Annotated in this window: 58 protein-coding genes and 1 other RNA gene (2 of these 59 only partly in view); 26 read left to right on the top strand and 33 right to left on the bottom strand. The window is 56.0% G+C overall.

Annotated features, from left to right (window positions below; translation table 11 throughout):
- On the bottom strand, positions 1-1,683 hold the 5' portion of the coding sequence (locus AAIE02_RS01280) for an SgrR family transcriptional regulator (RefSeq protein ID WP_498531835.1). Its footprint begins 21 nt before the window's first position; only the first 1,683 of its 1,704 coding nucleotides appear in the window; it begins with the start codon at positions 1,681-1,683; its stop codon lies beyond the left edge, outside the window.
- A 94-nt stretch (positions 1,684-1,777) separates the two neighbouring features.
- Here AAIE02_RS01280 and cof point away from each other — a divergent pair, with 94 nt between their 5' ends.
- Entirely contained in the window at positions 1,778-2,602 is an 825-nt protein-coding gene (gene cof, locus AAIE02_RS01285) for an HMP-PP phosphatase (protein WP_166994434.1), read from the top strand.
- A 33-nt stretch (positions 2,603-2,635) separates the two neighbouring features.
- Here cof and AAIE02_RS01290 read toward each other — a convergent pair whose 3' ends face one another.
- A complete protein-coding gene (locus AAIE02_RS01290) occupies positions 2,636-3,682 on the bottom strand; it encodes a PLP-dependent cysteine synthase family protein (RefSeq protein WP_498531836.1) in 1,047 nt (348 codons plus the stop codon).
- A 115-nt stretch (positions 3,683-3,797) separates the two neighbouring features.
- Here AAIE02_RS01290 and AAIE02_RS01295 point away from each other — a divergent pair, with 115 nt between their 5' ends.
- The 5 genes from AAIE02_RS01295 (at position 3,798) to amtB (ending at position 9,803) form a co-directional block, all read left to right on the top strand.
- Positions 3,798-4,259 carry an Lrp/AsnC family transcriptional regulator gene (locus AAIE02_RS01295; protein WP_336982987.1) on the top strand — a complete coding sequence of 154 codons (462 nt, stop codon included), beginning with the start codon at positions 3,798-3,800 and terminating at the stop codon, positions 4,257-4,259.
- Positions 4,260-4,333: 74 nt separating this feature from the next.
- Positions 4,334-6,115 (top strand): SmdA family multidrug ABC transporter permease/ATP-binding protein, encoded by a 1,782-nt coding sequence (locus tag AAIE02_RS01300; RefSeq protein ID WP_498531837.1) that lies wholly within the window; start codon positions 4,334-4,336, stop codon positions 6,113-6,115.
- The gene (locus tag AAIE02_RS01305; protein ID WP_498531838.1) at positions 6,105-7,880 is read left to right on the top strand and encodes a SmdB family multidrug efflux ABC transporter permease/ATP-binding protein; all 1,776 of its coding nucleotides are present in this window, start codon (positions 6,105-6,107) and stop codon (positions 7,878-7,880) included. The genes AAIE02_RS01300 and AAIE02_RS01305 overlap by 11 nt, the downstream gene beginning before the upstream one ends.
- A 260-nt stretch (positions 7,881-8,140) precedes the next feature.
- Positions 8,141-8,479: a P-II family nitrogen regulator gene (gene glnK / locus AAIE02_RS01310; protein WP_002891893.1), complete on the top strand. Its 339-nt coding sequence runs from the start codon at positions 8,141-8,143 to the stop codon at positions 8,477-8,479.
- A gap of 31 nt (positions 8,480-8,510) precedes the next feature.
- A complete protein-coding gene (gene amtB, locus AAIE02_RS01315) occupies positions 8,511-9,803 on the top strand; it encodes an ammonium transporter AmtB (protein WP_498531839.1) in 1,293 nt (430 codons plus the stop codon).
- Between the two features lie 91 nt (positions 9,804-9,894).
- Here amtB and tesB read toward each other — a convergent pair whose 3' ends face one another.
- A complete protein-coding gene (gene tesB / locus AAIE02_RS01320; RefSeq protein ID WP_008454654.1) occupies positions 9,895-10,755 on the bottom strand; it encodes an acyl-CoA thioesterase II in 861 nt (286 codons plus the stop codon).
- 200 nt (positions 10,756-10,955) lie between these two features.
- Here tesB and AAIE02_RS01325 point away from each other — a divergent pair, with 200 nt between their 5' ends.
- Positions 10,956-11,528, top strand: coding sequence for a YbaY family lipoprotein (locus tag AAIE02_RS01325; RefSeq protein ID WP_498531840.1), 573 nt, complete (start codon positions 10,956-10,958; stop codon positions 11,526-11,528).
- Between the two features lie 28 nt (positions 11,529-11,556).
- Here AAIE02_RS01325 and AAIE02_RS01330 read toward each other — a convergent pair whose 3' ends face one another.
- The gene (locus AAIE02_RS01330) at positions 11,557-11,868 is read right to left on the bottom strand and encodes an MGMT family protein (protein WP_498531841.1); all 312 of its coding nucleotides are present in this window, start codon (positions 11,866-11,868) and stop codon (positions 11,557-11,559) included.
- Positions 11,869-12,039: 171 nt separating this feature from the next.
- Between AAIE02_RS01330 and ffs the strand changes: the two genes are divergently transcribed.
- An RNA gene (gene ffs / locus AAIE02_RS01335) (signal recognition particle sRNA small type) lies at positions 12,040-12,136 on the top strand.
- Between the two features lie 17 nt (positions 12,137-12,153).
- Here the strand turns inward: ffs and AAIE02_RS01340 are convergent.
- Positions 12,154-13,047, bottom strand: a complete 894-nt coding sequence (locus AAIE02_RS01340; protein WP_498531842.1) for a DMT family transporter — start codon at positions 13,045-13,047, stop codon at positions 12,154-12,156.
- Positions 13,048-13,152: 105 nt separating this feature from the next.
- Between AAIE02_RS01340 and AAIE02_RS01345 the strand changes: the two genes are divergently transcribed.
- The 3 genes from AAIE02_RS01345 to AAIE02_RS01355 all read left to right on the top strand — a co-directional run bounded on the left by AAIE02_RS01345 (position 13,153) and on the right by AAIE02_RS01355 (position 14,206).
- Positions 13,153-13,599, top strand: a complete 447-nt coding sequence (locus AAIE02_RS01345; RefSeq protein WP_008454658.1) for an Lrp/AsnC family transcriptional regulator — start codon at positions 13,153-13,155, stop codon at positions 13,597-13,599.
- A 131-nt stretch (positions 13,600-13,730) separates the two neighbouring features.
- Complete coding sequence (locus tag AAIE02_RS01350; RefSeq protein WP_008454659.1) at positions 13,731-13,985, top strand: hypothetical protein; 255 nt, start codon at positions 13,731-13,733, stop codon at positions 13,983-13,985.
- A complete protein-coding gene (locus tag AAIE02_RS01355; protein ID WP_008454666.1) occupies positions 13,982-14,206 on the top strand; it encodes a hypothetical protein in 225 nt (74 codons plus the stop codon). The genes AAIE02_RS01350 and AAIE02_RS01355 overlap by 4 nt, the downstream gene beginning before the upstream one ends.
- 76 nt (positions 14,207-14,282) lie before the next feature.
- Here AAIE02_RS01355 and yczR read toward each other — a convergent pair whose 3' ends face one another.
- Positions 14,283-15,710 carry a MocR-like transcription factor YczR gene (gene yczR / locus AAIE02_RS01360; protein ID WP_498531843.1) on the bottom strand — a complete coding sequence of 476 codons (1,428 nt, stop codon included), beginning with the start codon at positions 15,708-15,710 and terminating at the stop codon, positions 14,283-14,285.
- Positions 15,711-15,801: 91 nt separating this feature from the next.
- On the opposite strand from yczR, the gene yczE reads away from it, so the two are divergent.
- Together yczE and AAIE02_RS01370 are read left to right on the top strand one after the other, a co-directional pair.
- The gene (gene yczE, locus AAIE02_RS01365; protein WP_166876631.1) at positions 15,802-16,416 is read left to right on the top strand and encodes a membrane protein YczE; all 615 of its coding nucleotides are present in this window, start codon (positions 15,802-15,804) and stop codon (positions 16,414-16,416) included.
- A 62-nt stretch (positions 16,417-16,478) separates the two neighbouring features.
- A complete protein-coding gene (locus AAIE02_RS01370; protein WP_166994451.1) occupies positions 16,479-17,297 on the top strand; it encodes a GNAT family N-acetyltransferase in 819 nt (272 codons plus the stop codon).
- Between the two features lie 37 nt (positions 17,298-17,334).
- Here the strand turns inward: AAIE02_RS01370 and gdhA are convergent, their stop codons facing one another.
- Positions 17,335-18,678, bottom strand: coding sequence for an NADP-specific glutamate dehydrogenase (gdhA, locus tag AAIE02_RS01375; RefSeq protein WP_498531844.1), 1,344 nt, complete (start codon positions 18,676-18,678; stop codon positions 17,335-17,337).
- A gap of 252 nt (positions 18,679-18,930) precedes the next feature.
- Positions 18,931-21,159: a TonB-dependent siderophore receptor gene (locus AAIE02_RS01380; protein WP_498531845.1), complete on the bottom strand. Its 2,229-nt coding sequence runs from the start codon at positions 21,157-21,159 to the stop codon at positions 18,931-18,933.
- A 391-nt stretch (positions 21,160-21,550) separates the two neighbouring features.
- Between AAIE02_RS01380 and cstA the strand changes: the two genes are divergently transcribed.
- From cstA to AAIE02_RS01415, 7 genes are all read left to right on the top strand, one after another.
- Positions 21,551-23,656: a pyruvate/proton symporter CstA gene (gene cstA, locus AAIE02_RS01385; RefSeq protein WP_498531846.1), complete on the top strand. Its 2,106-nt coding sequence runs from the start codon at positions 21,551-21,553 to the stop codon at positions 23,654-23,656.
- 141 nt (positions 23,657-23,797) lie between these two features.
- Entirely contained in the window at positions 23,798-23,995 is a 198-nt protein-coding gene (locus AAIE02_RS01390) for a YbdD/YjiX family protein (protein ID WP_166866308.1), read from the top strand.
- Between the two features lie 125 nt (positions 23,996-24,120).
- Positions 24,121-24,219: an ilvB operon leader peptide IvbL gene (gene ivbL / locus AAIE02_RS01395; protein ID WP_071842708.1), complete on the top strand. Its 99-nt coding sequence runs from the start codon at positions 24,121-24,123 to the stop codon at positions 24,217-24,219.
- Positions 24,220-24,327: 108 nt separating this feature from the next.
- Positions 24,328-26,016, top strand: coding sequence for an acetolactate synthase large subunit (ilvB, locus tag AAIE02_RS01400; protein WP_498531847.1), 1,689 nt, complete (start codon positions 24,328-24,330; stop codon positions 26,014-26,016).
- Between the two features lie 3 nt (positions 26,017-26,019).
- The gene (ilvN, locus tag AAIE02_RS01405; protein WP_008454697.1) at positions 26,020-26,316 is read left to right on the top strand and encodes an acetolactate synthase small subunit; all 297 of its coding nucleotides are present in this window, start codon (positions 26,020-26,022) and stop codon (positions 26,314-26,316) included.
- Positions 26,317-26,524: 208 nt separating this feature from the next.
- Positions 26,525-26,854: a type II toxin-antitoxin system RelE/ParE family toxin gene (locus tag AAIE02_RS01410; RefSeq protein WP_008454698.1), complete on the top strand. Its 330-nt coding sequence runs from the start codon at positions 26,525-26,527 to the stop codon at positions 26,852-26,854.
- The gene (locus AAIE02_RS01415) at positions 26,844-27,146 is read left to right on the top strand and encodes an addiction module antidote protein (RefSeq protein WP_008454699.1); all 303 of its coding nucleotides are present in this window, start codon (positions 26,844-26,846) and stop codon (positions 27,144-27,146) included. Before AAIE02_RS01410 ends, AAIE02_RS01415 begins: the two co-directional genes overlap by 11 nt.
- A gap of 7 nt (positions 27,147-27,153) precedes the next feature.
- Here AAIE02_RS01415 and lldD read toward each other — a convergent pair whose 3' ends face one another.
- From lldD to AAIE02_RS01435, 4 genes are all read right to left on the bottom strand, one after another.
- Complete coding sequence (lldD, locus tag AAIE02_RS01420; protein ID WP_498531848.1) at positions 27,154-28,296, bottom strand: FMN-dependent L-lactate dehydrogenase LldD; 1,143 nt, start codon at positions 28,294-28,296, stop codon at positions 27,154-27,156.
- On the bottom strand, positions 28,293-29,081 hold the full coding sequence (gene lldR, locus AAIE02_RS01425; protein ID WP_166866296.1) for a transcriptional regulator LldR: 789 nt from the start codon (positions 29,079-29,081) through the stop codon (positions 28,293-28,295). The genes lldD and lldR overlap by 4 nt, the downstream gene beginning before the upstream one ends.
- Entirely contained in the window at positions 29,078-30,733 is a 1,656-nt protein-coding gene (gene lldP / locus AAIE02_RS01430) for an L-lactate permease (protein ID WP_166994457.1), read from the bottom strand. Before lldP ends, lldR begins: the two co-directional genes overlap by 4 nt.
- 257 nt (positions 30,734-30,990) lie before the next feature.
- A complete protein-coding gene (locus AAIE02_RS01435) occupies positions 30,991-31,386 on the bottom strand; it encodes a (R)-mandelonitrile lyase (RefSeq protein ID WP_336818520.1) in 396 nt (131 codons plus the stop codon).
- Between the two features lie 157 nt (positions 31,387-31,543).
- Here AAIE02_RS01435 and AAIE02_RS01440 point away from each other — a divergent pair, with 157 nt between their 5' ends.
- Positions 31,544-32,437, top strand: a complete 894-nt coding sequence (locus AAIE02_RS01440) for a LysR family transcriptional regulator (protein WP_498531849.1) — start codon at positions 31,544-31,546, stop codon at positions 32,435-32,437.
- 251 nt (positions 32,438-32,688) lie between these two features.
- Here the strand turns inward: AAIE02_RS01440 and AAIE02_RS01445 are convergent, their stop codons facing one another.
- The 16 genes from AAIE02_RS01445 to AAIE02_RS01520 all read right to left on the bottom strand — a co-directional run bounded on the left by AAIE02_RS01445 (position 32,689) and on the right by AAIE02_RS01520 (position 45,786).
- Positions 32,689-33,159 (bottom strand): DoxX family protein, encoded by a 471-nt coding sequence (locus tag AAIE02_RS01445; RefSeq protein WP_286180285.1) that lies wholly within the window; start codon positions 33,157-33,159, stop codon positions 32,689-32,691.
- 19 nt (positions 33,160-33,178) lie between these two features.
- A complete protein-coding gene (locus AAIE02_RS01450) occupies positions 33,179-33,925 on the bottom strand; it encodes an HvfC/BufC family peptide modification chaperone (RefSeq protein ID WP_498531850.1) in 747 nt (248 codons plus the stop codon).
- Entirely contained in the window at positions 33,922-34,758 is an 837-nt protein-coding gene (gene bufB, locus AAIE02_RS01455; RefSeq protein WP_498531851.1) for an MNIO family bufferin maturase, read from the bottom strand. Before bufB ends, AAIE02_RS01450 begins: the two co-directional genes overlap by 4 nt.
- Before the next feature lie 16 nt (positions 34,759-34,774).
- Positions 34,775-35,041 carry a BufA1 family periplasmic bufferin-type metallophore gene (locus tag AAIE02_RS01460; RefSeq protein ID WP_008460533.1) on the bottom strand — a complete coding sequence of 89 codons (267 nt, stop codon included), beginning with the start codon at positions 35,039-35,041 and terminating at the stop codon, positions 34,775-34,777.
- 91 nt (positions 35,042-35,132) lie between these two features.
- On the bottom strand, positions 35,133-35,900 hold the full coding sequence (locus AAIE02_RS01465) for an alpha/beta fold hydrolase (RefSeq protein WP_008460535.1): 768 nt from the start codon (positions 35,898-35,900) through the stop codon (positions 35,133-35,135).
- 32 nt (positions 35,901-35,932) lie between these two features.
- On the bottom strand, positions 35,933-36,196 hold the full coding sequence (locus AAIE02_RS01470; protein WP_498531852.1) for a YdgH/BhsA/McbA family protein: 264 nt from the start codon (positions 36,194-36,196) through the stop codon (positions 35,933-35,935).
- 210 nt (positions 36,197-36,406) lie between these two features.
- Positions 36,407-37,072: a formate dehydrogenase-N subunit gamma gene (gene fdnI / locus AAIE02_RS01475; protein WP_034809921.1), complete on the bottom strand. Its 666-nt coding sequence runs from the start codon at positions 37,070-37,072 to the stop codon at positions 36,407-36,409.
- On the bottom strand, positions 37,050-37,931 hold the full coding sequence (fdxH, locus tag AAIE02_RS01480) for a formate dehydrogenase subunit beta (RefSeq protein ID WP_498531853.1): 882 nt from the start codon (positions 37,929-37,931) through the stop codon (positions 37,050-37,052). The genes fdnI and fdxH overlap by 23 nt, the downstream gene beginning before the upstream one ends.
- Positions 37,932-37,942: 11 nt before the next feature.
- On the bottom strand, positions 37,943-40,990 hold the full coding sequence (gene fdnG / locus AAIE02_RS01485) for a formate dehydrogenase-N subunit alpha (protein ID WP_336708339.1): 3,048 nt from the start codon (positions 40,988-40,990) through the stop codon (positions 37,943-37,945).
- A gap of 234 nt (positions 40,991-41,224) precedes the next feature.
- Complete coding sequence (locus AAIE02_RS01490; protein ID WP_008460543.1) at positions 41,225-41,476, bottom strand: DUF1158 family protein; 252 nt, start codon at positions 41,474-41,476, stop codon at positions 41,225-41,227.
- A gap of 110 nt (positions 41,477-41,586) precedes the next feature.
- The gene (locus tag AAIE02_RS01495; protein WP_498531854.1) at positions 41,587-42,309 is read right to left on the bottom strand and encodes a dienelactone hydrolase family protein; all 723 of its coding nucleotides are present in this window, start codon (positions 42,307-42,309) and stop codon (positions 41,587-41,589) included.
- Positions 42,310-42,527: 218 nt separating this feature from the next.
- Positions 42,528-42,971, bottom strand: coding sequence for a DUF1330 domain-containing protein (locus AAIE02_RS01500; protein ID WP_336982166.1), 444 nt, complete (start codon positions 42,969-42,971; stop codon positions 42,528-42,530).
- Positions 42,972-42,982: 11 nt separating this feature from the next.
- Entirely contained in the window at positions 42,983-43,864 is an 882-nt protein-coding gene (locus AAIE02_RS01505) for an alpha/beta fold hydrolase (RefSeq protein WP_498531855.1), read from the bottom strand.
- A complete protein-coding gene (locus AAIE02_RS01510; RefSeq protein ID WP_498531856.1) occupies positions 43,848-44,189 on the bottom strand; it encodes a GIY-YIG nuclease family protein in 342 nt (113 codons plus the stop codon). The genes AAIE02_RS01505 and AAIE02_RS01510 overlap by 17 nt, the downstream gene beginning before the upstream one ends.
- Entirely contained in the window at positions 44,186-44,767 is a 582-nt protein-coding gene (locus AAIE02_RS01515; protein ID WP_498531857.1) for a DUF2239 family protein, read from the bottom strand. The genes AAIE02_RS01510 and AAIE02_RS01515 overlap by 4 nt, the downstream gene beginning before the upstream one ends.
- Positions 44,768-44,856: 89 nt before the next feature.
- Positions 44,857-45,786 (bottom strand): LysR substrate-binding domain-containing protein, encoded by a 930-nt coding sequence (locus AAIE02_RS01520; RefSeq protein WP_008455922.1) that lies wholly within the window; start codon positions 45,784-45,786, stop codon positions 44,857-44,859.
- 178 nt (positions 45,787-45,964) lie between these two features.
- On the opposite strand from AAIE02_RS01520, the gene AAIE02_RS01525 reads away from it, so the two are divergent.
- On the top strand, positions 45,965-46,570 hold the full coding sequence (locus AAIE02_RS01525) for an ankyrin repeat domain-containing protein (protein WP_166876623.1): 606 nt from the start codon (positions 45,965-45,967) through the stop codon (positions 46,568-46,570).
- Positions 46,571-46,619: 49 nt separating this feature from the next.
- Positions 46,620-48,005, top strand: a complete 1,386-nt coding sequence (locus AAIE02_RS01530; protein ID WP_498531858.1) for an amidohydrolase family protein — start codon at positions 46,620-46,622, stop codon at positions 48,003-48,005.
- 44 nt (positions 48,006-48,049) lie between these two features.
- On the opposite strand, the gene uspG is transcribed toward AAIE02_RS01530, so the two are convergent.
- On the bottom strand, positions 48,050-48,481 hold the full coding sequence (uspG, locus tag AAIE02_RS01535) for a universal stress protein UspG (RefSeq protein ID WP_008455928.1): 432 nt from the start codon (positions 48,479-48,481) through the stop codon (positions 48,050-48,052).
- Between the two features lie 188 nt (positions 48,482-48,669).
- A complete protein-coding gene (locus tag AAIE02_RS01540) occupies positions 48,670-49,443 on the bottom strand; it encodes an SDR family NAD(P)-dependent oxidoreductase (protein WP_498531859.1) in 774 nt (257 codons plus the stop codon).
- Between the two features lie 163 nt (positions 49,444-49,606).
- On the opposite strand from AAIE02_RS01540, the gene AAIE02_RS01545 reads away from it, so the two are divergent.
- Both AAIE02_RS01545 and AAIE02_RS01550 read left to right on the top strand, forming a co-directional pair.
- Positions 49,607-50,515 (top strand): LysR substrate-binding domain-containing protein, encoded by a 909-nt coding sequence (locus tag AAIE02_RS01545; RefSeq protein ID WP_336708354.1) that lies wholly within the window; start codon positions 49,607-49,609, stop codon positions 50,513-50,515.
- On the top strand, positions 50,515-51,801 hold the full coding sequence (locus tag AAIE02_RS01550) for a DUF445 domain-containing protein (RefSeq protein WP_336818531.1): 1,287 nt from the start codon (positions 50,515-50,517) through the stop codon (positions 51,799-51,801). The genes AAIE02_RS01545 and AAIE02_RS01550 overlap by 1 nt, the downstream gene beginning before the upstream one ends.
- Before the next feature lie 31 nt (positions 51,802-51,832).
- Here AAIE02_RS01550 and AAIE02_RS01555 read toward each other — a convergent pair whose 3' ends face one another.
- Entirely contained in the window at positions 51,833-52,117 is a 285-nt protein-coding gene (locus AAIE02_RS01555) for a hypothetical protein (protein WP_008455937.1), read from the bottom strand.
- 319 nt (positions 52,118-52,436) lie between these two features.
- Here AAIE02_RS01555 and AAIE02_RS01560 point away from each other — a divergent pair, with 319 nt between their 5' ends.
- A complete protein-coding gene (locus AAIE02_RS01560) occupies positions 52,437-52,778 on the top strand; it encodes a DUF1294 domain-containing protein (RefSeq protein ID WP_336982179.1) in 342 nt (113 codons plus the stop codon).
- 402 nt (positions 52,779-53,180) lie between these two features.
- Here AAIE02_RS01560 and AAIE02_RS01565 read toward each other — a convergent pair whose 3' ends face one another.
- Positions 53,181-54,287 (bottom strand): VasL domain-containing protein, encoded by a 1,107-nt coding sequence (locus tag AAIE02_RS01565; RefSeq protein WP_498531860.1) that lies wholly within the window; start codon positions 54,285-54,287, stop codon positions 53,181-53,183.
- Positions 54,284-55,098 carry the 3' portion of a type VI secretion system ATPase TssH gene (gene tssH / locus AAIE02_RS01570; protein ID WP_498531861.1) on the bottom strand. 1,711 nt of this gene lie beyond the right edge of the window, so only the last 815 of its 2,526 coding nucleotides appear in the window; its start codon lies beyond the right edge, outside the window; the stop codon is at positions 54,284-54,286. Before tssH ends, AAIE02_RS01565 begins: the two co-directional genes overlap by 4 nt.

The raw sequence follows: 55,098 nt of genomic DNA on the forward strand, positions 1-55,098 counted from the left end.
GAGCCAGGCTTCGCAAAAATCAAACCAGCCCCAGGCATTCAGTTCAATGCCGTTCACGCCGGGTGGGGCGCTTATCTGGTAGCGATAATTAAACAGCGGTGTGACCACGGCATCCCGCATCAGGCCATGAAAAACGTCTTTCAGCCCTTCATTGCGTTCATAAGAAGGAGGGGAAGCCTGCACGGCATCCAGCGTGGCCTGCAGATGGGCATAATGGCCGGCGCTCAATAAATTGGGCCACAATACATCGCTGCGCAGCCATTGCTCCAGGGTGTATTCCGGCGCTTCGCCAATCAGCCTGTCGCCCATCACGATATCGGCCTGGGCTAAATCTTCGCAGCCAGCCCAGGTTTTAGCGTCGTGAAAAATGACCGTCAGTTCGCAGCCGCGCTCTGCCAGATAGTGCCTGAGCTGAAGAGCCATCGCATGAAGCTCGACCGGCAAATGGTAAACCAGGGTCAGTTTTTTCGGTAACGTGACGGCTGTGTGCGCATCCCAGCCGGGAATCTGCCAGCCAGGGATCATCTCCCTATTGGGCGTGATCAGCTCACTGTTAAGCGGCAGCGAGCCTATCATCTCTGGCTCCCGGACAATCTGCATGATTGTTCTGGCCTGCTCTGCGCTGAGCCTTCCCTGTGGCCTGATGCCTAAATAGCAAAAGCCCAGGCTGATGCTATTACTGACCGGGCGCAGGTTCTCCAGCTCATCCTGCTGGCCGATGGCGATTTGCACCGGATGCAGGCAGCTTGTGCCGAGCGTGGTTTCGAAGAGCTGCGGGGTGATCCAGTATTCGATGGCTTTCAGCAGCGGGTGTTTCAGATGATAACTTTCAAAGCTTTCCAGCCGCACCAGGTTCGGCTTGAAGCTGACAATGCGGAATGGGCCGCAGCCCAGTTGTGTATCCTGCGGATGGGCCAGGCGGCTGCAGTAGCTCGCCAGGCGATGCGCGAGCCAATAGTCCGGCCGATGCAAAATAAAGCGCAGGCACTGCGCGTGAGGGATCTCAATACGCTTGACGCTGATAAACAGCCGCCGCAGGGCGGGCAGCTCGAGCAACATCATCAGCCGCTGTTGAAGCTGATGGGTTTCTACGGGTTCGCCATTGTGCCAGTGCAGGGTTGAGCGAATAAAAAAGTCCCAGCACAGGCCATTGTTTGATATTTGCCAGTGGTGGGCGAGGTCAGGCTGGGGCTCCGGGCTTTCACGGGTAAAGCGCGTGAGGCCGGAAAACACCTGCCCGGCGAGGTGCTGCTCGGCTCTACCCGGCAGAAAACCAGGGGCAACGGGATCGAGAGGGCGATAATAAGGAATACGCAGCGTGGGGACGTCATTTTGCCACTGGCCGCCGAGGAACGGCTGTAATAACTGGCGAAGCTGTTCCGGCGCAAGCTGAGCCAGCTCCAGCGCATTCTGATGCTGGCCCTTATCCAGAACCTGCTCCATCATGCCGGAACGCACGTTTTCCGGCGAAACCAGAAAGGTCAGGTCACCGCGTTTACCGCGGCCAGACTGTGCACGCCAGCGCAGCCAGTCCGCGTCTTCAAGCTGATTAAGCAGCGTCCTGACGTGGCGATCGCTACAAAAACAGCGCTCGGCCAGCTCGGCAACGGTCACCTGCTGCGGTTCCCCGCCGGAAGGCTGCCATAAACGCTGGAATTGATTGAGCCGATTCAGAAGTCGCATAATAAACCCGGAACATTTTTTCCCAAGTATTCACTATTAGTTCCGTATATTCCAGAGGATACTTTTGCCTGTCACGATCACTTCTGGAGTAACCATGGCTCGTCTGGCTGCATTTGATATGGACGGCACGCTGCTGCTGCCCGACCATCACCTTGGGGAAGCAACCCTGAATACGCTGAAGCGCCTGCGTGAAGAGCGCCAGATAACCCTAGCTTTTGCAACCGGCCGCCACGAGCTGGAGATGCGCCATATTCTCGGCAAGATCGATCTCGACGCTTTCCTGATCACCGGCAACGGCACGCGCATTCACAGCATGGAAGGTGAGCTAATGCATCGCAACGATCTCTCGCCGTGGGCGGTAGAGACGGTGCTGCACGGCCACTGGGATACCGAAGCGAGCATGCATGCCTTTAACGATTCAGGTTGGCTAACCAGCCATGAAATCCCGGAGATGCTTCATGCACACGTATACAGCGGTTTCCGGCCACATATCGTCGATCTTCGTCGTTTACCGGCTCACGAGGTCACCAAGATCTGCTTCTGCGGCGATCATGACGATCTGTGCCGCCTGCGCATTCAGCTCAATGAAGCGCTGGGCGATCGCGCCTTTCTTTGCTTCTCGGCAATGGACTGCCTGGAAGTGCTGCCGGTGGGCAGCAACAAGGGCGCAGCGCTTGATGTACTGAGCGCCCACTTAGGTTTGACTCTGCAAGATTGCATGGCATTTGGCGATGCGATGAACGACCGCGAAATGCTCTCGGCGGTTGGGCACGGCCTGATTATGGGCAACGCCATGCCGCAGCTAAAAGCGGATTTACCCCATCTGCCGGTTATCGGCCACTGCCGTAACCAGGCGGTCTCGCACTATTTGACGCACTGGCTGGACACTCCACATCTCACCTATTCCCCCGAATATTGAGACTTTACAGCGCCGGGCATTTCGCCCGGTTTTTTATTTAATCAGACAGCCAATCTCAGCCTTAAACGGTGAGAGATCGCCGATATGATCGTTGACCCAGGCTGAATTGTAGTAGGACTCAAGGTAGCGTTCGCCGCTGTCGCAAAGCAGCGTCACGATAGAACCACTCCGGCCTTCCTCACGCATTCTCGCGGCAAGCTGCAATACGCCCCACATATTGGTGCCGGTTGAGGCCCCCACTTTGCGGCCAAGCTGGGATTCAAGCCATTGCATGGTGGCGACGCTGGCGGCGTCCGGCACGCGCATCATCTCGTCAATCACATCGGGAATAAACGAAGGCTCGCAGCGCGGGCGACCAATCCCTTCGATTTTGCTGCCCACTGCGCTTTTCAGGCCACAGTCGCGCTGCTGCCAGTAATCAAGAAATACTGAGTTCTGCGGATCGACGACGACCAGCTTTGTGTCGTGGCCCTGGAAGCGAAGATAACGACCAATGGTGGCTGAGGTGCCGCCGGTCCCCGCGCTCATCACGATGTAATCCGGTACCGGATTCGGCTCATGGGTCATCTGGCGGAAAATACTGTCGGCGATATTGTTGTTCCCGCGCCAGTCGGTTGCCCGCTCAGCGTAGGTGAACTGGTCCATATAATGGCCGTTCAGCTCGCGGGCAAGCATTTCCGAAGCGGCGTAAATTTCGCAGGCGCTGTCTACAAAGTGGCAGCGGCCGCCGTAGAATTCGATCTGTTCAATTTTGCGTTTTGCGGTGCTGGCGGGCATTACGGCAATAAACGGCAGGCCAAGCAGACGAGCAAAATAGGCTTCTGACACCGCCGTTGAGCCAGAGGAGGCTTCGATAATCGTGGTGCCTTCTTTAATCCAGCCGTTACACAGCCCGTACAGGAACAGGGAGCGCGCGAGGCGGTGCTTCAGGCTGCCGGTCGGGTGAGTGCTCTCATCCTTCAGATACAGCTGAATACCCGGAAAAGCGGGCAAAGCCAGGCGGATCAGATGCGTATCCGCAGAGCGTTGATAGTCGGCGTTGATCTCGCTGATGGCGTTGGTCACCCAGGTACTGGTCATGGAAAATTCTCATTTATCAATTTGTGCTTAGCGTAATCCAAAGTCAGGATAAAAAAGTTGCCATTTTGCCTGTTTAGCGCTTCCATTAGAGAAAATATTTCTCTCCGGTGGTCTCATGATAGATAAAATTGACCAAAAGCTGCTTGCGATGCTGCAGCAGGACTGTACCCTGTCTTTGCAGGCGCTGGCGGATGCCGTTAATCTGACCACCACCCCGTGCTGGAAACGCTTAAAACGTCTGGAAGACGAAGGCTATATTCGCGGCAAAGTGGCGCTGCTGGACCCGGAAAAACTCGGCCTGGGCCTGACGGCCTTTGTGCTGATTAAAACCCAGCAGCACAGCAGCGAGTGGTACTGCAGATTTGTCTCGGTGGTGGAAGCCATGCCCGAAGTATTGGGGTTCTGGCGCATGGCCGGCGAATATGACTATCTGATTCGGGTTCAGGTCGCCGACATGAAGCGGTACGACGACTTTTATAAGCGGCTGGTGAACGGCATCCCGGGATTAAGCGATGTCACTTCGAGTTTTGCCATGGAACAGATAAAATACACCACAGCATTACCTCTAACTTCCTGATTCCGCAATGTGCGGAACAGTAGCCTCCACTCTTTTGCCCTGGCCGGCAGGCAGCATTTCAGGATCTAAACTTCGTGCGATTATTTGCTCAATTAAGCTGGTACTTCACCCGCGAGTGGCGACGCTACCTCGGCGCGGTGGCATTGCTTATTATCATCGCTATTTTGCAGCTCGTGCCGCCAAAAGTGGTGGGCGTGATTGTGGATGGCGTGGTGCAGCAGAGTCTCTCCTCTCAGCAGGTGCTGATGTGGATTGGCCTGATGCTGCTTATTGCTGTGGTAGTTTATCTGGTGCGCTACGTCTGGCGCGTCCTGCTGTTCGGGGCGTCTTACCAGCTTGCGGTTGAGTTGCGGGAAAACTATTACCGCCAGCTAAGCCGCCACCACCCTGAATTTTATCTCCGTCACCGTACCGGCGACCTCATGGCGCGCGCGACTAACGATGTCGATCGCGTGGTATTCGCCGCGGGGGAAGGGGTGCTAACGCTGGTGGACTCGCTGGTCATGGGGTTGGCGGTGCTGGTAGTCATGTCCACCCAAATCAGCTGGGAGCTCACATTGCTGGCGCTTCTGCCGATGCCGATTATGGCCGTGGTGATTAAACGTGACGGCGCGCGTTTGCACGATCGCTTCAAAGTGGCGCAGGCGGCATTCTCAGCCTTAAACGATCGTACTCAGGAAAGCATGACCAGCATCCGCATGATCAAGGCGTTCGGCCTTGAAGACAGGCAGTCGGCGCTGTTTGCCGCAGAAGCTCAGGATGCCGGGGCGAAAAACATGCGCGTCGCGCGCATTGATGCCCGCTTTGACCCCACCATTTATGTGGCAATTGGGGCCGCAAACCTTTTAGCCATCGGCGGCGGAAGCTGGATGGTTATCGAGGGCTCGCTTACCCTGGGGCAGCTCACCAGTTTTGTGATGTACCTCGGCCTGATGATCTGGCCAATGCTGGCGCTGGCCTGGATGTTCAATATTGTCGAACGAGGAAGTGCGGCCTACAGCCGTATCCGCGCGATGCTGGAAGAAGAGCCGGGCGTGGTCGACGGCGATAAAACGCTGCCGGAAGGGCGGGCTGAACTGGTGGCTTCGATTCGCCAGTTCCACTACCCGCAGACCGCTCAGCCGACGCTGCAAAACGTCAACTTCACCCTTAAACCGGGTGAAATGCTTGGCCTGTGCGGGCCAACGGGGTCCGGTAAAAGCACGATTCTCGCGCTGATCCAGCGTCATTTCGACGTGGAAGAGGGCGATATTCGCTACCACGATATTCCGCTCACGGCGCTGAAAATTGACGGCTGGAGAAGCCGTCTGGCTATCGTGAACCAGACGCCGTTCCTGTTCTCTGACACCGTGGCCAGCAACATTGCGCTGGGTAAACCGGGTGCCACCCAGGAGGACATTGAGCGTGTCGCTCGCCTGGCCAGCGTTCATGAAGATATCCTGCGCTTGCCGCAAGGGTACGATACCGAAGTGGGTGAGCGTGGGGTCATGCTTTCGGGTGGGCAAAAACAGCGTATCTCTATTGCCAGGGCGCTGCTGCTTGATGCCGAAATCCTGATTCTGGATGACGCGCTTTCCGCAGTAGATGGCCGTACCGAGCACCAAATTCTGCACAACCTGCGCGAGTGGGGTGAACACCGCACGGTCATTATCAGCGCCCACCGCCTGTCTGCATTAACGGAAGCTAGCGAGATCCTGGTGATGCAGCACGGGCATATCGCCCAGCGTGGCAGCCATGATGCGCTCGCGTCTCAGCCGGGCTGGTATCGGGATATGTACCGCTATCAACAGCTGGAGGCCGCGCTGGACGAAGCCCCGGAGCAGGAAGATGTCAGGGAGAGCGCCAATGAGTCGTAAACAACAGTGGCCTACCATTAAACGCCTGCTGGCTTACGGATCGCCGTGGCGCAAACCGCTGGGTGGGGCGATGCTGATGCTCTGGGTTGCGGCTGCCGCTGAGGTTTGTGGCCCGGTGCTGGTGAGCTATTTTATTGATAACCTGGTGGCGAAAAACCAGATGCCGCTTGGCCTGGCGGCCGGACTGGCGGTGGCTTATATCCTGTTGTCGATTAGCGCTGCCGGGCTGCACTACCTTCAGGCGCTGCTGTTTAACCGCGCGGCGGTAGGTGTGGTGCAAAAACTGCGTACCGATGTCATGGACGCTGCGCTGCGCCAGCCGCTGAGTGCGTTTGACACGCAGCCGGTAGGGCAATTGATCTCGCGCGTAACAAACGACACCGAAGTGATCCGTGACCTGTATGTCACCGTTGTGGCAACGGTGCTGCGCAGCGCGGCACTGATCGGCGCTATGCTGGTGGCGATGTTCACGCTCGACTGGCGCATGGCGCTGGTGGCGATCACCATCTTCCCAGCGGTTATCGCCGTGATGTTTATCTACCAGCGCTACAGCACGCCGATTGTGCGCCGGGTACGCAGCTATCTGGCGGACATCAACGACGGCTTTAATGAAGTCATCAACGGCATGAGCGTGATTCAGCAGTTCCGCCAGCAGGCCCGCTTCGGCGAACGCATGGGGCAGGCAAGCCGCTCTCACTACCTGGCGCGGATGCAAACCCTGCGGCTTGATGGCTGGCTTCTACGGCCGCTGCTTAGCCTGTTTTCGGCGATGATTCTGTGTGGCCTGCTGATGCTGTTCGGCTTCACCTCGCGCGGCACCATCGAAGTTGGCGTGCTTTATGCCTTTATTAACTACCTTGGCCGCCTGAACGAACCGCTGATTGAGCTGACCACCCAGCAATCCATTCTGCAACAGGCGGTGGTGGCCGGGGAACGCGTGTTTGAGCTGATGGACGGCAAACGTCAGGATTACGGCAATGACAACCGGCCCCTCGCCAGCGGCGCGATCAGCATCGACAACGTCTCATTTGCCTACCGTGGCGATCGCCTGGTGCTGCAGGATATTAATCTGGAAGTGCCTTCGCGGAGCTTTATTGCCCTGGTCGGGCATACCGGCAGCGGAAAAAGCACCCTGGCCAACCTGCTGATGGGCTATTACCCGTTAACGAAAGGCGAAATACGCCTCGATGGCCGGCCGCTGGACTCCCTCAGCCATGAAACGCTGCGCCGCGGCGTGGCGATGGTGCAGCAAGATCCGGTGGTGATGGCCGATTCGTTCTTTGCCAACGTAACCCTGGGGCGGGACATCAGCGAAGAGAGAGTCTGGCAGGCGCTGGAGACGGTTCAGTTGGCCGAACTGGCGCGAGCGCTGCCGGAGGGTATCCATACCCGCCTGGGCGAGCAGGGGAACAATCTCTCCGTTGGCCAGAAGCAGCTGCTTGCTCTGGCGCGCGTGCTGGTTGAAGCTCCGCAGATCCTGATCCTCGACGAAGCCACGGCGAATATCGACTCCGGCACCGAGCAGGCTATTCAGCGGGCGCTGGCGGTAGTTCGTCAGCACACGACCCTGGTGGTGATTGCCCACCGTTTGTCTACCATCACCGATGCCGACACGATTCTGGTGCTGCATCGCGGGCAGGCCGTGGAGCGCGGTACGCACAGTGAACTTCTGGCGCAGCAGGGCCGCTACTGGCAGATGTATCAGCTTCAGTTAGCCGGTGAGGAACTGGCCGCCGCCGCGCAGGAAGAATCGCTCACGGCCTGATGCACCACAACCATGCAACGCGTCGCATAAAAACCTTCGCTTCTCCGCGTTGGTGCAAAACAAAAACGCATCCTGCACCGCAGTGGTGCGTTTTTTCTTTTCAGACTAATCCCGCCCGATCCGACGCCTTCATCTGGCTTTCCGGCAACCCGCCTGAAGCCTGAAAACGTGCTGAATAACCCTGTTTTTTTATTCCTGGCATGGGCTTTGCTTTGCTCTCTAGGTGCAGGTAACGACCTAATTCTGAGTGGAGAGAATTTATGAAGCTGGTAACCGTGGTAATCAAACCGTTCAAGCTTGAAGACGTGCGTGAAGCGCTCTCTTCAATCGGTATTCAGGGGCTTACCGTGACCGAAGTGAAAGGTTTCGGCCGCCAGAAAGGCCATGCGGAGCTTTACCGTGGCGCCGAGTACAGCGTCAACTTTCTGCCGAAAGTAAAAATCGATGTTGCTATTGCTGACGACCAGCTCGATGAAGTCATCGACGTGATCAGCAAAGCCGCCTACACCGGCAAAATCGGTGATGGGAAAATCTTCGTTGCAGAACTGCAACGCGTTATTCGTATTCGTACCGGCGAAGCCGACGAAGCCGCTCTGTAACTGCTGGCAAGCCTTGATTGGGATGGGAAAAATGAAAAAATTAGCTGCACTCCTTGGTTTAGGCACCCTGGCATTACTGCCAACGCTCGCCTTCGCTGCGGACGCGCCTGCGGTCGCGGACAAAGCCGACAACGCCTTTATGATGATATGCACCGCGCTGGTGCTGTTTATGACCATCCCTGGCCTTGCGCTGTTTTACGGCGGTCTGATTCGCTCTAAAAACGTGCTGTCGATGCTGACGCAAATCTCCGTCACCTTCGCCATGGTTTGCGTGCTGTGGGTCGTGTATGGCTATAGCCTGGCGTTTGGCACCGGCAATAACTTCTTCGGCAGCTTTGACTGGGTGATGCTGAAAAATATCCAGTTGAAAGCGCTGATGGGCACTTTCTATCAGTATATTCATGTGGCGTTCCAGGGCTCTTTCGCCTGTATTACCGTTGGACTGGTGGTAGGGTCTCTCTCCGAACGCGTGCGCTTCTCTGCAGTGGTAATTTTTGCTGCCGTCTGGCTGACGCTCTCTTATGTGCCAATTGCGCACATGGTCTGGGGCGGCGGTATTCTGGCTACGCACGGCGCGCTGGACTTCGCGGGCGGTACAGTCGTGCACATTAACGCCGCTGTTGCTGGCTTAGTAGGTGCTTACCTGGTGGGTAAACGCGTTGGCTTCGGCAAAGAAGCGTTCAAGCCGCACAACCTGCCAATGGTGTTTATCGGCACCGCAATCCTCTACTTCGGCTGGTTCGGTTTCAACGCCGGTTCTGCAAGTGCGGCCAACGAAATCGCTGCGCTGGCGTTCGTGAACACCGTTGTCGCCACTGCGGCGGCGATTCTCTCCTGGGTCTTTGGCGAGTGGGCGCTGCGCGGTAAACCTTCTCTGCTGGGTGCCTGTTCCGGTGCTATCGCGGGTCTGGTGGGTATTACCCCGGCGTGTGGCTACGTTGGCGTGGGCGGTGCACTGCTGATTGGTCTGGTTGTTGGTCTGGCCGGTCTGTGGGGCGTGACGACGCTGAAAAAATGGCTGAACGTGGATGACCCATGTGATGTGTTCGGCGTGCACGGCGTCTGCGGCATCATCGGGTGCATCATGACCGGTATCTTTGCGGCAACTTCTCTGGGCGGCGTGGGTTATGCAGAAGGCGTGACTATGGGGCATCAGCTTCTGGTTCAGCTTGAAAGCGTGGCAATTACCATTGTCTGGTCCGGCGTGGTGGCGTTCATCGCGTTCAAGATTGCTGACCTGACCGTAGGTCTGCGTGTTCCAGAAGAGCAGGAACGCGAAGGCCTGGATGTTAACAGCCACGGCGAAAACGCGTACAACAACTGATTCGTTATCAAAACCTCGCCCGGTTGGACGAGGTTTTACTTCTCTCTAAATGCCACCTGTTATGCAGGTGGTTTTTTTATTTCAGCGTTAACTACCCGCGATGGCGCATGACGCCTTCCTGAACCGTCGACGCGACCAGCACGCCATCCTGCGTATAAAACTCTCCACGGACAAAGCCGCGAGCGCTCGACGCGGAGGTGCTTTCCACGCTATACAGCAGCCATTCGTTCATGTCGAACGGACGATGGAACCACATTGAGTGATCGATAGTCGCGACCTGCATCCCCGGTTCCAGGAAACCTACGCCATGCGGCTGTAGGGCGACCGGCAAGAAATTGAAGTCGGAGGCGTAGCCGAGCAGATACTGATGCACGCGCAGATCCTGCGGCATGTTGCCGTTCGCGCGGATCCAGACCTGGCGGGAAGGTTGATCGACATGGCCTTTCAGCGGGTTGTGGAATACGGCCGGGCGAATTTCCAGCGGCTTTTCGCTAAGAAACTTCTCTTTCGCATGCGGCGGGAGGAATTTTTCCAGAGAGCGGGCGATGTCCGTTTCGGACGGCAGGCCATCCGGTTTTGGCGCTGGGGGCATCTCTTTCTGGTGCTCATAGCCAGATTCAGGGGCCTGGAATGACGCGGTCATATAGAAAATCGGCTTGCCGTTCTGCACCGCAGCAACGCGGCGGGCGCTAAAACTGTTGCCGTCGCGCAGGGTTTCTACGTCATAAACAATGGGCTTTTGGCTGTCGCCCGGGCGTAAAAAATAGCTGTGGAAAGAGTGAACAAGGCGCTCTTCCGGTACGGTTTCTTTAGCTGCGTAAAGCGCCTGGCCGACCACTTGCCCACCAAACACCTGACGCAGGCCTAAATCCTCGCTTTGGCCACGGAACAATCCCTCTTCAATTTTTTCCAGGTTAAGTAACGCCAATAAATTGCTGAGCGCCTGACTCATAAAATGTCCTCAATAAAAGGGAATGCGGCAAATTTTCTCGATTATAACATGCCCGTAAACAGCGTATTTGATGCACGGATGCTGGGAACATTCCTGGTTTTCAGCAGAATTCAGTGATCTGTGCCACACTTAAGCCGTTAAGCGCGTTTTTCAACGGGGTTAGTCCCCGGCGCGACATTGATAATAAGGAGAAAAAATCAATGAAACTTGTGCCTATGTTAAGTGCTTTGGCTATCGCGGTTGCTGTTGCAGGTTGTGCACACAAGAGTGCTGATGTGCCTACTCCTGCGCCGAGTGCATCCGCCGGAGCCGCATCTGCCCAGCAATCTAACATCGCAATGCCTAACGTATCCGGTACGGCATGGATCCGTCAGCGGGTTGCTCTGCCGCCAGATGCCGTGCTGACGGTGACTGTCTCTGACGCTTCACTCGCCGATGCCCCTTCGAAAGTCATTGCCCAGAAAGTTACGCGTACCGAAGGTAAACAGGCGCCTTTCAGCTTCGTGATCCCGTTCAACCCGGCTGACATTCAGCCGAACGCGCGTATCCTGCTGAGTGCCGCCATCACCGTGAACGGTAAGCTGATGTTTATCACCGATACCTTCCAGCCGGTGATCAACCAGGGCGGGACGAAGGCAGATCTGACGCTGGTGCCGGTACAAAATACGGCGATTCCACTTCAGCAAAGTGGTGGGGCGGCAACAACGGTGCCATCCACCTCGCCGACTCAGGTCACGCCATCTTCAGCGGTGCCTGCGCCAACAACTTACTAAAGCGAAACGCCCCCAAATTGGGGGCGTTTTAATATTTCCAGCGGTAACGCAGCATATCGATATGACCGTCGCCTGACACCACCACCCCTTCAGAAAGCAGCGCCTGGCGCTGACGCTGGAGATCGGGTCCTGTCAGTGAAATCACACCCTGCCGGTTCACCACCCGATGCCACGGTAAACGGCTGCCTTCGGGCAGACGCTTGAGTACGCCACCCACCTGGCGGGCTGCCCGGGGCGACCCGGCAAGCGCGGCAATTTCGCCGTAGGTGGTCACGCAACCTTCGGGAATGGCGGCAACAATTTGGTAAACGCGCTGTGGAAAGGAATCGTGCTTATCCATAGAGAACTCCTGGCAAAATCGCTTCTAAGGATAATCGGCGACGGAGAAAGCACCAAGTTAAACCGTTGATGCGCAATAAACCAACACCTGACCGCCGCTGGCTTGCAATTCGCGGGGGGGATGTGGATAATGCGCCAGCGCGTTGGATAACAACGCTCTCAATGGGGGCCCTGTTGGTTCTCCCGCAACACTAACTTGTGAACTCGGTCAGGTCCGGAAGGAAGCAGCCGCAGCAGGCGACGTGTGTGCCGGGATGTAGCTGGCAGGGCCCCCACCCAATTCTGGCTACCCCTTAGCCAGCGATGTTTTAGTCATGCGCTTTTCTCCCCATCCTAAGTTGATCCCAGCCGCTGCCAGCAAAATCATCGCGCCACCGATAAACTGAATCGGGCTCAGACTGTGATGGAAGACGAAGCGATCCACGATCACCGCCACAATGGGGTAGATAAACGAGAGTGAGGCGGTAATCGACGTCGGCAGCTTTTGGATCGCGCCATACAGCAACTGGTACATAATGCCGGTATGCACTATGCCCAGCGTGGCGACAATTCCCCAATGCGTGAATGTCATATGCGACTGGAAATCTACCAGTGGCAGCAGTAGCAGCGTGCCGACGGCCACCTGAACGAGTGCGATTTGCTGTGGAGGAATGCCCCTTAACTGGCGTGTGGCAAGCGCCGTCAGGGCATAAAAGAACGCGGCGCCCAGCGCCAGCACGATGCCCAAAAGCCAGCCACCATTCCCGTCATGATTTAGCCCGCTTGAGAGCACAAGCAGCATGCCGATAAAGGATGCTCCCAGCCAAAGCCACTTGCTGCGGCTGACTTTCTCTTTCAGGATAAAAACGCCCATCCCGACCAGCATCAGCGGCTGCGTATTGTACAGGACCGTGGCAAGCCCAATGGACGTTCGTGAATAGGCGGCGAACAGCAGCAGCCAGTTGACGACCAGCGCCACGCCGCCGAGGGCGGATATCGCAACGACCCTGCGGGTCAGATGGCTGCGCCAGTTACCGCTCATCAGGCCCAATATGAACAGCGTAATAGTCGCAAACACGCAGCGCCAGAAAACGACGTTGGCGATAGGCTGCTGAGATATTACTACGAGGGCGCCGATGGTGCCGGAGATGAGCATCGCCACAATCATTTGCAGGCTGCCGGTTCTTATCTCGCGAATCATTTTGTCTCTCCAGAATAAAGAACTTTATTCTGCGCACTGCGGCGAACTCGTTGAAGTGTAAAAATTAGGTTATAAGATACTTTTACCTTTATAAATGAGATAAAAATGAGTGATTACCTTCCCGATGATATCGACAGGCATATTCTGACTATTCTTGCGGCGGATGCTCGTATCTCCCTGAAAGTGCTTAGTGGAAAAATTGGTCTCTCTTCACCGAGCACGGCAGAACGAGTAAAGCGGCTGGAGGAACGCGGCGTGATTAACGGCTACACCATGAACGCCAATCTCACGGCTCTGGGTTACACCCTGCAGGGACTGGTTCGCATGAAACCGTTACCGGGTATGCTGCATAAAGTGGAGAAGATGATTCAGGCGATTCCCGAGTGTATAGAATGCGACAAAATCACCGGTGAAGATTGCTTCATCATCCGGCTGGTGATCCGCTCTATTGAGCAACTTGATGAAATTCTTGATGAGCTGGCTGAGTTTGCCCAGTGCAATACGTCTATCGTCAAAAGCACGCCGGTGAAACGCAGGCTGCCGCCTTTGTAAATAAATAAACCTGATATATTTTCCGGGTATTTGAATTATGACAGAAATATTAAATTTATCTCACTGGCTGGATCTTATTTATTCTCTATAGTATTAAACACCAACCTCTGTTTAAGCACTAAGGATTTGCAATGACGACGGCTACGCTGAACGTAAAAATAAGCATCGAGTTAAAAGAGAAGATTCGTCACTATGCGGAAGAGAATAGTGAAACCCTGGCAAGCGTAACGGAACGACTTCTGTCCAAAGCCTTTGACGAGCTCGACAGCGACGTGGGCGTCGATGAAGATGATGTGGACAGTCAGCATACTTCTGAGGCCCGCGTGACGCCATTAAACGATCGTGAGATCAAGGCATTGCGTAAACTGTTGAAGAAGAAAAAATGAACGCCGGTACGGACAGTACCGCCTACAGCTATCAGCAAGCCTGTGAGTTATTGCGTTCAGGTTACCTGAAAAAAGTGAAGCTGGGCTGGAATATTGGCAGCGATGAGTTTTTCCGCATTGCTTCAGACTGGTGCGATACCGGGGCCAGTATTAAAAAAGAGGGTGAACATTTCACCATCACCCTAAAAGGGTTCGCTATTCCCAGAATTTCACAAAACTAATTTATGGCATCGCCCTATTGCTGTGCTTGCAGAATAATATTTCCCTCTTTTATTTTAGAGGGAAATATTTCGCTTTCTAAAATACCATTCCCCGCAGACTTTCATTTCTTGTTGTCGCCAGGTGATGCCAAAGCGGCTGCAGCCGCTGCAGGGCAAGCTGCATCTCTGCGGGTTCAAGGCTGAAGGGAAGGCGTAAAAAGCGCTCAAAAGCCCCATCGACCCCAAACCTTGGCCCGGCACCGATCCGAATGCCCTGACTCTCGGCGGCGGCGGCAAAAATCGTGGCCAGCGGTTTCGGTAATTCCACCCACCACGACAGGCCGCCTTCCGGGGGCGATGTTTGCCAGTCCGGGAACAGCGCTTGCATCGCGGCGAAGCTGGTTTCGCAGCGTTGGCGCAGCATCTCTCTGCGCTGAGGCAAGAACTGCGCCGCGTCGGCAAACAACTGCGTGGCAGCCAGTTGCTCCAGCAGAGGCGTCCCTAAATCAAAGGTATTGCGGATTTGTATCAGCGAACTGATGGTTTTGCCTGAAGCCCTTATCCAGCCGAGGCGCAGCCCGCCCCAGAAACTTTTCCCGGCGGAGCCTAGCGAGATGGTGTGTTCTTCCGGGCCAAAAGCCGCCAGGGGAGAAGGAGGAGGAGCATCAAACCAGAGATCGGCCATCGTTTCGTCCACAACCAGCGTGGTGTGGCTGCGGGCGGCTATCTCGTTCACCCTTTGGCGCGTGGCCGCGTCCATACAGCGGCCAGTTGGGTTATGGAAATCTGGAATCAAGTAAGCCAGCCGGGGAGAAGTCTGGGCGATAGTCGCCGCTAAACCGTCAACATCCCAACCGCTTGCGGGCAGGCTGACCGGCACGGGGCGGCAGGAGGCGCCGCGAATCGCCGCCAACGCCATCGGGTAAGTGGGATGATCTACGACTACGCGATCTCCCGGGCCGGTGAACAGTCTAAGTATTAGCCCCAGTCCGCTGACGGCACCGTTGACCACCATGATTTGGTCAGGCGTCGTGGGTAATCCCCGTGACGCATAATGCCGCGCAATTGCTTCTCTCAGCTCCGGCAAGCCCTGGCTGTCATAGCCGGTTGAGGACAAATGTTCCGGCAGGAAAGTGAGCGCGGTGGAGTATGCCCGATGAATTTCCGGCCCGGCGCTGAGGGCGGCGGTGGAGAGATCCAGTACCGGAGCATTGCCGGGCAAGGGGGAAATGGCCGGGCTGCTTTCGGGCAGCATGGTGACAGAGCCTGAGCCCTGGCGGCTCAGCAGATACCCTTCCTCCCTGAGCTGCGCCAGCGCAGAGGCCACCGTGGTGCGGCTCACGCCCAGCGCGCCAGAAAGCTCTCTTTCCCCCGGCAGCCTGCTGTCGAGCGGTAGGCGCCCATCAAGGATCAGCAGCCGCAGTCCGTCCGCCAGTTGGCGATAGACCGGCGAGCGGGATGATGCCTGATGCCAGTGGCCAAGCAGGCGAGTTAAAGATGAAATTCCGATTCTGCGCAGCGTCATAGCAGTCCACTTTCTGATAACTGGACCTTAATACTAGGTCCATTTTGCGAGAGGGTATAGCCATAAAAACACACTGAGGATCTTTGTCATGATGGCTCGTCGCCTGCTGCAGCTTTATACCGGCCTGGTCTTTTACGGCATTTCAACCGCCATGTTCGTGCGTGCCGATCTGGGCGCGGACCCGTGGAACGTTTTCCACCTCGGCGTGGCCAGGCTTTTTTCGCTCAACCTCGGGCTGGTGATGATTATTGTGGGGGCGCTGGTGTTGCTGCTGTGGATCCCGCTGCGTCAGCGTCCAGGCCTTGGCACCATTAGCAACGTGATTGTGTTGGGGCTGGCGGCGGATGCCACGCTGGCGCTAATGCCGCCGCTGGAATCGCTTCTTGCGCGCTCCGTTTTGCTGGTCGGTGCTTTGGTGGTTAACGCCCTGGCGACGGGCATGTATATCGGCGCTGGTTTTGGTGCCGGGCCGCGAGATGGGCTGATGACCGGGATCCATGCCAGAACGGGCTGGTCGGTGCGCAGCGTGCGTACCGCCATTGAGGTGACCGTACTGATCTCCGGCTGGCTGATGGGCGGCAGTTTTGGCGTGGGCACCGTGCTTTATGCGTTAGCTATCGGGCCTCTCATTCAGCTTTGCCTGCCGTGGTTTCGCGTTAAGCCGTTGAATAACACAGCGACTCCTGCACAGGAAGCTACATTCTGATGCCGTAGCTGTGCTAAACATTATCTTCCGGAGAATAATAATTGCTTAAAACGGGAGAGAGTATGCGGCACGAGATTGTGAGTAAACCCGCGCTGAACTGGAACAGCTTTCAGCTGGCAGAGATATTAACCCACTGTTTTGAACAGTACGTGGTGCCTTTTCGTCTGGAAGGGGAAACGTTCGGCTGGCGTTTTGCCTCAGAAGATCTTTTCCCAGGCGACAGCCCTATCTGGCTTTACCGTGGAGAGCCCAAAGCCATGGCGCTGGTGACACGACGCGGGCAAACCTGCCGCCTGGCCGCGTTTGCGATTCGCCCGGAACTGCGCGGGCAGGGTTTAGGCAAGATCTTCATTCAGCAGCTTATTGATGCCGCGCGCGAGCGCGGGGATAAGCAATTTTATCTGGAAGTGATTTTAGGCAACGAAGGCGGGCTGGCGCTCTATGAGCGAATGGGCTTTGTGCCCCAGCAAACGCTGGTGGGCTTCCAGTCTGCAGGTGTTCCTGAAGGCGAGGCCGACGGCGAACTGCTGGAAATCGATCCGCTGCAAATGACCCATAGAATGATGGCCGCTAACGATGCGCCGCTGCCGTGGCTTTGCGCGGCTGAAACGCTGTATAAGCTGCCCGGTAAGGCTTTTGTACTGGATGAAGTGGCTTATGCGATGGTCGTTCCCGGCGAAATACCGAAGCTCAGAGGGCTGTTTGTTGAGCCGTATGCGCGACGATCCGGGAAGGCAAAAAAGCTGCTGGCTTTACTTCAGCGCCAGTTCCCTGGATTAGTGACTATTCCCAGCCTGCCCGAAACCGTTTCGCCGGTGTTTTTAGGCAGCGGCTTTACCCTGGATAAGATTCGGCAATACGAGATGAAGCTTACCTTGTAGGCAGAGAAGGTGAGGGCGAAGGCCCTCACCCTGCAAGTTACAGCACGCCCTGAGCCAGCATAGCGTCCGCGACTTTTACGAACCCGGCGATGTTCGCGCCGCGAACGTACTGGGTTTGTTTTCCTTCGCCACCGTAATCCACGCAGGCCTGATGAATATCAAGCATGATGTGGTGCAGGCGAATATCTACTTTTTCGGCCTTCCAGCTCAGACGGGCCGCATTCTGCGCCATTTCCAGCCCGGACGTTGCTACACCGCCTGCGTTTGCCGCTTTACCCGGCGCGAACAGCACGCCAGCTTCCACAAACAGATCCGTCGCAGCAATCGTGGTTGGCATATTTGCCCCTTCGGCTACCGCCTTCACGCCGTTGGCGATAAGCGTTTTGGCAGCATCGACGTCCAGCTCGTTCTGTGTAGCACAAGGCAGAGCGATATCGACCGGCACGCTCCACGGCTGCTGGCCTTCCAGATAAGTCAGGCCAAACTCTCGGGCATAGTCGGCGACGCGGCCATCGCGGCTGGCTTTGATTTCGCACAGGCGGGTCAGTTTCTCTGCGTTAAAGCCTGCTTCATCTACCACGGTGCCGTTGGAGTCAGACGCCGTGACCACGCGAGCGCCGAGCGACATGGCTTTTTCAATCGCATACTGAGCGACGTTGCCGGAGCCGGAAACCGCCACGCGCAGGCCTTCAAAGCCCAGGCCGTGGCGCTGCAGCATGGCATCGGTGAAGTAGATCAGGCCGTAGCCGGTTGCTTCCGGGCGGATCAGACTGCCGCCGAACAACAGCCCTTTGCCGGTAAACACGCAGGCGGTGTTGTTGGAGAGCTTTTTCATCATCCCCGCCATGTAGCCGACTTCGCGGCCACCAACGCCGATATCCCCCGCCGGGACGTCGGTGTCCGGGCCAAGGTGGCGATAAAGCTCCAGCATCAGCGCCTGGCAAAAGCGCATGATTTCGCCTTCGCTTTTGCCCTTCGGATTAAAGTCGCTGCCGCCTTTGCCGCCGCCCATCGGTAGCGTGGTGAGGGCGTTTTTAAAGGTCTGTTCAAAGCCGAGGAATTTGAGGATCGACAGATTAACGGAAGGGTGGAAGCGCATGCCGCCTTTGAACGGGCCAATGGCCGAGTTGAACTGCACGCGCCAGGCCCGGTTCACCTGCACCTGATTGTTGTCGTCCACCCAGGCGACGCGGAACTGAATCACGCGTTCTGGCTCAACCAGACGTTCGAGCAGCGCCTGCTGGCGGTATTGCGGATTGTTTTCCAGAAACGGCCACAGCGTGCTCATCACTTCGCGAACCGCCTGAGCGAATTCTACCTGGTGCGGATCGCGGGACTGTACTGAGGTTAAAAAGCCTTCGAGGGATAATGCTTGAGCCATCAGAGGTAACTCCTTGTTGAAAATTATGTTGTCTGTCTTTTTTTGGGTGATTTTTCGACTATAACATTTTCTTATGAACGGGCATCAAGCGATTTTTTCACCGGAAAGGCAATAAAGAAGGGAAGCGTTTAGTCGGGCTATTAACCCTAAAAAAATCTAAATTTCGGTCTAATAACAGACAATAAATTGTCTTCTCTGTTTTTCGGCCGTTGGCGATCAATTTGGGAGGCTTATTAGCCTCCCGAACCGAGCTTAGAAGTGCGTATTGACGCTCATGTAGTACGTGCGGCCAGGCTCGTTGTAGGTCTCCGCGCCAGCGCCGTACATGTAGGATTTGGTCGTGTCATTCCCGGTGGTCTGGGCGTTACCTGCGCGCCAGTGGCGCTTATCCAGCAGGTTGTCGATCCCGGCTGTGAAGCTGACGTTTTTGGTCGCGTCCCAGGTCGCGCTCATGCCAAGGATGCTATAAGGGCTGACCTCGTTGGTGTCGCTGCCGGTGACAGGAACTCCCTTATAGTTGTACTTCTTCGGTGCCTGTTTGCCGTACCACGTCAGGGTGCTTTGCAGCGAAATGTCCGGGCGAACCTGCCAGCTAAGCGTGGAGTTAAGCGTGTATTCAGGGATGATCGACAGGCGATCGCCGGTTTCCTTATTTTTACTTTGCAGCATGTAAGTCAGGTTGTTATTCCAGCTTACGGTCTCCGTCAGCGGCAGATTAATCGTACCTTCAAGACCTTCCACCACCGCTTTAGGCACGTTGCCCCACTGGTAGATGTCGGTTTTCTTGCTGTTAGAGGCAATAGGTGAATAGCCGGATTCAATTTTGTTGCGATAGTCGTTCCGGAACCAGGTGATCCCGGCCTGATAGCCGTCACGCTTGAACTCCAGGCCAATTTCTTTGTTGACGCTGGTTTCGGCTTTCAGATCCTCATTCCCCATCAGATAACACGCCCCGCCGCTGGCCGCACAGCCCTGACCGCGGCTGTAAAGGATGTAGTTCGGGTTGGTCTGATACAGACTTGGCGCTTTATAAGCCCGGGCAATACCGAGCTTCAGCGTCAAGTCTTCCACCAATTCCTGGCTCAGATTCAGCGACGGGCTCCAGTTATCCCCCACGATGGAGTGATGATCGAACCGAAGACCCGGTGTCAGCATGGTGCTGCTGGTTAGCTCCATATTGTTTTCGGCAAACAGAGAGAAGATCTCCGCTTTGGAATAAGGGCTTCGGCCGGTGGATGAGAGCCCCGGAATCGGCCCGCCTTCGCTTAACGACTGGGTGTTGGAGGTACCGTCTTTCATGCGCTGCTGATTCCATTCGCTACCGACGGTGAGGTTTTGATTCACCAACAGGGTAAACGGAATGCTTGCTTCGCTGTGCAGCATGACATCGCTGAGATCGATATCTGAGAACTGGTTGTTGGAGAAAATCCCCTCCGTGCCGCCCGCCAGGCCCTCATTCATGCGCGAGTTACGGGTGTGTTCGTATTGCGCATAAGTGTTGGTGGTGACGCCGTTATCCCAGCCGCCGGTCCAGGTCACGGAATAGGTCTGGCGGTAGAGACGATTGGTCTCTTTGCCGTAGTTGTCCTTCACCAACTGGCTGGTATTCGTATTCTGTGTATCACCTGAATAGAGATTCCCCTGGCGACTGTAGCCGGTTTCAAACTCCAGCGCCTGCATCGGGGCAAATTCCCAGCGGATCATTCCGTTCAGGTCTTTATGGATAACGCCTTCTCGGCCCGCTGGCAGCGTGTTGGCGTAAGACCCGGTGCGCAGTGACTGGTGCCCCTGGTTGATGTCCCAGGCGTCCGCCTGCGTTTTATCGAGGTTGCCGTAGAGGCGGAAACTCACGTCGTCACCGAGCGGCCCGGTCAGGCTGAAGTTGGTGCGTTTCGTTGCGCCTTCATCTTTGTGCTCCGGGGCATTGAAATAGGTGTTCCAGCTGCCGTGGAATTCGTTGCTGCTGCGTTTGGTGATGATGTTCACCACGCCGCCAGCCGCCCCATTGCCGTAGCGGGCTGCTGCCGGGCCGCGCAGGACCTCAATGCGTTCGATCATTTCCGGTGGAACCCAGGAGGCATCGCCGCGGGTATCACGCTCGCCGCGCCAGCCCAGGCGCACTGAATTGCGGCTGGTGACGGGTTTACCGTCAACCAGGATCAGCGTGTTTTCTGGCCCCATACCGCGAATGTCGATCTGGCGGCCGTTGCCGCGCTGCCCGCTGGTGGAGTTGCCGGTCAGGTTAACTCCCGGCATGGTGCGAATGATTTCAGAGACATCGCGCGCGACCGGGTGCTTCTTTAATTCGTCGGAAGTAATCACCGACACGCCGGGTGCCTGCAGCGTTTGCTGGGCTGCGGTGACGACGAGCGTGTCTTCGTTTTCAGCGGGGGTTACCTCTGCTGCTGCCGCTGAAAAAGCGGTGCCGTAGAGGCCCAGACTCACCAGTGTGGCGAGGGAGTACGATAATGTATTGTTCATTATTTATCCTGAGTGTCACCGCCTGCGTCCCTTAAGTTCCTTTCCCAAACGAGGAAGGACGCGGCAAAAGTGCCTGGAGTTGAAAGTGCGGAAACACGCTATTGCAAATGAAAACAATTATCAATGTCTTTATCAATTGCATTTTTGCAATCTATTAAAGCCGCTAATTAATCAGCCTGGGTTATTACTCCCCGTATCAATCATTCATTAACCTGATGCTCCACAATTGACCTTCTGCTGTTACGGTTCCGATACATATTTAGGTGATCTCATTAACAAACTGAGGTAAATGCCCCGTGTTTTGCCCCCTTCCGATTGTGAGAATCTCTATTCCAGGCTAGAAACAAAATGTAACAACTCTCGGTATCCACTTAGAAAACGGACAAAATTGATGGATAGATTTGGGAAACACCTCGTCTGGGTCGTGCTCGCTTTGATCGGCGCATTCGCCCTCGGCTACATCGCACTGAATCGCGGTGAACAGATAAATGCGCTGTGGATTGTTATTGCCTCAGTTTGTATCTACCTGATTGCCTATCGTTACTACGGTTTGTTTATCGCTAAACGCGTGCTAACGGTGGATGCCACGCGCATGACGCCGGCCGTGCGAAACAATGACGGCCTTGATTACGTCCCAACGGATAAAAAAGTGCTGTTTGGCCACCACTTTGCCGCCATCGCCGGGGCGGGGCCGCTGGTGGGACCGGTGCTTGCCGCGCAAATGGGTTACCTGCCGGGCATGCTTTGGCTGCTGGCAGGCGTGGTACTGGCGGGCGCCGTGCAGGACTTTATGGTGTTGTTTGTCTCCACGCGTCGCAACGGGCGTTCGCTGGGGGAGTTAGCTAAAGAAGAAATGGGCAACACTGCGGGGGTTATCGCACTGGTCGCCTGCTTTATGATCATGGTGATTATCCTGGCCGTGCTGGCAATGATCGTGGTGAAGGCGTTAACCCACAGCCCGTGGGGGACTTACACCGTGGCCTTCACCATCCCGCTGGCGCTGTTTATGGGCGTCTACATTCGCTATTTGCGCCCTGGGCGTATCGGCGAAGTGTCGGTGATTGGCCTGGTGATGCTGGTGTTTGCCATTATTTCCGGCGGCTGGGTAGCGGAGAGCCCGACCTGGGCGCCGTACTTTGATTTTACGGGCGTGCAGCTCACCTGGATGCTGGTAGGGTACGGTTTTGTGGCCTCGGTGCTGCCGGTGTGGCTGCTGCTGGCCCCGCGTGATTACCTCTCCACCTTCCTGAAAATCGGCACCATCATCGGGCTGGCTATCGGCATTTTGATCATGCGTCCGACGCTGCAAATGCCATCATTAACAAAATTCATTGATGGCACCGGCCCGGTCTGGAGTGGGGATCTGTTCCCGTTCCTGTTTATCACCATCGCCTGTGGGGCCGTTTCCGGCTTCCACGCGCTGATTGCTTCCGGCACCACGCCAAAAATGCTGGCGAACGAAAATCAGGCCTGCTTCATTGGCTACGGCGGCATGTTGATGGAGTCCTTCGTAGCGATCATGGCGCTGGTGGCAGCCTGTATCATCGATCCGGGCGTGTACTTCGCGATGAACAGCCCGATGGCTGTATTGGCGCCTGCTGGCACGGCGGATGTTGTCGCTTCTGCCGCGCAGGTGGTGAGCGGGTGGGGCTTCCATATCACTCCGGAAACGCTGACCAACATTGCCAACGAAGTGGGCGAACAGAGCATCATCTCCCGCGCCGGTGGGGCACCAACGCTGGCCGTTGGCATGGCGTATATTCTGCACGGCGCGCTCGGCGGGCTGATGGACGTCTCGTTCTGGTACCACTTTGCCATTCTGTTTGAAGCGCTGTTTATCCTGACGGCGGTGGATGCCGGGACTCGTGCGGCACGTTTTATGCTGCAGGATCTGCTGGGCGTAATCTCTCCGGGACTGAAACGGACGGACTCGCTGCCGGCCAACCTGCTTGCCACCGGGCTTTGTGTGCTCGCCTGGGGTTACTTCCTGCATCAGGGCGTGGTCGATCCGCTGGGCGGCATTAACACGCTGTGGCCGCTGTTCGGTATCGCCAACCAGATGCTGGCGGGCATGGCGCTGATGCTGTGCGCCGTTGTGCTGTTCAAAATGAAGAAGCAGCGCTATGCCTGGGTGGCGCTGATGCCGACCGCCTGGCTGCTGGTGTGCACGTTAACCGCAGGCTGGCAGAAAGCGTTCAGCTCGGATGCAAAAGTGGGCTTCCTCGCCATCGCCAATAAGTTCCAGGCGATGATCGACAGCGGTAATATTCCGGCGCAGTACACGCAGTCGCAGCTCAGCCAGTTGGTGTTTAACAACCGCCTGGATGCGGGGCTGACCATCTTCTTTATGGTGGTGGTTGTGGTGCTCGGCTGGTTCTCGCTGAAAACTGCGCTTAAGGCGCTGAAGTCTGAGCAACCGACGTCGAGCGAAACGCCGTATGAGCCGATGCCTGATAATTACGAACAGATCGTGGCGCAGGCGAAGAGCGTACATTGATTTTTACCCTCTCCCTGAAAGGGAGAGGGGATAAATTGGGGTTTACCTTAGCTCTGAGCGGAGAAGGGCGCATTTTTTTATCTTTTCCCCTCTGCCCTTTGGGGAGAGGGCCGGGGCGAGGGGCAACCCACTGGAGGTACCATGTTCGATAGTCTAGCCAAAGCCGGGAAATACCTCGGTCAGGCCGCGAAGCTGATGATTGGCGTACCCGACTACGACAACTACGTGCAGCACATGCGCCTGACGCACCCTGAGCAGACGCCAATGACCTATGAAGAATTTTTCCGCGAGCGGCAGGATGCCCGCTACAGCGGTAAAGGCGGCGGACGCTGCTGCTGAAACTTAGCATTTAACAAAAATGTGACATTTAGCTCGTTTTTTAGCTGACGGTAAAAATCCTGTTGTGCGAAACCAGCGAGTATGATTTTATCAATATCGACTTTTAATCTTGATTCAGGAAACCCATGACTCATTCCCTGCAGACTTCGACCCTACTAGTTACCGCGCTACCAGCCGCGGTGGTCGTCGTGCGTGTGGTGGTGGTCGTCGGCAATGCGCCGTAGGGACTGAATCAACGCATCGATTCCAAACCCCGCCGGCGCAAACCGGGCGGGGTTTCTTGTTTTAAGTGCCTGCCCAGAAGCGAACCGGCTAATTAGAAGGACTGGAGCATGGCAATTTCGGACACACCCGCACAACGCATCACCGGCGCCCAGCTGATTGTAAAAATGTTGGAGCATCATGGCATTACAACGGTTAGTGGCATTCCCGGTGGCACCGTACTGCCGCTCTACAATGCCTTGAGCCAAAGCCCTCGCATTCGCCACGTTCTGGCTCGCCACGAGCAGGGCGCGGGATTTATGGCGCAGGGCATGGCGCGTACCAGCGGCAAACCGGCGGTCTGCATCGCCTGCAGCGGGCCGGGGGCCACAAACCTTGTCACCGCCATTGCCGACGCGCGTCTCGACTCTATTCCGCTGGTTTGTATCACCGGCCAGGTCCCCACTTCAATGATTGGCGCCGATGCTTTCCAGGAAGTGGACACCTACGGTATTTCGATTCCTATCACCAAGCATAACTACCTGGTGCGCAGCATTGACGAGCTGCCGCAGGTGATTACCGACGCTTTTCGTATCGCACAGTCCGGCCGCCCAGGGCCCGTCTGGATCGATATTCCTAAAGACATTCAGACCGCTGAAATCGACATTGCCGAACTGCCCGCGGTAGCCGCGCCTTCCGCTGCCCCGGCCTTTGACCATCAGGACATCGCCCGTGCGGCCGCAATGATCAACGAAGCCAAACGCCCGGTGCTTTATCTGGGCGGCGGCATTATCAGCGCGGGTGCAGCGGAGCAGGCGCGAGAGCTGGCGGAGCGTGCCGGTCTGCCGACAACCATGACGTTGATGGCGCTGGGGACGGTCCCCGCCCGACATCCGCTCTCTCTGGGAATGCTGGGAATGCATGGCGCGCGGAGCACCAACTTTATCCTGCACGAAGCCGATCTGTTGATCGTGTTGGGCGCACGCTTTGACGACCGTGCCATTGGTAAAACCGAGGAGTTTTGCCCGAATGCCAAAATTATCCACGTTGATATCGATCGTGCCGAGCTGGGCAAAATTAAGCAGGCCAACGTGGCGATTCGCGGTGACGTACGTGAAGTGCTGAGTCAGCTTATTCCGCAGACCAAAAACGCCCAGCGCAGCGAGTGGCTGCAGACGGTTAGCGAGTTGCAGCGTGAGTTCCCATTTGCCACGCCGGGAGCAGATAATCCGCTGATGCCTTATGGACTGATCAAAGCCGCAGCGGCCTGCGTAGACGATGAGGCTATTGTTACCACCGACGTAGGCCAGCACCAGATGTGGGTGGCTCAGGCTTATCCGCTCAACCGTCCGCGCCAGTGGCTGACGTCCGGCGGCCTGGGCACCATGGGCTTTGGCTTACCGGCTGCGGTTGGCGCGGCGCTGGCCGAACCTGGCCGTAAAGTGCTGTGCTTCTCCGGCGACGGCAGCCTGATGATGAATATCCAGGAGATGGCGACGGCGGCGGAAAATAATCTGGATGTAAAAATCATTCTGATGAACAACCAGGCGCTGGGGCTGGTACACCAGCAGCAGACGCTGTTCTACCAGCAGAATATCTTCGCCGCGACTTACCCCGGCATGACGGATTTCCTGACCATCGCCCGTGGCTTTGGCCTGGCAACCTGCGACCTGAACCAGGCGGAAGATCCGCAGGCCGCGCTGCAGGAAGCGATTTCTCGCCCTGGGCCTTGCCTGATCCACGTGCGTATCGACGCCGATGAAAAAGTCTACCCAATGGTGCCACCGGGTGCCGCCAACACTCAGATGATTGGAGAGTAAATCATGCAGCAATCTATCACTAAACAATCCACCGTCATTCTGGAACTCACGGTGCGCAACCACCCGGGCGTGATGTCACATATCTGCGGCCTGTTTGCCCGCCGCGCATTTAACGTGGAAGGCATTCTCTGTTTACCGCTGCCGGAAGGCGATCAGAGCCGCATCTGGCTGCAGGTAGCAGACGATCAGCGGCTGGAGCAGATGGTCAGTCAGGTCGATAAGCTGGAGGATGTGGTGCAGATCATTCGCCACGCCGATGACCCAGGCATCTTTAACCGCCTGACCGCATTTGTGCAGTAAATAAACCAGGGGCTTTCAGGCATATTTTTGAAAGCCCCGCGCCAGGATGAATAACTCCCCGGAAGCCGTGCCGCAAACCCTGCATACCAAAGAACGATTTCAACCAACCTCAAGCAAGAATTCGTTAGCCTGCCCTGAGAAAAATAAGCGCGATTAAATTTTGTTCGTGCTTGCCCGTTGCTTTAAAGCTACACTCAGGGAGTCAAGGATGTACATGATTACGTTCTTCAAAACGACAGAAGGAAAAACGCCGTTCAAAGCCTGGCTAAAGGCGTTAAAAGATGCGAGGGCAAAAACCAAAATAGTCATGAGGATCGACCGACTTTCCTTTGGTAACCCTGGCGATCATAAACCCTGTGGACAGGGCGTATGGGAAATGCGCATCGATGAAGGGCCTGGCTATAGGGTGTACTACGCCCAGGACGGCAAAGCCGTCTGGCTGCTACTGGCGGGTGGAGATAAACGCAATCAACAGGCGGATATCGAACGTGCAAAAGAATGGTGGCTTGAACATCAAGGGAGAAAAAATGAAATTTAGCGAATTTGATCAAACGGTTATTGATATGCTCCGCGACGATCGTGCCTTCGCCGTGGAGTACCTGAAAGAAGCTTTTATTGGGCTGGACGGTGACGACGGCGAAGCGGTGTTTCTCATTGCCATGCGTCGGCTGGTAGAAGCCAGAGGTGGCTTTACGGAGATTGCCAGAGCGGCAAACCTAAACCGTGAAACGCTGTACCGCACGCTGTCGGAGCGTGGAAACCCCACCATCAAAACCACCAAAAAGGTTTTGCACGCGGTGGGGATTCATTTTTCAGAGATTGCGGGCTGACCGTACGCTATAAACCCTGGCGAACCAGCAGGTCAGGGGTGATTTCGGCAATGGACTTCGCGCCGGTGAGCGTCATCGCCACGCGCATCTCTTTCTCCATTAAGTTCAGCAGATTGCTAACGCCAGCCTCACCATGAGTGGCGAGTGCATACAGGAAAGCGCGCCCCAGCAGCACAGTGTCAGCGCCAAGCGCAATCATACGTACCACGTCCAGGCCATTGCGGATGCCGCTGTCCGCCAGAATGGTAAGATCGCCTTTTACCGCGTCGGCAATGGCGGGCAGGGCGCGGGCGGAAGAGAGCACGCCGTCCAACTGGCGGCCACCGTGGTTAGACACCACGATCCCGTCGGCGCCGAAGCGTACCGCATCGCGAGCATCTTCCGGGTCGAGGATCCCTTTAATCACCATTGGGCCGTCCCAGAATTCGCGGATCCACTCCAGATCTTTCCATGAAATGGACGGATCGAAGTTATTGGCCAGCCAGCCAATATAATCCTCCAGCCCGGTTGGTTTACCGAGATAGGTGGAAATATTGCCCAAATCGTGAGGGCGGCCATTTAGGCCAACGTCCCATGCCCACTGCGGGTGCGTCATCGCCTGGAAATAGCGGCGCATCGCGGCATTAGGGCCGCTCATGCCTGAGTGAGCATCACGATAGCGCGCCCCAGGGGTCGGCATATCGACGGTAAATACCAGCGTGGAGCACCCGGCGGCTTTCGCCCGCTCCAGCGCGTTGCGCATAAAACCGCGATCTTTCAAAACATAAAGCTGGAACCACATCGGGCGGTTAATCGCCGGTGCGACTTCTTCAATCGGGCAAACGGACACCGTCGACAGGGTAAAAGGAATGCCTTTTGCTGCGGCAGCTTTTGCGGCCTGAACTTCTCCCCGGCGGGCGTACATCCCGCAAAGCCCCACAGGGCCGAGGGCGACGGGCATAGAGAGTGTTTCGTTAAACAACCGGGTTTCCAGGCTCAGCGCCGACATGTTTTTCAGTACGCGCTGCTTGAGCGCCACCTGCGCCAGATCTTCCACGTTGCGCTTCAGCGTATGCTCGGCATAGGCTCCTCCGTCAATGTAGTGGAATAAAAAAGGCGGCAGAATGTGCTCGGCGGCGGCACGGTAGTCGGTTGCTGCGGAAATAATCATCGTTTCTTTTCCCTTATTTCATCACTTGCTTCGTCCGGGAGGCGGGTAATGCGTGCCTGACGGGCTTCGTCTTCCTGCAGAGTTTTGATAGTGGTGTGGACGTAGCCGAGGTGCGACTGGGCAGCTCGCCTTGCGCGCTCGGCGTCTCCGGCCAGAATCGCCTGCAATAATTCGTCATGCTGCTCGGTTAGCCCGGCAAAAATGGCCGGGACGGTGTACATGCGCTGGCGGCTGTGCAGCACCGAAGATTGCAGCAGGTCGAAGAACCCGCGCATGGTCTGCAGCAGCACGATATTGTGGGAGGCTTCGGCAATCGCCAGGTGAAACCTGACGTCGGCCTGGGCGGCTAAATCCGGGTCATCGCTCTCTTTAAATTTTAGCGTGGCATCGAAGCAGGCGATCAGCTTTTCTTTGTCGGCCTGCGTCGCCCGCATGGCGGCGTACCAGGCCGTACTGCCTTCAATGGAGTGCCTCGCTTCGAGGATATCCAACTGGTAATTAGGGTCGCCCTCAACCAGCGTTTTCAGCGGTTGTACGATGCGCTGTTCCGACCATTGTTCGGTCTGGTAGCGCAGATAAGTGCCGCCGCCGCGCCGGCTGGCCAGCACGCCTTCGCCAATCAGCTTTTGAATCGCCTCGCGTAAAATCGAGCGCGAACAGCCCAGTTCGGCGGCCAGCTGGCGTTCGGCGGGCAACCGCATGCCCGCCTCCAGATTACGTTCTTCAATCAGCGCCTTAACACGCTCAACCATCTGGTCGGCAAGGCGCGGCACAGCTTGGGTCATGGGATCATCCAGGTTAAAACATAGGCCTGCAGCGTGGTAATCACTCCCACCATGCAGGTGAAAATCAGGCTGTGCTTCACGGTGAAGCGGAACAGGTCTGACTCTTTCCCGACCAGCCCCACCGCCGCACAGGCAATGGCTATCGACTGCGGTGAAATCATCTTCCCGGTCACGCCGCCGGTAGTATTGGCCGCCACCAGCAGAAGGTCCGACACGCCAATCTGCTGCGCGGTCGTGGCCTGCAGCGCGGCAAACAGCGCGTTAGACGAGGTGTCCGACCCGGTGAGGAACACGCCCAGCCAGCCAAGGAACGGCGAGAAGAAAGTAAACGCGTGGCCGGTATGCGCCAGCGCCAGGGCCAGCGTCGCCGACAGCCCGGAATAGTTGGAGATAAAAGCAAACGCCAGCACCATGCCAATGGAGTAAATCGGCAGCGCCAGCTCCTTGAGCGTTTCGCCGAAAGTAACCAGCGCCGCTTTCGGTTTCATGCGCAGGTAAACAATTGAGATCAGCGCCGCGACCAGGATTGCCGTGCCGGTGGCTGACAGCCAGTCGAACTTAAACACCGCGGCGTAAGGCGCACTGGCGGTAACGACCGGCGGCATTTTGGCGACAAGGTTATCCAGGAACGGCACGGAGAAATTATAGACCCAGTCCGCCATCGCGCCGCCTTTGGCGAACAGCGCTTTAAACGGCGGAATGCTCCACAGCGTAACCGTGGCCGTTAAAAACAGGAACGGCATCCAGGCTTTGACAATCTGCCCGGTCGTGTATTTCTGCGCAGTCTGCGCCTGCACGGTTGCAGCCGCGTTCTCGTTATCAAAGCGGAAAATGCGCACCGGCTTCCAGACCCGCAGGAACGCCGTCAGGCACACCAGCGACACCAGCGAAGAGATAATGTCCGGCAGCTCGGGGCCGATAAAGTTAGAGCTGAGATACTGGGCGATAGCAAACGAGCCGCCTGCTACGATTACCGCCGGCCAGGTCTCTTTGATTCCGCGCCAGCCGTCCATAATCGCCATGATCCAGAACAGCACAATGATCGTCAGGAACGGCAGCTGGCGGCCTACCATCTGGCCGATTTCGAAGCTGTCCAGGCCGGTAACCTGCCCGGCAACGATAATGGGGATTCCCATCGCGCCGAAGGCCACCGGCGCGGTGTTCACTATCAGGCACAAACCTGCGGCGTACAGCGGCTTAAACCCGAGGCCGACCAGCAAGGCTGCGGTAATGGCAACCGGCGCCCCAAACCCGGCAGCCCCTTCCAGAAAGGCGCCGAAAGAGAAACCGACGATCAGCATTTGCAGGCGCTGGTCCGGCGTGATCGACAGGATAGAGGAGCGAATAATGTCGAACTGCCCGGTTTTGACCGAAATTTTGTAGACAAACACCGCGGCCACAATAATCCAGGCGATGGGCCACAGGCCGTAGAAGAAGCCGTACACCACCGAGGCAAGCGCGCGATCCACCGGCATGCGGTATAAAAACAGGGCAACCAGCAGGGCGAGAAATACCGTGATCGTTGCCGCTTTGTAGCCCTTCATCCGCAGCTTAATCAGCGCGAAGAAGAAAAACAGAATAGGGAGCGCGGCAATCAGGCTCGACAGCCAGATATTCCCGAGCGGGTCGTAGAGTTGGGGCCAGACTTGCATGCAGGTGTTCTCCAGGGTGAGGCGTTTATCGTTTTTTATTAGATTGGTAGGACCAATTTTGCTTTGTAGAGCAAATGATGGCTAATGGTTAATCTTGTGTTAATGAAAGGCAACGGCCCGACGAGTGTTTATCAGCGTTTTGTAGAAAAGGGCACGTTTTTAGTCAGATTGGTAGGACCAAAAAACGGCTCTCCTGGCGGGAGAGCCGTGAAGGGAGAAAGCGATTGCCGGGGGGATGACAACGCAGGTTTTGCGGCTTATTTTTTGTATTGCTCGTCACTGACTTTTTCCAGCCACTCAACGGGGCTGCCGTTTAAGGACTCCGCTATGGCGATATGCGTCATTGCCGTCTCCGGCGATGCGCCATGCCAGTGTTTAACGCCTTCAGGTATCCATGCGATATCGCCCTGATTCAGCTCCTGAATTTCTTCGCCCCATGCCTGAAGCCAGCCTCGCCCCTGGGTGACTATCAGCGTCTGGCCGAGGGGATGAGTATGCCAGGCCGTGCGTGCCCCCGGCTCAAAGGTGACAATTGCTCCGCCAACGCGGGCGTTTTCAGTGCCACTAAAAGGTGAATCAATGCGTACTGTGCCGGTGAAATAACTTTCCGGGCCCTGCTGTGAAGGTTGTGAACCGCTGCGGATAATTTTCATCAAATGCTCCAGTCGAGAAGGTCATCGTTCGTTGTCATACGGTAGTCCCGAACGCTGTAGAGAACTAGCCAGGGAAAAGTACAAGAGCTTATGAATCCAGTTCATTAATCTCGCTATACTGGGAATATTCTGTTCCTTAGTGAGGCTTGTTTCGGCCATGCTGAAAGAAAACTTCAACGATCTAATGTCATTTATCGAAGTGGCACGCGAGCGCAGCTTTACCCGAGCAGCGGCAAAGCTTGGCGTGTCCCAGTCCGCGCTCAGCCACGCGATTCGTGGTCTTGAGGAGCGTCTTCAACTGCGTTTACTGACCCGCACCACGCGCAGCGTCGCGCCCACTGAAGCCGGTGAAAAGCTGCTTGCCAGCCTGTCGCCTCGCTTTGCGGATCTTGAAAACGAGCTGGCTGCGTTGAGTGAAATGCGTGCGCGGCCGGCGGGCAACATTCGGCTCAATGCGGCCGAACACAGCTTGCAGTCGGTTTTATGGCCGGTGTTGAAAACTTTCCTGGTCGACTACCCGGACATCAATGTAGAAATCAGCGTGGATAACGCCCTGACCGATATTGTCAGCGGGCAGTTCGACGCCGGGATTCGTCTCGGCGAGCAGGTGGCAAAAGATATGGTGGCCGTGCGCGTTGGCCCGGAGCTTACTATGTCGGTCATTGGTTCTCCGACCTATTTTGCGAAACATGGCTACCCGGCGACGCCGCAGGATCTCCAGCAGCATAATTGCATCAATATGCGGCTGCCTACCCTGGGAGGACTGTATGCGTGGGAATTCGAAAAGGACGGGCGTGAGCTGAAAATTCGCGTGGATGGGCAACTAACGTTCAACAGCCTGAGCCAGCGCATTGATGCCGCGCTGCAAGGTCTCGGCCTGGCATTTGTGCCGAGCGACACGGTTTCCGATGAGCTTGCCGAAGGGCGGCTGGTCCGGGTTCTGGAGTCCTGGTGCAAACCGTTCCCAGGTTATTACCTTTACTACCCCAGCCGTAAGCAGCACACGACCGCGTTCTCCCTGCTGGTGGATGCGCTGAGATACTCTTCCTGAGCCGTTGGTGATAAGCGGATTTTATTCTGGTTCAGCGACATCAAAGCCCGAAGACGCGCAGACCCTTTTCCTGGCCCACTTCGTAACTCATTGATTTATCCATTCAGCAGAGTCGTGTCCCAAAAAGGACAGGAAGGAGAAAAGAGACAGCTTTATCAGTTTCAACAAGGCGTTAGCTGTGAAAAGCTCTTGTTCACTGCCGTACAGGCAGCAGGCGAGGCGCGATAGATGAAGTGCCTCGCCTGTTTTTCTCATACCAGCCTCAGAACCCTGTCCAGCGACCAGCGGCCAGCGCCACGGGCGATAACCAGCAGCAGTAATCCGCCCCAGATCAGGTGCGTGGGCCATGCGTCCGGGTAGACAAAAATTTCAATCACCAGGGTCATAAACAGCAATCCCGTTGCAGCGAAGCGTGAAAATAATCCCAGCACCAGCAGAACAGGGAAAGTATGTTCGGCCAGCGTGGCCAGGTGCGCGGCGATATCATAGGGGATAAGCGGCAGCGCATATTCGGTGCGGAACAGCTCGTAGGTGGACGGTTTTAGCGTCATAAACCCCGTGACTTTTGTGCGGCCAGAAAGGAAGAACACGGCGGCAACGCCCACGCGGGCTATCAGCAACAGCAAGTTGTCGCCGACGCCTCTCTCGATGCGATCCCAGAGTCTATTCCATAGCGCTCTCACGCCTTGTTCTGTCATGTGTTGTTCAGATACTTTCATCATTTAGCCTCAAAAGGTGTGATTAAAATGCGGCGAACACGCCGCGAATAAGCAGGTTGCTGAAAAAAGGGCCGAGGGCGAGGGCTGGCTCGGCAGCCAGTGCCTGTTTGCTAGCCTGGTCAAGGGTTGCCCCCAAACGGCAGGCGGTCAGGAAGACCGATCCGCCCTGGCTTAAAGGTTCGGCAAAAATACGCTGCTGGCGGCGAACCAGGAGAGCGCCTTCGCCCTGCCAGTGGATTGTCTCCGGCGCGGCGGTTTGTTCACGGTTGAACGTCCAGAGCGTGAACACCGGCAGCGTGGGGTGCCAGTACCAGCGAACGCTGTCCCGCAGCCGTAATGATGTGGTGCCCAGGGTATCCGCCGTGGTGCTTGCCAGTGCATGCACGTCCAGCGGGGCCGAGGCCGGGGCACAAAACACCTCCAGCCACAGCTTGTCCAGCTCGGCCACGGCGCTTAAATAAGTCAGTTCTCTGGCCGGAGGATAAGCGCTAATAAAGGCGGGGAAGGCGTCGCCATAGCGAACCAGTTCACCTTCGTATGGGGGGCGTTCAAGCGCATAGCCGCGCGCCATTTGACGGAAAAAATCGGTTCCGGTAAGCCTGGATACGCTGGGGAAGTTAGCGTCCAGGGCGTCAACGCAGGCTTTGATCACGCTGTTGCGATAAACGGCAATACCGGGCTGATGCTGAAGATGGCTTAGCTCGGATCTAGCCTCACCGTATAACAGGCCAATAAATGCCTCGTGGTAGCGGCTTAACTGAGTGCTCATACGGCGGCTCCCATTGTGTCGAGGATGCGCTGGGCACGCTGCTGTTCGGCCAGCAACACGTTAAACACAGGCAGGTTGTCATCCCGTTCAATAAGCGTGGGTTTTGCTCCCGCCCGCTGAATCAGTTGCGTATACAGCCGCCAGACCTCCTCGGATATTGACTGATCGTGGCTGTCGATCAGCAAATCGCTGCCCCCTTCGTCGGGGCTAAAGCCCGCCAGGTGGATCTCAGTCACACGTTCGACCGGGAAACAGCTCAGCCATGCTACGGCCTCAAAGCCGAGGTTGTGGGCGCTGAGCCAGACGTTGTTCAGATCCAGCAGCAGGCCGCATCCGCTCCGCCGGCTGACTTCGTCGAGAAATTCGATTTCATCCCATTCGTGTTCCGGCATCTGCAAATAGTGCGTAGGATTTTCCAGTGAAATCTGGCAGCCCAGCGTGTCCTGCGTGCGGTTAATGTTGTCAATAACGCGGTGCATCACCCGCGTTGTCCTCGGCACCGGCAGCAGGTCAGGATAATAAATCCCGTTCCAGCGCGACCAGGCGAGGTGCTCGGAAACAAGCGCTGGTTTGATGTCAGTCACTAGCGCTTTTAGCTGCGCGAGCAGTTGGGCGTCCGGTGGCTCGTCACCGGCCAGTGAAAGCGAAACGCCGTGCAGCGAGATCGGGTGTTGCTGGCGGATGGCCGCCAGCCACTCTCTGCGTGGGCCACCCGCCATGAGATAATTTTCACTGTGAACCTCGAACCAGAGAGAGGATGGACTGGCCCAGGCGTCGGCGTAATGCTCGGGCTTAAGGCTTAATCCGGCGCCTAAAGAGTGTGTCATCGTCATGGGAGTGGCCCTTTGATTAGCCTTCGGTCAGCGAGCCGTGGCCATTCGGCGTCTGGATCGCGGTGCAGGTCCCCGCTGGCACCATTTTGTAGGCATTTTTCTGGTAATCGACTTTGGAGGTGCCCGCGCAGGTGGTACCGGCGCCGGCCTTACAGTCGTTGTCTGCGGCTTTGGCAATGCCAAAACAGCGCTCAAGGTTTGGCCCGGTTAATTCAGCGGCAAAGGATGCCGCGCTGAAAGAAACCAAAGACAGGGCAATCGCGGACATAGCAATACGGTTCATCGTGTTCTCCAGATAATTAAAATGAATTTAGGGACGGCAATCATCGGCTATTTATTGAGAGCGTTATTTCCTCCTCATTGAATAAGACGCATTAATTTCCCGACGTAATATTCACGGCTTTAAATATCGTGCGGGCGACATTTTTCGGGTCATACAGCATCGGCACATGGCTGACCGGTAACTCGGTGACGTGGGCGTGAATTTTCTTCGCCATCGCTCGCTCCAGATCCGGGTTGATCATCCGGTCATTGCTGCCGACCAGGAACCAGCTCGGTTTCTGCTGCCAGGCAGCGGTGGTCACTTTTTCGGTAAAGCTTGCGGCGGCGATCGGCATCTGGGTGATGCCAATAATGTTCTGCGCTTCAGGCGTCGCATCCTGGGCAAAATCGGTGGCGACGGCCTTCGGATCGAGGCTCAGAAAGCCGTCCGCACCCTTGATGATTTTTGCGCTGCCGGGCGGGGCCGGGAAGCTGTTGGCCAGATCGGCCGTGGACTGACCCGGCGATGGTGCAAAGGCATTGATGTACACCAGGCCTTTCACTTTCGGATCGTTACCCGCCTCGGTAATCACCGTCCCGCCCCAGGAATGACCTACCAGAATAACGTCGCCTTTGGCACGGGCGATGGCGCGTTTGGTCGCCGCCACGTCGTCTGCGAGTGAGGTTAATGGGATCTGCGCGGTGATGATTTCGTAATGGCGCGTTTGCAGAACCGGGATCACCTGCTCCCAACTGCCGGTCGCGTCGGCGAAGGCGCCGTGCACTAACACGATGGTGTGCTGAGTTTCCGCCTGGGCGGCAAATCCGGTCATCAGGCCAGCCGCAGCCAGCGCCAGCAGCGTTTTACGCGTGGGTTTCATCTTCTTTTCCTGTTTTAGGGGGTGGGAATAAATCAGCGGTAAATATCGGCGCTGCCGAAGTAGCTGTTGTTGCCGCCGGCGGAGACCACTCGCCAGGCGCTGGCCCCGGCTTTTTCAGCTTTTGCAGCCAGTTTTTCATTGAGCTGGTCGAGAGACAGCGTGGTGCTATCGCTTTCTGTGACGGTGCCAATTTTGACCAGGCCCTGAGCGCTGTGGACTTCTTTGGCAGCAAAGGCAGGCGCTACAGTAGCGGCCAGGACGAGCGGGAGAATAACGGTGCGGAACAGTTTCATCATAAGCCTCACATATCGGGTCGTTGAATACGTTGCCGCCTGAAGGTGGCGGATGCGCTTATTTAACGCCTGGTTTGTATGTGGGCTGTGTCAGAGGGAAGGGGATTTGTTTTGTTATTTAGCCGTGGGCGGCGTGGATACAAAACAACACAATTCTTTTGTGCTGAGCCGGGATAACCCCTCTCCCCGAGCGGGAAGAGGGGAAACGAGCGGTTAGTTTATGCCTTCCCGGCTCTCTTTTTTGGCTTCTTCGGCCTCGATGGCGCGATACCAGCGCGGGTGGTGCTTCTTCGCCCATCGGCGGCTGACTTTGCCAATGACCATGCCTTTAATCGATCCTTTCACCCAAAACGCCATGTACATATGGATCAGGATGGCGTGGATCAAAATAATGGCTGAAGCGGCGTGGATAAGCAGGCTGTAGCGAATCATCCACATTGGGAAGTAGTGCGCAAACCAGGGCCGCCAGATAATAATCCCGGTCACCAGCAGCACGAAGATCATGCTCATAATGCTCCAGAACATCATCTTCTGCCCGGCGTTGTACTTGCCCACGTCCGCCACTTTATGCTCGTTGCCTTTCAGCACCTCAACAATGCCCTTCAGCCAGGGGAGATCCTGCTTGTCGGGAATGTTGTGATGCACGAAGCGCACGAACATAAACATCAGCGCCACAAAGATAGCCACGCCGAAGAACGGGTGCAGAATGCGCCCCATCTGTGGCGTGCCGAAGGTTTCCGTCAGCCATTGCAGCGTCGGGAAGAACAGGGCAATGCCGGACAGCGACACGAGGAAGAAGCAAATCACTACCGTCCAGTGGCAGGCACGGTCGATGAATTTGGTTCTGACGATCATCTTACTCATGCTTGTCCTCCTCATCTTCGTCCACCTCTTCGTTCGGCCCGATCCCGACATAGTGGAAAATCAGGGCCGCGAAGGTAGCAACAAACCCGGCAGCCGAGAGCGGCTTCAGAATGCCTTTCCACAGGTTGATTGGGGTGTCAATCTTCGGCTCTTTCGGCAGGTTGTACAGCTCTGGCTGGTCCGCGTGGTGCAGCACGTAAACGACGTGTGTGCCGCCCACGCCCTGCGGGTTGTAAACGCCCGCATGTTCAAAGCCGCGTTTTTTCAGCTTCTCAACGCGCTGCTCTGCCATGTCCAGCATCTCTTTGCGAATACCAAAGCGAATCGCACCTGTCGGGCAGGTTTTCACGCAGGCAGGTTCCTGGCCTACGCTAACGCGGTCAACGCACAGGGTGCATTTATACACGCGGTTATCGTCTTTGTTCAGGCGAGGGATGTTGAACGGGCAGCCCGCGATGCAGTAGCCGCAGCCGATGCAGTGCTCGGACTGGAAGTCCACGATGCCGTTGGCGTACTGAATAATTGCCCCAGCGGACGGGCAGGCCTTGAGGCAGCCCGGATCTTCGCAGTGCATACAGCCGTCTTTGCGGATCAGCCATTCCAGCTTGCCGTTTTCACGGGTTTCTGAAAAACGCATCAGCGTCCAGGACTTGGCGCTCAGATCAGCGGGGTTGTCGTATACCCCTACGCAGTGGCCGACTTCGTCGCGGATGTCGTTCCACTCCGAGCAGGCCACCTGGCAGGCCTTGCAGCCGATACAGCTTGTGACATCGATGAGCTTGGTGACTTCTTCCTTGAAGTCACGTGCTTGCGGCGGCGGGGTGAAGCTGTTGGTCGCCGAGCGTTTGATAATATCCTGAGATTGCATGGACATTGTTTCCTCCCTTACGCCTTCTCAATGTTGACCAGAAACGCCTTGTACTCCGGCGTTTGCGAGTTGGCGTCACCCACCGACGGCGTCAGGGTGTTGGCGAGATAGCCCTTGCGGGCCACGCCTTCAAAGCCCCAGTGCAACGGGATCCCGATGGTTTCGATTTCCTGGCCGCCCGCCTGCAGGGTTTGCAGGCGTGGCGTCACCACGGCCACGGCTTTAATAAAGCCGCGTTTGCTGCTGACTTTCACCCGATCGCCGTGCGCAATGCCTTTCGCTTTCGCCAGCCCTTCGCTTATTTCTACGAACTGTTCCGGCTGCACGATGGCGTTCAACCGCGCGTGCTTGGTCCAGGTGTGGAAGTGCTCAGTCAGGCGATAAGTGGTGCCGACATACGGGAACTGCTGCCTGTTACCCATGCGTTTAGCGTCCGCTTCGTACAGGCGCGCCGCCGGGTTGGAAACCACTTTCGGGTGCAGCGGGTTGGTGCCCAGCGGCGTTTCAAACGGCTCGTAGTGCTCCGGGAACGGCCCTTCGGCAAGTTTGTCGAGGGCAAACAGACGGCCCAAACCTTCCTGCTGCATGATGAACGGCCCGACGCCGCTGTCCGGGGCGGCGGTGCTGAAGTCCGGGATATCGTTCCCGACCCATTTCGTACCGTTCCACTCAATCAGCATGCGTTTGGCGTCCCACGGCTTGCCCTGCAGATCTGCCGAGGCGCGGTTGTATAACACGCGGCGGTTCATCGGCCACGCCCATGCCCAGCCCAGCGTATTACCCAGCCCGGACGGATCCGCGTTGTCGCGGTTTGCCATCTGGTTGCCTTTGCTGGTCCAGCTTCCGGCGTAAATCCAGCAGCCGGAAGCCGTGGAGCCGTCATCACGCAGCAGCGCGAAGGAATCAAGCAGTTGGCCTTTTTTCGCCAGCAGGTTGCCGTTGGCGTCAAACAGATCTTCCAGCGCGTAGCCGTTGCTCTCCTGAGCGACTTCTTCGGACTCGGGATGATCGGGCTGCTCGTAGTGCCAGCGCATTTTCATCAGCGGCGCAATACCTTTGCCGCCTTCGGCCTGGTACATCTGGCGCAGCCGGTGGTAAAGTCCGGCAAGGATCTCCCCGTCATTCAGCGCTTCACCCGGCGCATCCGCGCCTTTCCAGTGCCACTGCAGCCAGCGGCCCGAGTTGGCGATGGAGCCATCTTCTTCCGCAAAGCAGGTGGACGGCAGGCGGAACACTTCGGTCTGGATTTTCGCCGGGTCAACGTCGTTCATCTCGCCGTGGTTTTGCCAGAAGTTGGAGGTTTCCGTCACCAGCGGGTCGATAACCACCATGTACTTCAGCTTGCTCAGGCTGGCGACAACCTTGTTTTTATCCGGGAATGAGGCGACAGGGTTAAAGCCCTGGCACAGGTAGCCGGTGACGAGGTTGCGATCCATCATGTCGAAGTACTTCAGCACGTCGTACGCCTGATCCCACTTCGGCAGCCAGTCAAAGCCCCAGCCGTTCTCTTTCTGCGCGTCGTCGCCGTAGAAGGTTTTCATCAGGCTGACGAAGAACTTCGGATAATTCCCCCAGTAGTTCACCTGGCCCGGCAGCGTTGCTTTTGGCGTGTTGGCGGCCAGGTAACCGTCGAGCGTGGTTTGCTTGTCGGACGGTAAAGAGAGGTAGCCCGGCAGGCTGGTGGACAGCAGGCCGAGGTCGGTCAGGCCCTGAATGTTGGAGTGGCCACGCAGCGCGTTGACGCCGCCGCCCGCCATTCCCATATTGCCGAGCAGCAGCTGGATCATCGCCATGGTGCGGATGTTTTGCGCGCCCACGGTGTGCTGAGTCCAGCCCAGCGCGTACAGGAACGTAGTTGTGCGATCGACTGCGCTGGTGGAGGCCAGCACTTCACAGACTTTGAGGAAATCTGCCTGCGGCGTGCCGCAGATATGCTCGACGACGTCCGGCGTGTAGCGGGAAACGTGCTCTTTGAGCAGGTTCCAGACGCAGCGCGGGTCGGTTAGCGTGTCATCTCGCTTCGCAAAACCGTTTTCGTCGAACTGATAATTCCAGGTGGTTTTATCGTATTGGCGCTTTTCTTCGTCGTAGCCGCTGAACAGGCCATCTTCGAAGCTAAAGTCCTCACGCACCAGCAGGGCCGCGTTGGTGTAGTGTTTGACGTATTCGGCGTTGATTTTGTTATTGGAGATCAGGTACAGAATCACGCCCGACAGGAAGGTAATGTCGGTGCCGGAGCGGATCGGCGCGTAAATGTCCGCCACCGATGCCGTGCGGGTGAAGCGCGGATCGACCACGATCAGCGTGGCGTCGTTGTTGTTTTTGGCTTCCATCGCCCAGCGGAAACCGACCGGGTGGGCTTCAGCGGCGTTACCGCCCATCACCATCACCACGTTGGCGTTTTTGATATCAACCCAGTGGTTGGTCATCGCACCGCGACCAAATGTTGGAGCAAGACTTGCTACCGTTGGTCCGTGTCAGACGCGTGCCTGGTTATCTACCGCCAGCATACCCAGCGAGCGGGCAAACTTCTGGGTTAACATGCCGGTTTCGTTGCTGGCCGCCGAGGCGCACAGCATCCCGGTAGAAAGCCAGCGGTTAACCGTCACATTCTGTTCATTTTTCTCGATGAAGTTGGCATCGCGGTCGTCTTTCATCAGGCGGGCAATACGGGAGAACGCCTCGTCCCAGCTGATGCGCTGCCATTTGTCTGACCCAGGCGCACGGTATTCCGGGTAACGCAGGCGATTATCGCTGTGAATGTAGTCCAGCAGCCCCGCGCCTTTCGGGCACAGCGCGCCGCGGTTGACCGGATGATCCGGGTCCCCTTCAATATGGAAAATGCTGGATTTGGCATTTTTCGAGCCATCCCCGAGGCTATACATCAATAAACCACAGCCAACAGAACAGTAAGTACAGCTATTGCGAGTCTCTTTTGCACGCAGCAGCTTGTAGTTGCGCGTTTCCGCCAGCGCGGCTTTTGGGACAAAGCCCAGCACCGCCGCCGTTGTACCTGCCATTCCGCCGGCGCAGATTTTGAAAAACTTCCTGCGACTGACGTTCATCGTCACCTCATTGTTATGACGTTTTTAGTACGGGCGAAAATAGCAGCTATAGCCATTCAGATATTGCGTGAAATCAATTCGATAAACATTGGGTAGGTGATTACCCCTTTGGTATTAGTGGTTATTTGACGGAGATAACACTGGCGTGTGCCTGGGGCAGAGAAAAGGGGAGTAAAGCGGCGTGGTTAGAGGCGGTGCCGTTTATCAGGGAAACGGCACGAGGCAGGCGTTGAGTCAGATGCGGGTGATTGTGAACCACCGGCGCCAGATAAAGCGCAGCAGATAATATTCAATGGTGCCCAAAGCGAGGAACCAGATGCAGAACAGGATCACGTAAAGCTGGCTAAGGTCGACCAGGTGGAAAGTGTCGATCAGCTTTTGTGCCAGCGTCAGCGTTAACGCCGGGGCCGGGAGCAGCAGGCATGACAGAAAGGCCAGCAGCAAAATGCCGCCCGCGCTCAACAGCGCTTGATGTGGATGGTTCATGACGTTGTTAGCCTGAAGTTAAAAGGCTATTGTCCGGGAAAGTGCACCCGGGTGTAAACCATTTGAGAAAGGGTAAAAAAAGCGGCCCCTGCGAACAGAGGCCATCATCATCAGTTAAAAACGTTTTGCAGCAGCGTGTACATCTGGGTGAAAGCGCGTTTTGCCACTTCCGGGTGGTATTTCGCGACGCCTTCAACGTTCGCGCCCGGGTCGGTAAACGAGTGCACGGCACCGGCGTAGCTCACCAACTGCCAGTCTACCGATGCGGCGTTCATTTCGCTGACAAACTCGCTCAGCTGCTCGCGCGGCACCAGCGGATCTTCCGCACCGTCCAGCACCAGAATAGAGGCTTTGATCTCTCCGGCGGCGTGGGTTTTTAGGGTATTCAGCGTGCCGTGGAAGGAAACAGCCGCTTTGATATCCGCGCCGCTTCTTGCGAGCTCCAGCGCGCAGTGCCCGCCGAAGCAAAAGCCCGCTACCGCCAGTTTGCTGCCGTCGACGGCGGCAATTTTCTGCGTGGCAAGCGTGTCTAACGCGGCCTGCATACGGCCTACTTCCGCCGGGGTGTCCTTCACGCCCATCATCAGGGCACCGGCTTCATCGGCGTTGGTAGGGCGCTTGCCCTGGCCATAGAGATCGGCGACTAGCACGACATAGCCCTGGGCGGCGATCCCTTTGGCCTGTTCAACCGCTCCAGCGCTCACGCCCATCCAGTTGGGAGCGATCAGGACGCCGGGCCGCGCAGCGCTTTGGTTTTCCTGGTAGACCAGTACGCTTTCAAAGGTTTGATTCTCGACTTGATAAGTAACGGGTGTTGAAATAATTTCTGACATCAGAATTAACCCCTAAATAAAATTTATTGGTCGGCAGGTGAAGTATAATTAATTTCATAATGCTAACAAATTAGCAATTTATTAAATTTACAAGCGCATGAAATGCTATTTAATTTAATTTAAAAAACGTTTATTTGTTAGCGATAAATAATTTATGTGAATAATTGTAATTAACGATGTTCGGGGCAGGGAATATCCATTCTATCTCCAGGCCTTATTCACATTAGGGCATCACGCTGCGTCATCGGTAACAGGCGAGAGTCTTCCAGCGCCGCCGTGCGATGGCCAATTCCCTGCATACAGGCTTCATTATTCGCGAAGGCCAGAAAAGCTTCGGCACTGCTCTGCCGCACGAGCATGGCGCAGTCCCAGCGTTCATCCTGCGGGCCAATCAGCCAGCTGTCTGCGGCGCCAAAGAAAATAATGTCCCCGCCGCTTTGGCGTAAAAACGGCAGCGTGTGCTGTATATAGCGCTGAAAAGCTTCCGCGCCGCTAATCGCGCTAAGCGGCATTAATTCCGGGGTGGCTGAGTAATCCGCCATTGCCCTAAAACGCAGGAGGTTGAGCATATAAACCTCCCCGTAAATTTGTTTCATCACAAAATGTCGCGCGGCCTGCGGGGTGGGCTGCAGGTAAGGCGTCGTGTTTGAGGACGTGACCATAATTATTCCTGTTATTTTCCAGCGGCAAAATGAGCGAGAAGCAGAGAGGCCACGTCTTCTTCCAGCGCAGGAGGAATTTCATGCCCCATGCCTGCAATGAGCTGCAATTTTGCGGCGGGGATCGTCTCGGCAATGTCCTGCCCGGCTTCTACGGGGAAGAGGGGATCGTGAGTGCCGTGAAGCACCAGCGTGGGGGCTACGATCTGTTTTATCTCCTGACGAAGATCGCCTGTGGCCGCCATCGCTGCAATCTGACGCAGCATGCCGGGCACAGAACTGGCGCGCGCCAGCGAGGTTTTTAGCAGCGCCGTGTAGTACTCCTCGTCAAACGGGAGGTGCGTTGAGGCAATGCGCCTGAAGAACGCGAGCTGCTGCTCAAGCCAGGCGCTTTGGTGCGAATGCGGATCGGGCTTCGGCCCCATTAGCATTGCCATCACATCCGGGGCCGGAGGCGGGAGCTGAGGATTGCCTGTGCTGGACATGATAGCGCACAGAGACAGCGTTTTTTGCGGATATTGCGCGGCAAACAGCTGGGCAATCATGCCGCCCATAGAGCGCCCAACAATGTGCGCCGCCTGAATACCGGCGTTGTTCAGCGTGAGGGCAACGTCCGCCGCCATGTCCCGGAGCGTATAGGCGATGGGGATCCTTTGGCCCTGGGAGAGCGCCTGCAGGTCGGGCACGCCCGCGTGGTTCAAGGAGGGGGACAGCCCGCAGTCACGATTATCGGCCCGTAAAACATAGAAACCAGCGTCGGCCAGCCGCTGGCAAAAACGCTGCGACCAGCTGATGCTCTGGCTTCCCAGCCCCGGCAGCAGGACTATTGCCGGGTGCTTTTTATCACCGAAACTGTCGAAGTAGAGGGAGACCGGCAGGTTAGTCGCTGTGTTCATGGGCGATCCTCAGTTTTTTCTGCCAGGCTTCCAGCAGATTTTCCAGCGCGGCTTTAACGTTTTGCTCATCCGGCTTGACCTTTTCAAGCACGGTGAACTCGAAAGCGGACTCACCATACTGGTTCCAGGCCAGCTGCAGCGCCTTATTGCGGTGCTGCCCGAACTTCAGTTCAAACAGATGGCGGTTTAACACGCCCTGAGCGTTTGCGGCGCTGGCGAGCAGCTTATGGCCGGTTTGCGTATTGGCTATCAAATAGATGCCCGCCGTGGTCGGGCTGTCTTTATAGCTCTGCTTCAGATCTTTTTTGTTTGGTGTCTCAGTCATTTTTTGGACTCCTGCTTGCCAAAAGCTAACGTTGCCGCATAGCGGCGAATATCCTGCGGCCAGTCTTCCATCGCGGCGTTGAAGGCCGTTTCGTCATCGGCAAACAGCGCGCGCAGGCAAGTTTCATACTCCGGCAGATCGCCCGCCACCTCGTGCATAAACTGGTAGGCGCTTTCGTGCCTGCGGCGCTTGTTGTCCGCCGGTTCGCTGGCTTTTCTGGCCTGTTCGATCAGTCGACGTAAGGTTGCAGAAGCGCCGCCCGGCTGCGTGGCCAGCCACTCCCAGTGGCGGGGCAGCAGGGTGACCTCCTTCGCCGATACGCCAAGCTTAGGCCTGCCGCGAGTTTTAACCGCAGCGGTCTCTTCGGTTAGCTGTTCGGCCAACTCGGGGTAAGCCGCAATGACGCTGGCTTCGTCCCCGTGGACGTGGATATCGAGCCGTTTGCCGGTCTGGTCATGGAAGATAAACACCGGCTCGTTACCGATTGGCGTGGCCTTTAGCTGCCGCAACAGTTCGTTCAGGCTGCCGTGGGCAATCAACTGCCGCTGCATAAAGGCGGTAAGGGTGACAGAAGACATGGGTGACCTATTTTATCCGGGTAAAAATAGTAGCCTATCGGGGGAGCCCGACCTTGTCAATTATACCCGGGTAAAATAGGTGGGGGAGGTCAGGCCTGGTGCATCAAGTCCTGATACAGCTCTGCGAGCACGCCGCCGGGGCGAAATTGCTGTTTGATCCAGCGAGTAACCTGACCCGTCGCCGCGTGCTGTGTGGCAAGCAACATGCGGGAATGCTGGCGTGGGTTATGGACCTGGCGGGTCACCAGCAGGCCGTTTTCTACCTCGCGACGCGCCATGTAATCCGGCAAAAAACCGATGCCGTCGCCTAAAATCTGGCACTGGCATTTGGTCGGGAAGTCCGGTACCACCAGGGTTTCCTGGCCGTGCAGCAGCCAGCCCACTTTTTTATTAATGGTGGAGGCGGTGTCTTCCACCATGATATTCGGATACAGCCTGAGCTGGCTTTCGGGGATCGGTTCCTGTGCCGCGGCGAGAGGGTGATCTGGTGCGATAGCGAACGCCCAGCGGATAACGCCAATCTCCGTGTAGTCAATGCCGCCCCCGCCCAGCAGCGCATCCGGCGCGCCGATGGCAATATTCACCTGATTGTTGAGCACCGCATCCCAGACGCCGTTGTACACCTCGGTGGTGACGGCAATCTGGCAGCCGGGAAACTGCTTTTTCAAAATATTCAGCAGTCTGGCCGTGTGCTGAGGCGTGTACAGCAGATGGTTAATGCAGATCCTGACTTTCGCTTCAATGCCCTGCGAAATGGTCTCAATGCCCCGCCGGATCCCTTGAAAATCATTCAACAAGTCGCTGGCCTTGCGGTAGAGATAGATCCCGGATTCGGTCAGCTCAATGCTGCGGGTGTTGCGGATAAACAGCGGCGCATCGAGCCACGTTTCCATGCGTTTTATGGTGTAACTGATGGCGGAGGTGGTCACGCCCAGCTCTTCGGCAGCCCGGCTGAAGCTGCCGTAGCGGGCGGCGCAGGTGAAAGCCTGCAGGTTCTCTTCGGTAAAGATGGAGTGCATTCCGGGCTCCCTTCGATGACGCGTGATGCGGGGAGTTTGACACATTCTGAAAAAGATTATTAAAACACATTCAACAATAGCGGCATCAGCGATGAATCTTTTTTAAGCGGATGTTTTTCCCGCCAGGGCGTTGTTATTCTCGAATTTCGGCTATAACCGCGAACGACAGGAGAACATGATGTCTGACAACGAGCTGATAACCGGGTTTTTGACGGCGGCTTTGAACGGGGACGCGTCAACGCTGAAAGCATGCGTGGCGCAGGGCGTGGATATTAACGTCACCAACCGGCAGGGCAGAACGGCCATCACCATCGCCAGCCTGAACCAAAAATATGACTGCGTGGCGCTGCTTATTGAGGCGGGTGTGGACATTAATCAGCAGGATGAAACCTGTTTTAATCCCTTCCTGATTAGCTGCCTGAATAACGATCTCAAGCTGTTGCGCCTGTTGCTACCCGCGAAGCCTGACCTGACTCGCTTAACGCGTTTTGGCGGGGTGGGTATTACGCCTGCCAGCGAGAAAGGCCACGTCGAGATTGTGCGCGAGCTGCTGGTGCATACCGAGATTAACGTCAACCACACCAACTTCCTCGGCTGGACGCCGCTGCTTGAGGCCATCGTGCTGAACGACGGCGGCAAAAAGCAGCAGGAGATTATCTCGCTGCTGCTGGAACACGGCGCCAACCCGCACATGACGGATAAATACGGTAAAACGCCGCGGGAACTGGCCGAAGAAAAAGGCTACCGCGAAATCGCTCAATTGCTGAGAGAAGCGGGCGCTTAGCCGCTGTATGCCTGACAACCACCATCACACTCTGGGTAGAAAAATAATAATGACTGAGATTGAGAAAAGCCGTCGCGACTTTATTAGCGGAGGCGGCAAGGTCGCCGCAGCCTGCGCGCTGTTTGGGGCTAGCGGCACCGCAGCCTGGGCCGCGAAAACACCTGCAACCGCCTGTGAGAGCAGCCACCAAATGAATGCTATCAGCGAAAAACACTATTACCTCGACAATGTGCTGCTGGAAACCGGGTTTAATTATGAAGGCGAAACCGCCGTCAGTACCCGCACCGAACTGCACACGTTAGAAATCAAAGACGGCAAAATTGCGGCAGTTCGTGCCAATAAATCGCACCCTGACGGCACGCTGCGCAGCTATGACGCCGGGAGTAAGCTGTTGCTGCCGGCGATGCGCGATATGCACATCCATCTGGACAAGACGTTTTATGGCGGCCCGTGGCAGGTACATAACCGCCCGGAAGGTACCACCATCATGGATATGATTGCATGGGAGCGTAAAATTCTGCCGGAGCTGCAGCCCTACACCCGCGAGCGCGCCGGCAAGCTTATCGATCTTATCCAGTCCAAAGGGTCGACGATTGCCCGTAGCCACTGCAACATTGAGCCGGTTTCCGGGCTGAAAAACCTTGAAAACCTGCAGGCGGTGCTGGCGGAGAGAAAGTCAGGTCTGAACTGTGAAATCGTGGCGTTTCCGCAGCATGGCTTGCTGCTTTCAAAATCTGAACCGCTGATGCGCGAAGCGATGCAGGCCGGGGCCCACTACGTAGGGGGGCTGGATCCAACCAACGTGGATGGCGCGATGGAGAAATCCCTTGATACCATGTTCCAGATAGCGCTTGATTACGACAAAGGCGTGGATATTCACCTGCATGAAACCAGCCCGGCGGGCGTGGCGGCGGTGAATTACATGGTGGAAACGGTTGAGAAAACCCCGCAGCTTAAGGGAAAACTGACCATCAGCCACGGTTTTGCACTGGCGACCCTTACGCCGCAGCAGGTGGATGATATTGCCACGCGCATGGCTGCCCAGCAGATCAGTCTCGCTTCTACGGTGCCCATCGGGACTTTGCATATGCCGCTGAAGCAGCTCCAGCAAAAAGGCGTGCTGGTGATGACCGGCACCGACAGCGTGATCGATCACTGGTCGCCGTACGGGCTGGGCGACATGCTGGAAAAAGCCAACCTGTATGCGCAGCTCTACGTTCGCCCGAGCGAGTTTAGCCTGTCGCGTTCGCTGGCCATTGCCACCGGCAATGTTTTGCCGCTGGATGATAAAGGTAAACAGGTGTGGCCGAAGGCGCAGGATGAGGCGAGTTTTGTGCTAGTGGATACATCATGCTCAGCGGAAGCGGTGGCGCGTATTTCGCCGCGTACCGCGACCTTCCATCAGGGCAATTTAGTCTGGGGAAGCGTGATTTAATCCGAGGTAGAATAGCCTGCAAAAGCAGGCTATTTATTGACACTTTACCGAACCACAAAGACCGGGAAGCGGGCATGGCGAATAATGCTGGAAGCGTTGGAGCCGAGCAGGTGGGTGGAAATAGACGGGTTCTTCGAACCTACAATGATCACATCCGCATGAATGTCCTGTGCGACTTCGTTCACTTCGTCCCTCACCGAGCCGTAGCGAATCTCCAGCACGACGCGTTCTTTAGGCAGTGAGAAGTGCCCGCGCAATTCTTCCATCTTTTCTTCGGCGTTTTTCTTCAGGTATTCGTCGAATTTACGGATGTCAGAGGAAAAACCGTGGGTATTAAACAGCGGGGATTTAGGCAGAACGTACAGAAGGTGGATTGTGCCCTCAGACTCTTTCGCCAGATATTCGGCATGGCGAATAGCTTTATCCGTGAGCTCCATTTCAAAAACATCCACCGGCATTAAGATGGTTTTATACATCGTTCAGCTCCTTTTGGTAACGTTTCAACCATTCTGGCACTAACGATGCGGTTTCGCCGTGATCTGGCGGGGAAATAAGGCATTTATCCCCTCGCCCTGGAAGGGAGAGGGGATAACCAATGTTTCCCAGGCTTTTATTTTCTCCCTCATCCCTTTGGAGAGAGGGCTGAGGTGAGGGGCGATCGCGCCTAGTTACGACCCGCCATCACGCCGCCGTCAACGTCCCACAGGGCGCCTGTCACCCAGGTGGTATTGTCGGACAGCAGGAAGCTCACTACTTCGGCAACGTCGCGTGGCGTACCTACGCGGCCAATCGGGTGGAAGCTATCAAAGCTGCCCATCACGCCCGCCACATCCTCTTTAGGAATGAAGCCTTCATAAATTGGCGTATGCACCACGGCCGGAGAAACCGCGTTGACGCGAATACCGTGCGAACCCAGTTCAATGGCAAGATTCTTCGTCAGTGCATGCAGACCGGCTTTCGCCATGGAGTAGGCGGAAGATGGTGTTGCGCCGATGGCCTGCTGAGCCCACATGGAACCGATGTTGACGATAGAACCTTTGATCCCGGCGGCAACCATGTTTTTCACCACTTCGCGGGTAATGAAGAAGGTCGCACGGTTGATGTTCATGTACATGTCGTAATCCGCCTCTTCGTGTTCGGTAAAGGCTTTCGGGAAGAAGACCCCGGCGGCGTTCACCAGCAGGCTAATGTCGCTGTGCTCGGCGTTAATCACGTCCATCACTTTATGCATCCCTTCGCTGCTCATCAGGTCTGCGACGATGACGGACACTTCCCCGAGGGCAGACAGCGCCTGGCGTGCCTGTTCGGCTTTCTCCGCGCGATTCCCGACCAGCACAACTTTCCCGCCGTTTTCCAGCACCTGACGGGCGCTTTCCAGACCCATACCGCTGGTGCCGCCAACAACTAAAAGTTTCTTACCTGCGAATGATGTAGACATGATGACCTCGTTTCTCTTTGCTTAATAAGGTGAAGCAGCCTGCCTGGCGCTTCGGAATGGCGACAGAATGCCAAACCTATTTCGGCCTGGCGAAGCATAAGAACTTGCATATCGAGAAAGAAAAACTATCTTGTCGGTATGTCGTCCTTGTCGAAGAGAAAATATGAGATCGCTGAATCGCCTGAAATGGCTGCACGCCTTTGAAGCCACGGCGCGCCACGGCAGTTTTACCGGCGCGGCGGAAGAGCTGGGCGTAACGCCCGCCGCTGTGGGCCAGCTTGTTCGTTCCCTGGAGGAGTGGGTCGGCCATCCGCTGCTGCACCGCACGCGCAGCGGCAAAGAAAGACTTACGCTGGTGGAGGAAGCAAGGGAGGCGCTGCAGGACATTACCGTTGGGCTGGACAGCCTGGAGCAGGGATTGAATAAGCTGCGAGGTGCCAGAGCCCGCGCGGTGGTGGTGATTACCGCTTCTCAGGTACTGATGATGAACTGGCTGATGGAGCGCCTCAACCGCTTTTCCGAGGAGCATGACAGCATCGACCTGCGCCTTAACGTCACGGAAAAACTGACCGATGTGCTGCACGGCGAGGCCGATGTCGGCATACGCTGCGGTCCCGGCAACTGGCCCGGTTTACAGTCAACGTGGTTAATGGACGAAGAGGCGGTGATTGTCTGCAGTCCGCATTTGCTGACTGGCGTCACCGAAGCTGACTGGCTGTCAAAACAGAAGCTTATTTATGATGATACACCGCATCCCGGGGCGAATTTCCCGGAGTGGGAAACGATTTCTCAGGACATTGGCGTGGCGTTGTGTGAGCAAAACGGCCTGCACATTAACTCTACGTCGGCCGTTATCCTGGCTGCTCTAAGCGGGCGTGGTGTGGCGGTGGTGCGCAAAGCGCTGGTCCAGCAGCTGATCGAACTTGGGCAGCTGCGCCAGCTTTTCCCGCAGCACAAATGGCCGCTGACCTGGTCCTATTTCATCGTGCGTTCAGAGCGCTCCAGTCGACGCCCGGAGGTGACGCTGTTCCATGACTGGCTGGTGGCAGAGACGGGCGCTACGCTTAAGTAATGGAAAAACTCATCGAATTAAAGCGCGCCAAACGCCTGGCGCTCTCACTTTTGCTGATTGCCGCCGCGACGTTTGTCGCCACTTTGTTCTTGCCGCCTAATTTCTGGGTGAGCGGCCTGAAAGCAATTTCTGAAGCGGCGATGGTCGGCGCCCTGGCCGACTGGTTTGCGGTGGTGGCGTTGTTTCGCCGCGTACCGATTCCGTTTATCGCCCGGCATACCGCCATTATTCCGCGTAATAAAGACCGTATCGGCGAGAATCTCGGCAAGTTCGTGCAGGAAAAGTTTCTGGATACCCAGTCGCTGATTGACCTGATTCGTCGCCATGAGCCGGCGCAGATGATGGGGAGCTGGTTCCGGCAGCCCGAAAATGCTCAGCAGGTAGGGCGGCATATGCTCAAGGTGATGGAGGCTTGGCTGTCGCTGACCGATGACACGCGGATTCAGGGGCTGATTCGCCGGGCGGTGCACAAAGCTATTGATAAAGTCGACCTCAGTTATTCCAGCGCGCTGCTGCTGGAAAGCCTGACCAAAAACAACCGTCATCAGGCCTTGCTCGATTCGGTCATAGCTCAACTGCTGGCGCTGCTCGAGAAACCGGCCAGCCGGGAATTTATTGCCCGCCAGATCGTCCACTGGCTGGAAACTGAGCACCCGGTTAAGGCCAGAGTGCTGCCCACCGAATGGCTGGGCGAGCAAAGCGCAGAGCTGGTGTCCGACGCCGTTAACTCTCTGCTGGATGACGTGAGCCAGGACAAAACGCATCAGCTTCGCCGGGCATTCGATCGCGCCGTGCAGCGGCTTATCGACAGCCTGAAAAATGACCCGGAAATGGCGGCTAAAGCGGAAACGATCAAAAGTTACCTGAAGGAGGATGAGAAGTTTAATCTCTACCTCGGCGAGCTTTGGAATGACCTGCGGGGCTGGCTGAAAACAGATATCGCCCGCGATGATTCGCGGGTGCAAAAGCGCATTGCCGAAGCGGGGCAATGGCTCGGGGAAACGCTAACGGCCGATGCTTCGCTGCGGGCCTCGCTGAATGAGCACCTTGAGCAGGCTGCCCGGCATATCGCGCCGGACTTCTCAGCTTTTCTCACCCGGCACATTACCGACACGGTGAAAAGCTGGGACGCAAAAGACATGTCGCGGCAGATTGAACTCAACATCGGCAAAGATCTGCAGTTTATTCGCATTAACGGCACGCTGGTGGGGGGCTCGGTCGGACTGGTGCTCTATTTACTTTCACAATTGCCGGGCGTGATTGAGGGCTGGGGGCTGCGGTTTTAAGGCACAGGGCGCAAAGCCCTGTGCAGCGTGGTTAGCCCTGATGAGGCATCAGTTTTGGGTCACCGGCAAAAGCGGGTTTACTGCTGCTTAGAGCCTGTTCGTCAGCGCCTATCGAACCGCTGTTATCCGCCCAGACACCTTCCTGCGTTTTGCTGATGGCCTGATGCTGGCCGTTAAGGTTTTGCCCCATGGCGGCGATGTGCTGGCTTTCTGTTCCACCGCTGTTGTCGGCCCAGGGAATGACAGGGTCGGCCGCTGCGGCGAATAAAGGCAAGCAAATCGAGCTGGCAAGCAGCATTTTGATGGCTTTATGCATGTTATTCACCTGCTGACATTAGCGTTTTGGGTGCCAGCTCCGGAGGAGATGGCGGTACCGATAAGTCTACTGCGGCGAGAAATATGCGCTGGCGAGGAAAAGTAAAAGAGCGTGTCATTTGCCACAATTGCTTACCGACGATCTCAAACTATTCAATAAGATAGACAGTGAATATGTTTCTTGTGAAATAATTAATTCGCTAATGATAATGGCCGTGATTTATTAAGTGACTGAACCGCCCAACAACCCGGCAGGACCCATGAACAATTTTTAGGTATCATTTCGTCTTATTTTCAATGGGATATTACTGCGGTAACTGATGACCCTTAACCCTTTCTGCTATTGTCTTCTGATGCTCGCCGCGCTGGGTAGCGCTTTTATGCCTCACTCTTTGGGCATGTGGTTTGTACTGGTGAATGTGCTCACGCTGCTGGTTTACGGCGCTGACAAACTGGCTGCGGTAAAAGGCTGGCGGCGCGTGCCGGAGGCAACATTGCTTCTCTTTGGGCTGACGGGCGGTTGGCCCGGGGCGATTCTGGCTCAGCAAAGTTTTCGCCATAAAACTCAGAAACAGCCGTTCAGACGCTGGTTTTTTATTACTGTGATAATAAATTTAATTGCCGTTATTGTCGTGGCATATGAGTTTTATTTACCCAGGTAATATTAATTTTGTATGTTCATGAAAGCGATAAACGCCGGGGATGAGGTGATGTCAGGGCAGTTTAGCAGTCGGGGGAAGCATTACATCTGGCCGAATGCCGAAAAAGCGGATGACGTGGCAAATACCTGTATTGTTCGCGGAAAGCAGAATCAAAACAATATTATCTACGTTACACCCGAATGTGTATACTTTTAATGTTGCCGGTGAATGTTTTTCGGTTGAAGCATAAAGCAGGATAAATTAAGAAAGCTAAATGCCATGTGGATAATACATGGTATTTTTATCTTTCTTGCTGCAGGGAGCGTATTGAATGAATGTGCGTTGATAAATATTCATAATCTGAACACTGAGAAACCCTTAACGCTATTTAAATTAAGGGTTTTTTTGAGTGTTATTTATTAATTAAATTCCATCTTCCATTTTCAATAGCAAGAATTTACTTTTCAATCCTTCTATTTTGGCTGATAGCGCATACAGTTGCGCCGGTGGTATCTGCCTGTCGTTATCTTTTAAACGTTGGATCTGATTGAGCTGATTCTCTACCATGGTGCTCTGCCGGTGAACTGTTTCACGTAATTGATATATTGCCGTTTTTAACTCGGAAATAGTCATATAGGAGGTTCGTTTTTGTTCCGCCTCTAAAAGTCGTTTTTCAATGGCTGTAAGCTGTGAAATCAACTCTTCATAGGTTGTATTAGCCGGCGCAGATTTGCTGGCAATTTCCTGCTTGTTTTTCCATTGAGTGACCAACGGATTATCTTGCCAGATGCTGTTGGTCACTCGCAGTACGTCTGGATTATCGGCACTTTGGTAGAGGGACAAAATGGAAAGTGCAAAGGCTGCGCCAGCTAGACTCCAGCAAAGCTTATTGGGCCAGGTTAATGGCCGGGATTCGGGGAGCTGCAGGTGTGTTATCGTGGGCTCCAGCTTTGGCGCTGCCGGTACGGCGGGTTTGCTCTGCTGGGTTTGTTGCTGGAGCATTTTGATGTTCATCTCCAGCCACAGTGAGAGCTGCCGAAAAACATCTCCCTGGGAAGATTGCAGCTCAACGGCCTGGGCTTCTAACATCCCCGATGACATTAGCAACTGTTCCATCGCCGGGATGTTGTCCGTCTGTAGCGGAAGGCAATAAATTAACGGCGTTAGGTACCGGCAGTAGCTATCGATCATTTGGCGACGCAGATCGAGCGCTGACAGGGGAGGCCAACAGGGAGGATGCTGTTTGGCAAATCCACTGGTAAAGACCTGGGTTGCACTGGCAACACCTTTCCAGCCATTTCGCTGACAGGCAATCAGGCAGTACCACATCCCAATTTGAAGGTCGTAGCCAAATTTTTGGAATAGCTGATTGCAGTCCTTTTCCCGTTCTCTCCACCAGTTACCGTCGTCTGAATAAATCTTCCAGCGGTGCATGTCGTTGCTGAACTGGAGAAAAGTATGATGGCCACGCGGATCGTGGCTGTTAATTTTCAACGTGCGGGTATGCTCAGAATGGATGGGCTCGCTCATGTTGTGACCTTCTCTGCGCGCAGGGTGAGGACTTTTTTACTGACGTCGATTCTTAAGGGGATTCCCGGCGCGCCATGCAATGCGCTGTCGGCCATCAGCGGGAGCAGATGCTGATTCAAAACCTGATCAATATCGCGGGCACCACTTTGAGCCACCCGGCAGCGCTCGGCAATCCAACTGACGGCTCGTTTGCTGTAACCCGGCTGCGCGGAGGCATCTGCTGCTTTCTGGTATCGCTGGCACAAACGCTGCAATTTAAGACCAATGATTTCATTCATCGCGTCAGAAGAGAGCGGCAGATAGGGCGTCAGCGTCATGCGCCCCATGAGTGCCGGGCTAAATACGCGTTCAAATTCCGGGCGAATGGCATTACACAGCGCCTCCGGGCTGATTTCCCCTGAATCATAGGTTGCCATCAACGTTTCGCTGGCGAGATTGGACGTCATAATAATCAGCGTATTGCGGAAGTTGATCTGCTGGCCTTCTGCGTCCTCGATCTGGCCCTTATCAAAGATTTGATAAAATAGCTCCATAACGTCCGGGTGGGCTTTTTCTACTTCATCAAGCAAGACGACAGAGTAGGGATTGCGACGAACAGCTTCAGTAAGTACGCCACCCTGGCCGTAGCCGACATAGCCAGGAGGGGAGCCTTTCAGGCCGGAAACTGAATGCGCTTCCTGGTATTCGGACATATTGATGATCACCATGCTTTCCTCACCGCCAAACAGCAATTCGGCCAGCGCAAGCGAGGTTTCCGTTTTTCCCGTGCCGGATGGACCTGCCAGCATGTAGACCCCCATTGGCTTGAGCG

It is taken from the genome of Cedecea sp. Ae19-4 (assembly GCF_059801165.1).

What these genes read in the sequence shown, in the direction of transcription:
- AAIE02_RS01410 (WP_008454698.1), top strand. Translation starts at nt 26,525, where the DNA reads ATGTACATGATTACGTTCTTCAAAACGACAGAAGGAAAAACGCCGTTC.
- fdxH (WP_498531853.1), bottom strand. Translation starts at nt 37,931, where the DNA reads ATGTCCATGCAATCTCAGGATATTATCAAACGCTCGGCGACCAACAGC.
- AAIE02_RS01500 (WP_336982166.1), bottom strand. Translation starts at nt 42,971, where the DNA reads ATGGTCACGTCCTCAAACACGACGCCTTACCTGCAGCCCACCCCGCAG.
- uspG (WP_008455928.1), bottom strand. Translation starts at nt 48,481, where the DNA reads ATGTATAAAACCATCTTAATGCCGGTGGATGTTTTTGAAATGGAGCTC.
- AAIE02_RS01545 (WP_336708354.1), top strand. Translation starts at nt 49,607, where the DNA reads ATGAGATCGCTGAATCGCCTGAAATGGCTGCACGCCTTTGAAGCCACG.
- cstA (WP_498531846.1), top strand. Translation starts at nt 21,551, where the DNA reads ATGGATAGATTTGGGAAACACCTCGTCTGGGTCGTGCTCGCTTTGATC.
- yczE (WP_166876631.1), top strand. Translation starts at nt 15,802, where the DNA reads ATGGCTCGTCGCCTGCTGCAGCTTTATACCGGCCTGGTCTTTTACGGC.
- AAIE02_RS01330 (WP_498531841.1), bottom strand. Translation starts at nt 11,868, where the DNA reads ATGGATAAGCACGATTCCTTTCCACAGCGCGTTTACCAAATTGTTGCC.
- AAIE02_RS01295 (WP_336982987.1), top strand. Translation starts at nt 3,798, where the DNA reads ATGATAGATAAAATTGACCAAAAGCTGCTTGCGATGCTGCAGCAGGAC.
- AAIE02_RS01340 (WP_498531842.1), bottom strand. Translation starts at nt 13,047, where the DNA reads ATGATTCGCGAGATAAGAACCGGCAGCCTGCAAATGATTGTGGCGATG.
- AAIE02_RS01440 (WP_498531849.1), top strand. Translation starts at nt 31,544, where the DNA reads ATGCTGAAAGAAAACTTCAACGATCTAATGTCATTTATCGAAGTGGCA.
- AAIE02_RS01305 (WP_498531838.1), top strand. Translation starts at nt 6,105, where the DNA reads ATGAGTCGTAAACAACAGTGGCCTACCATTAAACGCCTGCTGGCTTAC.
- AAIE02_RS01415 (WP_008454699.1), top strand. Translation starts at nt 26,844, where the DNA reads ATGAAATTTAGCGAATTTGATCAAACGGTTATTGATATGCTCCGCGAC.
- lldD (WP_498531848.1), bottom strand. Translation starts at nt 28,296, where the DNA reads ATGATTATTTCCGCAGCAACCGACTACCGTGCCGCCGCCGAGCACATT.
- AAIE02_RS01345 (WP_008454658.1), top strand. Translation starts at nt 13,153, where the DNA reads ATGAGTGATTACCTTCCCGATGATATCGACAGGCATATTCTGACTATT.
- AAIE02_RS01325 (WP_498531840.1), top strand. Translation starts at nt 10,956, where the DNA reads ATGAAACTTGTGCCTATGTTAAGTGCTTTGGCTATCGCGGTTGCTGTT.
- AAIE02_RS01525 (WP_166876623.1), top strand. Translation starts at nt 45,965, where the DNA reads ATGTCTGACAACGAGCTGATAACCGGGTTTTTGACGGCGGCTTTGAAC.
- AAIE02_RS01540 (WP_498531859.1), bottom strand. Translation starts at nt 49,443, where the DNA reads ATGTCTACATCATTCGCAGGTAAGAAACTTTTAGTTGTTGGCGGCACC.
- AAIE02_RS01470 (WP_498531852.1), bottom strand. Translation starts at nt 36,196, where the DNA reads ATGATGAAACTGTTCCGCACCGTTATTCTCCCGCTCGTCCTGGCCGCT.
- AAIE02_RS01370 (WP_166994451.1), top strand. Translation starts at nt 16,479, where the DNA reads ATGCGGCACGAGATTGTGAGTAAACCCGCGCTGAACTGGAACAGCTTT.
- cof (WP_166994434.1), top strand. Translation starts at nt 1,778, where the DNA reads ATGGCTCGTCTGGCTGCATTTGATATGGACGGCACGCTGCTGCTGCCC.
- AAIE02_RS01350 (WP_008454659.1), top strand. Translation starts at nt 13,731, where the DNA reads ATGACGACGGCTACGCTGAACGTAAAAATAAGCATCGAGTTAAAAGAG.
- tesB (WP_008454654.1), bottom strand. Translation starts at nt 10,755, where the DNA reads ATGAGTCAGGCGCTCAGCAATTTATTGGCGTTACTTAACCTGGAAAAA.
- AAIE02_RS01445 (WP_286180285.1), bottom strand. Translation starts at nt 33,159, where the DNA reads ATGATGAAAGTATCTGAACAACACATGACAGAACAAGGCGTGAGAGCG.
- AAIE02_RS01560 (WP_336982179.1), top strand. Translation starts at nt 52,437, where the DNA reads ATGACCCTTAACCCTTTCTGCTATTGTCTTCTGATGCTCGCCGCGCTG.
- AAIE02_RS01435 (WP_336818520.1), bottom strand. Translation starts at nt 31,386, where the DNA reads ATGAAAATTATCCGCAGCGGTTCACAACCTTCACAGCAGGGCCCGGAA.
- AAIE02_RS01490 (WP_008460543.1), bottom strand. Translation starts at nt 41,476, where the DNA reads ATGAACCATCCACATCAAGCGCTGTTGAGCGCGGGCGGCATTTTGCTG.
- amtB (WP_498531839.1), top strand. Translation starts at nt 8,511, where the DNA reads ATGAAAAAATTAGCTGCACTCCTTGGTTTAGGCACCCTGGCATTACTG.
- glnK (WP_002891893.1), top strand. Translation starts at nt 8,141, where the DNA reads ATGAAGCTGGTAACCGTGGTAATCAAACCGTTCAAGCTTGAAGACGTG.
- AAIE02_RS01465 (WP_008460535.1), bottom strand. Translation starts at nt 35,900, where the DNA reads ATGAAACCCACGCGTAAAACGCTGCTGGCGCTGGCTGCGGCTGGCCTG.
- AAIE02_RS01550 (WP_336818531.1), top strand. Translation starts at nt 50,515, where the DNA reads ATGGAAAAACTCATCGAATTAAAGCGCGCCAAACGCCTGGCGCTCTCA.
- AAIE02_RS01355 (WP_008454666.1), top strand. Translation starts at nt 13,982, where the DNA reads ATGAACGCCGGTACGGACAGTACCGCCTACAGCTATCAGCAAGCCTGT.
- lldP (WP_166994457.1), bottom strand. Translation starts at nt 30,733, where the DNA reads ATGCAAGTCTGGCCCCAACTCTACGACCCGCTCGGGAATATCTGGCTG.
- AAIE02_RS01380 (WP_498531845.1), bottom strand. Translation starts at nt 21,159, where the DNA reads ATGAACAATACATTATCGTACTCCCTCGCCACACTGGTGAGTCTGGGC.
- AAIE02_RS01555 (WP_008455937.1), bottom strand. Translation starts at nt 52,117, where the DNA reads ATGCATAAAGCCATCAAAATGCTGCTTGCCAGCTCGATTTGCTTGCCT.
- ilvB (WP_498531847.1), top strand. Translation starts at nt 24,328, where the DNA reads ATGGCAATTTCGGACACACCCGCACAACGCATCACCGGCGCCCAGCTG.
- AAIE02_RS01505 (WP_498531855.1), bottom strand. Translation starts at nt 43,864, where the DNA reads ATGAACACAGCGACTAACCTGCCGGTCTCCCTCTACTTCGACAGTTTC.
- bufB (WP_498531851.1), bottom strand. Translation starts at nt 34,758, where the DNA reads ATGACGATGACACACTCTTTAGGCGCCGGATTAAGCCTTAAGCCCGAG.
- ilvN (WP_008454697.1), top strand. Translation starts at nt 26,020, where the DNA reads ATGCAGCAATCTATCACTAAACAATCCACCGTCATTCTGGAACTCACG.
- AAIE02_RS01530 (WP_498531858.1), top strand. Translation starts at nt 46,620, where the DNA reads ATGACTGAGATTGAGAAAAGCCGTCGCGACTTTATTAGCGGAGGCGGC.
- AAIE02_RS01510 (WP_498531856.1), bottom strand. Translation starts at nt 44,189, where the DNA reads ATGACTGAGACACCAAACAAAAAAGATCTGAAGCAGAGCTATAAAGAC.
- lldR (WP_166866296.1), bottom strand. Translation starts at nt 29,081, where the DNA reads ATGACCCAAGCTGTGCCGCGCCTTGCCGACCAGATGGTTGAGCGTGTT.
- AAIE02_RS01495 (WP_498531854.1), bottom strand. Translation starts at nt 42,309, where the DNA reads ATGTCAGAAATTATTTCAACACCCGTTACTTATCAAGTCGAGAATCAA.
- AAIE02_RS01390 (WP_166866308.1), top strand. Translation starts at nt 23,798, where the DNA reads ATGTTCGATAGTCTAGCCAAAGCCGGGAAATACCTCGGTCAGGCCGCG.
- AAIE02_RS01290 (WP_498531836.1), bottom strand. Translation starts at nt 3,682, where the DNA reads ATGACCAGTACCTGGGTGACCAACGCCATCAGCGAGATCAACGCCGAC.
- ivbL (WP_071842708.1), top strand. Translation starts at nt 24,121, where the DNA reads ATGACTCATTCCCTGCAGACTTCGACCCTACTAGTTACCGCGCTACCA.
- fdnI (WP_034809921.1), bottom strand. Translation starts at nt 37,072, where the DNA reads ATGAGGAGGACAAGCATGAGTAAGATGATCGTCAGAACCAAATTCATC.
- AAIE02_RS01520 (WP_008455922.1), bottom strand. Translation starts at nt 45,786, where the DNA reads ATGCACTCCATCTTTACCGAAGAGAACCTGCAGGCTTTCACCTGCGCC.
- AAIE02_RS01565 (WP_498531860.1), bottom strand. Translation starts at nt 54,287, where the DNA reads ATGAGCGAGCCCATCCATTCTGAGCATACCCGCACGTTGAAAATTAAC.
- AAIE02_RS01460 (WP_008460533.1), bottom strand. Translation starts at nt 35,041, where the DNA reads ATGAACCGTATTGCTATGTCCGCGATTGCCCTGTCTTTGGTTTCTTTC.
- AAIE02_RS01450 (WP_498531850.1), bottom strand. Translation starts at nt 33,925, where the DNA reads ATGAGCACTCAGTTAAGCCGCTACCACGAGGCATTTATTGGCCTGTTA.
- gdhA (WP_498531844.1), bottom strand. Translation starts at nt 18,678, where the DNA reads ATGGCTCAAGCATTATCCCTCGAAGGCTTTTTAACCTCAGTACAGTCC.
- yczR (WP_498531843.1), bottom strand. Translation starts at nt 15,710, where the DNA reads ATGACGCTGCGCAGAATCGGAATTTCATCTTTAACTCGCCTGCTTGGC.
- AAIE02_RS01515 (WP_498531857.1), bottom strand. Translation starts at nt 44,767, where the DNA reads ATGTCTTCTGTCACCCTTACCGCCTTTATGCAGCGGCAGTTGATTGCC.